This window comes from Thermogemmatispora sp., assembly GCF_042408735.1.
Taxonomy (GTDB): Bacteria; Chloroflexota; Ktedonobacteria; order Ktedonobacterales; family Ktedonobacteraceae; genus Thermogemmatispora.
In genome coordinates this window covers 1-42572 of the sequence record NZ_JBHOQV010000065.1, presented here as the reverse complement: position 1 = coordinate 42572, position 42572 = coordinate 1, and the positions used below count along the sequence as shown (strand labels likewise).

General features: G+C 58.0%; 27 protein-coding genes and 1 CRISPR repeat array. Of the genes, 14 read left to right on the top strand and 13 right to left on the bottom strand.

Going from position 1 to position 42572, the window contains the following annotated elements:
• Position 1: 1 nt before the first annotated feature.
• Positions 2-1728: direct repeats of the CRISPR family, unit length 37 nt; unit sequence GTTGCAGGGGCCTCGATCCGCTTGAGGATACTGAAAG.
• Positions 1729-1899: 171 nt separating this feature from the next.
• Positions 1900-2217, top strand: coding sequence for a hypothetical protein (locus tag ACFMO7_RS05190; RefSeq protein ID WP_376794451.1), 318 nt, complete (start codon positions 1900-1902; stop codon positions 2215-2217).
• Between the two features lie 217 nt (positions 2218-2434).
• Positions 2435-2566, top strand: coding sequence for a hypothetical protein (locus tag ACFMO7_RS05185; RefSeq protein WP_376794450.1), 132 nt, complete (start codon positions 2435-2437; stop codon positions 2564-2566).
• A gap of 549 nt (positions 2567-3115) precedes the next feature.
• Here ACFMO7_RS05185 and ACFMO7_RS05180 read toward each other — a convergent pair.
• The 3 genes from ACFMO7_RS05180 to ACFMO7_RS05170 all read right to left on the bottom strand — a co-directional run bounded on the left by ACFMO7_RS05180 (position 3116) and on the right by ACFMO7_RS05170 (position 6201).
• The gene (locus ACFMO7_RS05180) at positions 3116-3934 is read right to left on the bottom strand and encodes an SDR family NAD(P)-dependent oxidoreductase (RefSeq protein WP_376794449.1); all 819 of its coding nucleotides are present in this window, start codon (positions 3932-3934) and stop codon (positions 3116-3118) included.
• 387 nt (positions 3935-4321) lie between these two features.
• Positions 4322-5506, bottom strand: coding sequence for a hypothetical protein (locus ACFMO7_RS05175; protein WP_376794448.1), 1185 nt, complete (start codon positions 5504-5506; stop codon positions 4322-4324).
• On the bottom strand, positions 5503-6201 hold the full coding sequence (locus ACFMO7_RS05170) for an RNA polymerase sigma factor (RefSeq protein WP_376794447.1): 699 nt from the start codon (positions 6199-6201) through the stop codon (positions 5503-5505). Before ACFMO7_RS05170 ends, ACFMO7_RS05175 begins: the two co-directional genes overlap by 4 nt.
• Before the next feature lie 267 nt (positions 6202-6468).
• Here ACFMO7_RS05170 and ACFMO7_RS05165 point away from each other — a divergent pair, with 267 nt between their 5' ends.
• Positions 6469-7122 (top strand): hypothetical protein, encoded by a 654-nt coding sequence (locus ACFMO7_RS05165; protein ID WP_376794446.1) that lies wholly within the window; start codon positions 6469-6471, stop codon positions 7120-7122.
• Between the two features lie 816 nt (positions 7123-7938).
• On the opposite strand, the gene ACFMO7_RS05160 is transcribed toward ACFMO7_RS05165, so the two are convergent.
• Entirely contained in the window at positions 7939-8322 is a 384-nt protein-coding gene (locus ACFMO7_RS05160) for a hypothetical protein (RefSeq protein WP_376794445.1), read from the bottom strand.
• 396 nt (positions 8323-8718) lie between these two features.
• Here ACFMO7_RS05160 and ACFMO7_RS05155 point away from each other — a divergent pair, with 396 nt between their 5' ends.
• From ACFMO7_RS05155 to ACFMO7_RS05145, 3 genes are all read left to right on the top strand, one after another.
• The gene (locus ACFMO7_RS05155) at positions 8719-9012 is read left to right on the top strand and encodes a hypothetical protein (RefSeq protein ID WP_376794444.1); all 294 of its coding nucleotides are present in this window, start codon (positions 8719-8721) and stop codon (positions 9010-9012) included.
• 295 nt (positions 9013-9307) lie between these two features.
• Entirely contained in the window at positions 9308-9523 is a 216-nt protein-coding gene (locus ACFMO7_RS05150) for a hypothetical protein (RefSeq protein WP_376794443.1), read from the top strand.
• A gap of 60 nt (positions 9524-9583) precedes the next feature.
• On the top strand, positions 9584-9835 hold the full coding sequence (locus ACFMO7_RS05145; protein ID WP_376794442.1) for a hypothetical protein: 252 nt from the start codon (positions 9584-9586) through the stop codon (positions 9833-9835).
• 122 nt (positions 9836-9957) lie between these two features.
• On the opposite strand, the gene ACFMO7_RS05140 is transcribed toward ACFMO7_RS05145, so the two are convergent.
• Positions 9958-11250, bottom strand: a complete 1293-nt coding sequence (locus ACFMO7_RS05140; RefSeq protein WP_376794441.1) for a hypothetical protein — start codon at positions 11248-11250, stop codon at positions 9958-9960.
• On the opposite strand from ACFMO7_RS05140, the gene ACFMO7_RS05135 reads away from it, so the two are divergent.
• Positions 11233-11865: a hypothetical protein gene (locus ACFMO7_RS05135; RefSeq protein ID WP_376794440.1), complete on the top strand. Its 633-nt coding sequence runs from the start codon at positions 11233-11235 to the stop codon at positions 11863-11865. The two genes, ACFMO7_RS05140 and ACFMO7_RS05135, sit on opposite strands and share 18 nt — an antisense overlap.
• Here the strand turns inward: ACFMO7_RS05135 and ACFMO7_RS05130 are convergent.
• The 8 genes from ACFMO7_RS05130 to ACFMO7_RS05095 all read right to left on the bottom strand — a co-directional run bounded on the left by ACFMO7_RS05130 (position 11847) and on the right by ACFMO7_RS05095 (position 25371).
• Positions 11847-15251 (bottom strand): helicase-related protein, encoded by a 3405-nt coding sequence (locus ACFMO7_RS05130; protein ID WP_376794439.1) that lies wholly within the window; start codon positions 15249-15251, stop codon positions 11847-11849. The genes ACFMO7_RS05135 and ACFMO7_RS05130 overlap by 19 nt on opposite strands.
• Positions 15221-17818: a DrmE family protein gene (locus ACFMO7_RS05125; RefSeq protein WP_376794438.1), complete on the bottom strand. Its 2598-nt coding sequence runs from the start codon at positions 17816-17818 to the stop codon at positions 15221-15223. Before ACFMO7_RS05125 ends, ACFMO7_RS05130 begins: the two co-directional genes overlap by 31 nt.
• Positions 17775-18500, bottom strand: coding sequence for a DNA-binding protein (locus ACFMO7_RS05120; RefSeq protein WP_376794437.1), 726 nt, complete (start codon positions 18498-18500; stop codon positions 17775-17777). The genes ACFMO7_RS05125 and ACFMO7_RS05120 overlap by 44 nt, the downstream gene beginning before the upstream one ends.
• Positions 18501-18506: 6 nt before the next feature.
• Entirely contained in the window at positions 18507-19724 is a 1218-nt protein-coding gene (locus ACFMO7_RS05115; protein WP_376794436.1) for a DNA cytosine methyltransferase, read from the bottom strand.
• A gap of 1499 nt (positions 19725-21223) precedes the next feature.
• Positions 21224-21793: a hypothetical protein gene (locus ACFMO7_RS05110; protein ID WP_376794435.1), complete on the bottom strand. Its 570-nt coding sequence runs from the start codon at positions 21791-21793 to the stop codon at positions 21224-21226.
• Positions 21794-22417: 624 nt separating this feature from the next.
• Entirely contained in the window at positions 22418-22816 is a 399-nt protein-coding gene (locus ACFMO7_RS05105) for a hypothetical protein (RefSeq protein WP_376794434.1), read from the bottom strand.
• Between the two features lie 804 nt (positions 22817-23620).
• Complete coding sequence (locus tag ACFMO7_RS05100) at positions 23621-24082, bottom strand: hypothetical protein (RefSeq protein ID WP_376794433.1); 462 nt, start codon at positions 24080-24082, stop codon at positions 23621-23623.
• Complete coding sequence (locus tag ACFMO7_RS05095; RefSeq protein WP_376794432.1) at positions 24079-25371, bottom strand: hypothetical protein; 1293 nt, start codon at positions 25369-25371, stop codon at positions 24079-24081. Before ACFMO7_RS05095 ends, ACFMO7_RS05100 begins: the two co-directional genes overlap by 4 nt.
• Before the next feature lie 1422 nt (positions 25372-26793).
• On the opposite strand from ACFMO7_RS05095, the gene ACFMO7_RS05090 reads away from it, so the two are divergent.
• From ACFMO7_RS05090 to ACFMO7_RS05060, 7 genes are all read left to right on the top strand, one after another.
• On the top strand, positions 26794-27090 hold the full coding sequence (locus ACFMO7_RS05090) for a hypothetical protein (protein WP_376794431.1): 297 nt from the start codon (positions 26794-26796) through the stop codon (positions 27088-27090).
• 1186 nt (positions 27091-28276) lie between these two features.
• Positions 28277-28387 carry an MMPL family transporter gene (locus ACFMO7_RS05085; protein ID WP_376794430.1) on the top strand — a complete coding sequence of 37 codons (111 nt, stop codon included), beginning with the start codon at positions 28277-28279 and terminating at the stop codon, positions 28385-28387.
• Positions 28388-29491: 1104 nt separating this feature from the next.
• Positions 29492-30721, top strand: coding sequence for a hypothetical protein (locus tag ACFMO7_RS05080; RefSeq protein WP_376794429.1), 1230 nt, complete (start codon positions 29492-29494; stop codon positions 30719-30721).
• A gap of 582 nt (positions 30722-31303) precedes the next feature.
• Positions 31304-36712 carry an MMPL family transporter gene (locus ACFMO7_RS05075; protein WP_376794428.1) on the top strand — a complete coding sequence of 1803 codons (5409 nt, stop codon included), beginning with the start codon at positions 31304-31306 and terminating at the stop codon, positions 36710-36712.
• 502 nt (positions 36713-37214) lie between these two features.
• Positions 37215-37430 (top strand): hypothetical protein, encoded by a 216-nt coding sequence (locus ACFMO7_RS05070; RefSeq protein WP_376794427.1) that lies wholly within the window; start codon positions 37215-37217, stop codon positions 37428-37430.
• The gene (locus ACFMO7_RS05065; RefSeq protein WP_376794426.1) at positions 37427-38230 is read left to right on the top strand and encodes a thioesterase II family protein; all 804 of its coding nucleotides are present in this window, start codon (positions 37427-37429) and stop codon (positions 38228-38230) included. The genes ACFMO7_RS05070 and ACFMO7_RS05065 overlap by 4 nt, the downstream gene beginning before the upstream one ends.
• A gap of 111 nt (positions 38231-38341) precedes the next feature.
• Complete coding sequence (locus ACFMO7_RS05060; protein WP_376794425.1) at positions 38342-40093, top strand: hypothetical protein; 1752 nt, start codon at positions 38342-38344, stop codon at positions 40091-40093.
• Positions 40094-42572 lie beyond the last annotated feature (2479 nt).

Below are 42572 nucleotides of genomic sequence, written 5' to 3'. Positions count from 1 at the left end.
GGTTGCAGGGGCCTCGATCCGCTTGAGGATACTGAAAGATCCGCTCCCGCATTGGATATCTTATACACCGCCTGGTTGCAGGGGCCTCGATCCGCTTGAGGATACTGAAAGTTTTCTCCTACCTCGGCCTGCGTGGGGTGTAGTTCGGTTGCAGGGGCCTCGATCCGCTTGAGGATACTGAAAGGTCAGGTGAAACACGCGATGAAACACGCGATGAAAGTTGCAGGGGCCTCGATCCGCTTGAGGATACTGAAAGGATGAATGCGCATGGCGTGGTGTACGCGCAAGATAGTTGCAGGGGCCTCGATCCGCTTGAGGATACTGAAAGTTCTTTGAATGTGACCTCCTTCTCCCCAGGTCTGTTGTTGCAGGGGCCTCGATCCGCTTGAGGATACTGAAAGCTCATCAGATGCTCACGCAACTCGTCTGCAGACGAGCGTTGCAGGGGCCTCGATCCGCTTGAGGATACTGAAAGAGCGCCATTTCACTCAAGGACACGAGAAGAGAGGCCGTTGCAGGGGCCTCGATCCGCTTGAGGATACTGAAAGGTAGTAGCTGTTCTAATCCGTCATGTAACATCTTTGCGTTGCAGGGGCCTCGATCCGCTTGAGGATACTGAAAGGTTGGATGCAGACCTGATTGCGAAAGCGGCGAAGTTGGTTGCAGGGGCCTCGATCCGCTTGAGGATACTGAAAGCTGCTACGCGCAATTGCCGTTGGTGAGGATAGTATCGTTGCAGGGGCCTCGATCCGCTTGAGGATACTGAAAGACTGGATCAGCAGGCTGATCAGAGACCCACTGCGCCCGTTGCAGGGGCCTCGATCCGCTTGAGGATACTGAAAGTGCAATAGAAGATTCGATAGAGCTTGTCTTCATCAGTTGCAGGGGCCTCGATCCGCTTGAGGATACTGAAAGCTTCTGGCGCAGGTTTGTGATAGTACCAGAAAAGCGTTGCAGGGGCCTCGATCCGCTTGAGGATACTGAAAGGTCCGGCCAGGCGCCGGGGCCGGCCTGGATCAGATCTGTTGCAGGGGCCTCGATCCGCTTGAGGATACTGAAAGTCATCTCGGAGTAGAGGCAACAACGGCGAGCATCTACGTTGCAGGGGCCTCGATCCGCTTGAGGATACTGAAAGTTCGTCTGCCGTTCAAAGAAGCGCTGAAGCGCTTCCTGAAGTTGCAGGGGCCTCGATCCGCTTGAGGATACTGAAAGGCTCCTGCCTGGCACAGAGGGTTTGTGTGTTGTTCGGTTGCAGGGGCGTCGATCCGCTTGAGGATACTGAAAGCGGCCTCGGCCTGCCGGCCGGCGGCGGCAGCGGCATTCAAGTTGCAGGGGCCTCGATCCGCTTGAGGATACTGAAAGGCTCCTGCCTGGCACAGAGGGTTTGTGTGTTGTTCGGTTGCAGGGGCGTCGATCCGCTTGAGGATACTGAAAGCAAATGAAATAAATCCCCCACCGTATACGATGAGAGAGTTGCAGGGGCGTCGATCCGCTTGAGGATACTGAAAGCGAGAGCATGAGCACTGTGTTATAGCCCGTCGCTCCGTTGTAGGGGCGTCGATCCGCTTGAGGATACTGAAAGGTAGCGGTATCGATAGAGAGTACTGCTACTTCCGCGTGTTGCAGGGGCGTCGATCCGCTTGAGGATACTGAAAGATAGAAAGTTGCTGGTAGAGCCACTGTTCCCACTGGTTGCAGGGGCCTCGATCCGCTTCAGGATACCGAAAGTGGAAGGGACGAGTTCAGCATCTTGGTAGAGCAGGAGATCTGAGCTGGATGATTATGGTTGTTGGCGCCGGCCAGGCCGTCGGGCACGGAGTGTACAGAGTGCGCAGCCACGACGAAGCAGAGCGCGCAGTCCCGACGGCGCTGATTTCCGGTCCTGAAAGGAGAACCGCTATGACGAGGAAGAAGGGATCGCATCGGCTGAACCCGCGCCAGTGGGCCTATCTGCAAGCCATCTTTGCTCTGGATCAGGAGCAAGAGGCGGCCCGCCGCTCCTGGCGGGCGCGATGGGGAGGGCCGCCGGCGGCTGAATGGCGCTGGATCCCTGACCATACGGACGGCGCCCCGCTCTGGCAACGCCTGCGAGAGGCAGGAGTCTGCGATCCAGGGACCGGTTCGACAGGCCCCCACCAGCGGCGAACGGCTCGCCGCTGGCTCGTCACTTCGCTGCCTCCTGTGATGTCGTCGGATGCGGTCTGTGGGGCGGGCTGACCCGGCTGTTCCCAGCCCTGGCACCATACCTGGCAGAGGCAGCGCGGGAAGCCGGGTCTGGTCTGGCGATGCCGGAGCGCTTCTGGCTGGCCTCATCGGAAGCGCCAGGAGCAGGAGCCAGGGATCCAGCTCTGGCGAGGAGGCGCCAAGCCAAGCACGTTGCCAGGATCAGCAGAGGCCCCCCCAGCGGGCACGGCTGTGAGGTCTGTATGAGGCAGTGCAATTGGCTCGTCAGCTGGGGTCGCGGCTCTATGCCAAGAAGCTGGCCAGAACCTACGAGCAGGTCCAGGAGCGCTGGCCACGCGAGCAGTTGGTCCGATCGCTGAAGGACCTCTTTGGTCCCTGGTAGGGAGAGCAACTGAGGCAGCTCCCAGCGCCAGGCCAAGGCGCAGGCTGGTGCTGGAACCGCGAAGCTGTTGAGCCGCTGGCCAGGTCAGGACCAGCTCATGGGCGCACCTCCAGGAGACCAGAAGCGGGAGCGCTGAGATACAGTGCTACTCTCAAATACAGATCTTGCGCAATCAGGAACATCAGTACAGGATGCCCGCACTGAGGAAGATGCCATGAGGAGAAGAGAATCTAACACTCTCCTTGCAAGTTTGGCAGGCAAAGGGAATGAGATCTCACCTTTACGTTCATAAATTCATAGCTATGAAGGGCTTAAGGAGCGCTGGCCGTATGAGCATCGAGTTACCGCCCTGGCGGACCTCTTTCAGCTCTGGTAGTGAGTGAGAAGGTTATCGTGAGGGCCGGCGCAGCGCCAGGCGGAAGAGCGAGGCCACCGCGCCAGCCGGCTGAGCATCGGTGCGCTACCAGGCACTTTCCACCTCTCTGAGGCTGGCCTGTCGGCGGCTAGCGCCTGGCCAGGGCGGAGCCACGATCAAGATCCACTGTGCCGCTACATGGTCAGGGCGCCGGCATCGACCGCCAGCGTACTCCCTGTCATCAGCATTGCCAGATCGCTGGCGCAGAAGAGCGCCACGCGCGCCACATCATCGGGCACGCCGGCCCGTCCCAACGGCAGATGCTCGCCGAACGACTCGCCCAGGGCATCGGGTGCACCGCTAGCCGTCATACTCTGTCGCAGCTCCGCAATGCCCGGCGTGCGGATCAACGTCGGCGCCAGCGCGAGCACACGAATATTGTACGGTCCCAACTCGATCGCCAGGCTCTTCGTCAGACCGCGCACGGCGTGCTTCGAGGACACATAGTGCGCCAGACCTGCCCCGCCCTGATAGCCAGCAGTCGAGGCTAGATTGATAATCACGCCACCGCGCTGCCCCTGGATCATACAGCGCGCCGCCTCCCGTGCCCCCAGAAAGGTCCCGCGCAGATTGATATCCAGCACGCGATCCCACTGCTCGTCAGACATCTCCAGCAGGGCATCGCTGGGATAGATGCCAGCATTGTTGACCCAGATATCCAGGCTGCCCAGCTCCTGCACGGCCTTCTGCGCCAGTGCGCGCACCGAATCGCTGTCGGTCACATCAACCTGAGCAAAGAGCGCCCGCACCTGATAGCGGGCGGCAATCCGCTCCGCTGCCGCCTGGCCCTCCTCGGCGCGCACATCTCCTAGCAGCACAGCGGCACCAGCCTCAGCCAGCCGTTCCGCGATTGCCAGGCCGATGCCGCGCGCTCCACCAGTAATAACGGCAGCGCGCCCACGCAAGGAAATCAGCTCCGACAGGGTCTTACCGCTGACATCGGGAACCGCCATCGTTGCTCTCCTTTCTGCTATTGCATGCTCCATCGCGCAAAGCGGTGCACTCAGTGCTCGCCGGTGGCGCCCTTGCGGATGGACATCATCGTTCTCACCCCGGAGCACGTTGCGGCGTGATTCAGAGTGACCTTGGTGTTAAGGTAGCAGAGCCGGGTGAGCCTGTCAAGGCCGGCGAGGAGCCTGATCCCCAAGGCGCCGATCTTTGCTGGTCGACGATGTGCGAACAGCCGGTGTGTATCGGCGCTCTCCCAGCGCCATCGTCGTATCCCTGGGGAGATGAACGTCATCGGCTTCGACGACGGCTGATACGCCACCTATATGGCTCTCCCGCTGACAACGATTCGTCAGGCCCGCGAGCAGGGAGCAAGATGTCTGGTTGATAGATCACGGGCTGTGCCGAGCTAGACAGGCGGCGGCCAGGGCCGCTCTGCAGACGCTCCGCTGCAAGTGCATGAACGAGTGATGGGGCGTGGGGACAGCGGTCGGCTTGCCTCGCGCGTTACCATTGCCATTTCCCTGATTACTATTGCCCGAATTAGCGCCGTTGCCCCTATCCTCGTATTTGACGACCACCGCCGTTGTTGCAACCGCGGTGCCATCGGGATTCAGGAGACCCAATGAGCGGGGCAGCTGCCGATTCCGTCCCTGCCAGACTAAGAGAAAAGTGTAGGCGTCGTCGGTCAGCGTGCCCGCAGCGCTGACCGGCTGATTGTCCAACAGGAGCGTGGCCCCTGGCTGCAAGCCACTGCCACTGAGGCTCACCGTGAGCACGCTTTTCGGATGCTGCGAGACCGTTATCATGGCGCTGCTCAGATGGATGATGTTGGCTCCCAGGCGGCCCAGTTCGCTGGTTGTGAGCAAGCGCTCTGGAATAGCCAGGCGTGGCAACAACTGGTAGAGCATTTGACGAGCGTCGGCTTCCAAGCGAGTCAGCTCCTCTGTCAGGCGCGTGCGATCGGCCCCGGCTGGAAGGGCGTGGATTGCCTGAGCAAACAGCTCCATCTTTTCCTCAAAATCCCGGAGAGCTGCGCGATAGGCTTGAGGAGAATTCACCAGTCCGGCGAGCGCCTGGAGCTGTTCACGTGCGAGCTGACCGCGCAGCTGAGCGCGGCGAAGATCAGACCCGGCGGCAGTGAGCGATATATTTTGCTGCCACAGCTTTAAGCGATAGAGAGGACTGACAGGATTCGCCACCTGAGCGGCGGCAAACAGGCTGCCGCCTCCCAGCAGCAGCAGGCAGAGCAGGCTCACGACAGCCAGGCGCAGGGTCCTGGGCCAGCTGCCGGCTGTCTCTCTTTGTAGCCAGTTGGCGAGGCCCGCAGGGAGGCGTCTTTTCTGCGATTGCTCCTGCACTGCTCTGATCTGGAGCAGGACCCGTTGCTCCAGACGCCTGGCGAATTCAGGATCTACCTGCAGTGGCGCTGCCTGTTGTAGATGCCATGCCAGTGAAACCAGAGCCGCTATCTGCGGTTCTTCTGCCAGATCTTCCAGCGAGGGCTGCTGATGCTGCCTGGAACCGATTCCATGGTATTCAATTTCTTCGTTCAGCCTTTCGGGAAGCGATTTCATGGCATTTCCTCCTGTGTCCGCATCTGGAGGGAACAGTGCTCTGGAAGCTTCTCTTGCTCCACTGCTAGCGTCAGGAAGCGATGCAGGCTCTGGAGCGCGCGAAATTGGAGCGCTTTGATCGCATTGGCATTTTTTCCCATGATCCTCGCCACTGTCTCGACGTTGAATCCCATAATGAGCCGGTAGATGAGCACTCGACGTTGCTCGTCGGTGAGCCTGTTGATGGCTTCCACGATGATGTGCCACTCGGCTCGCGCGACCACCCACTGCACTGGGTCTGGTGTGGGTTGTCCGCTGATCGGCGCGTAGTCCTCTCTTGTCTCTTCATCCCTCCAGGAAACCAGGTCCAGGGAAAGGACAACTGGCTGGCTCTCTCGCTGGCGGTAGTAACCAGCGACGGTCAGGCGGGCAATCTGGAACAACCAGGCAGTAAAGCTGGCTTCATCCCTGGCCTGCAAGTGGGCAATGCCCTCAACCATCTTCAAAAAGACATCCGCCGTTAGATCCTCGGCAGTCGCCCGATCGGGCACGCGCGCGGCAACATAGCCAAAAATTCCTGGCAGAAAGCGGCGATAGAGGATACTCAAGCTTTCCGCCTCTCCCTCGCGTGCACGCTCCAGCAGCAGATCAAACTCCTGCGTCTGATCCTGACGATCAGAGGACCGATTTTTACGAGTCCGCTGCCAGGGGAACATGAGCCGACCCCTCCAGTGTTCTTCTCTCACACAGCGCCAGCAGGCTGCAAAGAGCCTCCAGGCTTCTCCTGATAGAGTTGTAGTTTGCCCTGGCACGGTTATGGGTGCCAGCCAATTGGGGCAGTTTACGGAAGAGGAAGGAACACTGACCGCGGGAGAAAAAAGGGCGGGGGCATAACCGCTCATGGCGCCAGTACAACTGCTGGTAGTGAAGCGATGCGAACTGCATCGAGGCCATATTTCTCTGATTGGGAGGATGGTGTCTTCATGAAAATGATCAGTCTGTTCACTACCTTGCTCAAGGGCAAAGGGCTGGTAGCGGTCATTGGCTCGGCTCTGGTGATCGGCAGCGTTACGGCTTTTGCAGCGACCACGCCAGTGAGGCAGAACATGGTCCATGCCCTGGCAAGCCAGGCGAGGTCGGGAACGCCTGCCGCTCAAGCGTCCTCCAAGGGGCAAAAGGGGGAGAACAAGAGCCAGGGTGCGGCCACGCCCATCAGGGAACAGGAGTCAGCTTGTCCTGGTCTCCCCACCGCCACCCAACTGGCCAGCCAGTATGGTCTGAGCTCTGCCAGTAACGGAGCGGCGGTCAAAGCGATCTGTGCCCTGCATACCGGCGCGTTCCAGGGCACTACGCCTGGTGGAACGGCTGTTTCGTCCCACCGTGTCTTCGGCTATGGCGAGATCAATGAGCTGCTGACCGTTGCTCAATTGCTGGCGGCCCACAATTCCGCCAATGCTGCTGGCAAATTGACGGACAGCAATGTGACCAGCTATCTCGCTGCGGCTCTGCAAGTCTGTGGCACGACTCCTCTTGAGGTATGCGTGAAGAATCAGGCTGTTGCCAGTCCTCAAGCGGGTAGTAATGGGAACGGCCATAAGCCGGCAGCGACGCCCACCCCGCCAATCAGCAGGCGCTGACGCCTCAGGGGAGGGTCTGGCCTGACATACCTGACATGCAGCGATGCCGGGCCCTTCCCTTCCGACTGCGGGCGCAAGCCCTGGGAGTGGCTACTGGCGACGTCGGAACGGCTCGAAGAGGAGCGCTCAGGCTGGCTGACGTTCCCAGTACTCTGTGAGTTGAGAATACATGGGGGCAGAAGAGGGGGATGGCAAGACGTGGAGAGGGGCGTGCGCTGGCCTTAGCCACCAGCGCACGCCCACTACCCTTGAGCTGTAACCCCGGTAGCAGTAGAGTTCCAGGAGGAGCTACTTAGCTGCAGGTGCCAGTTGGACCGACGAGTGGCGACTGCAGCACATTGGAGCTGGAACGGCTACTCCGCCCGGCTCTGGAAAGGTGTGATCAGCAGGCAACGGGCCGCTCCCGGTGAAAGAGTAAGTCATCGGGTTGACTATCATATCTACCGCGGTGACCTTGAAGGGGGCCTGAGCTACCTGGGCTGTTGACTGCGAGGTAGCTGTTGGAGCAGTATTTGCCGTGGCTGGCTGTGTTGTTGATTCTCCTGTGGGGGGGCCGAGACGGTGGAACTGCAACCGTCGAGTATTCCCTGTGTCATCAGGAAAAACGCTGATGAGTTTTTACGCTAAATTAGCTTTCTCTGGTGAACACGAGGAACGCTGGGCGACTACGCTCTGCTGTAAAGCCCGGATGTCTGCTCTTCCGTACGTCCTGCCTTCCAGGAGGGGACGCATGCCTGGCCGGAATGGACCATGATCTGTGCCAGGATCACATGCACTAGCAGCACAACAACCAGAGTGATGATTGACCCCAGCCAATCAGGCTTTTCCACCATCAGAAAGACGATTCCTAACCCTGGCGTCGCTATGCTGATCACCGATGTCCAGTGCATCGGATGATTCAGCTCGTGCCTGAGATCGCTGGGCGATACGCCTGGCGTGTGCCCCATTGAAGGCAGCGCCTACAAAGCTCAGGAGGACCAGCAAGCCCAGCGAAAGGTCGATCCAGGCCCGAGTCCATCCCCAGAAACCGATCGTCATCGCCAGCCCCGCGCCGAGGATCAGCAGAGAAGTGATGGGAAACACCACATCCAACGGCTTGCTGGCGCTAGTCCATGTTCGCATAGCCTCGACAGTGCTGGCCTGGCGAGTGCCCGACTCCAGGTTGCTGAAGGGCTGCAATTGCTCTGGTAGCCATCGCATTGCGTAGAGCAGCAACCAGCCGGATGCTTGTGGCCTCGCCAACTGGGTTGTGACTTCGTTGGACGAACTGGAACAGCTCCAGGCCCAGCGCAGTTGCTGGTTACGAACTCATCCTGAAGTGATAGGGGACCGCACCTCCTTCCATGGGTGGCCTTCTTCGGATACTACTTAAACGGATTTTGATATAACCTGCTTCATGATACGACGTTTTCTCTGCTATGGGCAAGCGTGGCTCCGTGTTCTATAATGAGTGTGTCTGATTTCCAACTTCCACACTTGCTCGCGCCTGCGGCGCTCGCCTTTTGTATTGGCTGTGTGACTCAGATACGAAGCACCTGAGTCACACAGCCAACATATGCCTTGCGCGGCTCCGCCGTTCGTGTGAAAGGAGAGAGAATGATGGTCAAAGTAAAGCAACGAGAGGTTGCGGTCCCTCTAAGATTCTTGCGCTGGGCCACTTCTTCCTATGCCAGCTTCAACAGCATCGGTAGTGCCTTGTGCGTCATGAGCATTTACAGCATCGGTAGCATTTTGAGCATCGGCAGCGCCGGAAGTATCCTCAGCATTGGCAGTGCGGGAAGTATCCTCAGTATCGGCAGCGCTGGCAGTATCTTGAGTATTGGCGGTGCCGGCACGATCCTGGGTATTGGCGGCAAAGGGGTATTTCAGCGCAGCAATAAACAATCCTAGGACAAAATCCTGTCATATCAAATCCGTTTAAGTAGTATCCGAAGAAGGCCACCCATGGAAGGAGGTGCGGTCCCCTATCACTTCAGGATGAGTTCGTAACCAGCAACTGCGCTGGGCCTGGAGCTGCTCCAGTTCGTCCAACGAAGTCACAACCCAGTTGGCGAGGCCACAAGCATCCGGCTGGTTGCTGCTCTGCGCAATGCGATGGCTACCAGAGCAATTGCAGCCCTTCAGCAACCTGGAGTCGGGCACTCGCCAGGCCAGCCTGCCTGATCCATGACCAGGAGGATTGCGCTTGCCTGCGAGGGAAGCTGGACTCTCCAGTGGCTTTCATGCCCTGACGCAGCGAGCCAGGCTACGTAGGGAGACCGCCGCGTCGGCCTGGGATCACCTGGCCGCTCCGGCGCAGTTTGAGGGAGAGCGCACCTGGCCGGCCACGCCGCAGGAGCTCCAGCAGGAGCCGTGGCAGCTCTTCTGGTTGTATGCGCGGCTTCCGGGCCTGCAGTGCTGACAAGAAGAGCGCGCGGGCGAGCACTGGCTGATCTGGCAGCTGGCGAAGCTGCCGCGGGGGATGGTTTGTTGCCGCCGGCCCGCGCCGGAGGTTGCCATCCAGATCGAGCTGCGCGGCGCGCCCGAGGAGGCGGCGACGAGCTGGCAGCAGTTGCTGGAAGCCTGGAGTCTGTGGCGGCACTGGCGACCCGGACTGGAGCAGTATCGACTGGAAGCGGATGAGCAGGGGCAGCGCCTGTGGGCAGAGACAGAAGGCGGCAGGCTCATTGCTCGAGCGGCAACCTGGGAGGAGGAGGAAGCGCTCCTGCAGTGAGCGTCCGCGTCGACAAGAGTCGCTGCGGAGAGCAACGAGTGCACCTGAGACCCAGGGGCTCCGCACCTGCCTGGTTTACGAGGCCTCTCGTCGGATTTTGGCTCGCTATCATATGCTGCCAGTCACCGGCTGGCTGGTGCTGGCTCCCCCTCCACAGCGCAACGTTGATCCCAGTAGCCGATGTATTCACGCCCATCAGACTCAAGCCGGCCGAAGAGATACTTGCGATGGAGGTTCCGGTTGAAGTGCTCACAGCTCATTTCAGATATATGCATACAGGCATGGCAGGCCCCGGTTTCTTCCAGACATACCGGGTCGTAGATGCAGGCTCCCCCCGCAGTCATCACCTGGTGAAGGTGTTCATGCAGCGCCTGCTCAAAGAGCGTATACAGTCCTCCGATAGTAAAGGCGGTGCGATTATTGCTGTAGAGGACAAAAGAAAGTGCCCGAGGGAAGAGATACTCGCTTAAGCTGGTCCGATCGAATCCACTCAGGATCACAGCCTGGCGGAGCACCAGATGGCTGAACGAGTGCACCAGCCCCACAATTGCCCGGGCGACAGGGTGATCCCTGGCTATTTCCTGAAGAGGGTTGCCGGCCTTCATACGGTTGAGAATCCAGGCATGTAGCGTTGCCTCATTGTCGCCAGGAAGCTCCTCTGTGATCAGCCCATTCAGCCGTAACCAGCGAATAACACGGCGGAGATCCAGGCGGAACAGCAATGCTTCGGTTTCTGTCGTATCGGTATAGAGAGGAGTACGCGGGTCCTTCTGCTGAAGACGGGGAAAGGCTCGAATAATAGTCTGATGAGCCTCGCGACTGCCGCGGGTAAATCCGACGAGGACTGTTGTCACCGGGAAATCACCTATCAAATGCACGTCGGCCAGCCCCGCACTCAGGAGGGCCTGGGGATATGTCTCCTGGTAGAGGGAAACGCGACCGGGTATCTGCTGACGTCCTCGCTGTTCAAGATCTTTTATGGTGAGTACATGAAGCGACTCTCGGATGCGAACAAACTCCAACAACTCCTGCCCTGCCTCTTCGAGATCCTGCCCTCGCAGTGTGATCAATTGCCTGGCCTGATCGACAATCCGGCTGCGTTGATCCCCTTCTCCCGCTCTGAGTCCTTGCAGCAGGTCCTGCAGGCCAGCCCTCTTCTCTGGTGGCGCTGTACTGATGAGCCGCTCCAGCAGAGTCTGAACTCCCTGACTCTCCATCGGACTCTCCGAACTCACAACCAGATCGCGCAGACGATGATGAGGGCCGTGATCAAAGAGCCGCAGACAGGCTGCAATGGCCAGCCAGTAGCGTTCTGGATCTTTCAGAATGAGAGCGAGGTCTTTTCCTGGAAGATTGATCAGAGTACGATACTGAGGATAGTAGGAAGCAGTAGCCCGATGAACGATGGGGCGCATTTGCTTCTCTGGGAGATTACAGTCATTGCACTTGCCCGGAATAACTTCATGCTCGAAGGAGCACAGCCTGCACTGCCAGCGGAAATGGGCATACTTCTGACTCTCTCCGGTATTCAGCCAGAGATGATCCCACTTATGCTGAGGGCAAGATGGCAGGATGAAGGACCGGATATGGCCGCAGGTATGGATCAGGACATGGTGCAGCTGGCGCAGGCGCCCCTTGCAGTGATGACAGCGCAACTCAGGATTGCGTTGGCTGAGTTCTTGAAGAGTGTGATAGAGGACAGCTCGTCTGCACCCTTTGTTACTGCATTCGAAGAGCAGAGGAAAGATCTCTGCCTGAACCCCCTTTGGAGTAGCCAGAACATAGCTTTCCTGCTGACGAATATCAGGAAAACCCCGGCGACGCTCTTCTGGCCATTGCCGGAGCAGCCAGGCAACCCGATCAAGCACATATGCTTTGTTCAGCCGCCGCTCGGGCTCATCACTGGCCACGAAATTGCTGACTTTGCAGATGAATTGTCCGCCCTCAAAGTCGAAGGTTTTCCCAGGCAGAAAGTTGAAGAGGATTTGCTGTCTTCCGCGCTTCATAGATCTCACTCCCTACTGAACTGACTCATAACAAGATGAGAATCTCTTCCTGGGATAATATCAATCTGCTCATCCAGATCTCGCAAGCTCTGCATTGGTTGCTCTGTCAGATTTGCAGAAGTAAAATCCTTCTCAGGATTACTTAGCAGACGAAGGTACTCTTTGACCTTCTGTTGTATCACCTGTGCGAATTCCTGACCAGCTCCCTGCATGGTGGTACAATATGCCTGATTCAGAAACGCGATTATTTCCTCCGCTTGCAACTGGCGGTTTTCCAGCAGCAGGCGCACCTGCTTGCTGAAGTAGAGAGACTTTCCTCCCCCCCCTCCCAGCGTGAGATTATACTTATTCAGTAACAGTGCCATAAAAAGTCCCGGGATAGTACGCTGAATGGCAAATTTGCTCCAGCGGTTAATAGGAACTGGCTCGACCAGTCGATCAAGGTATTCGTGATACTTGGTGAAAAAGTGATAATGGCTCTGATCACGCTCTCGGGCAGGGTTGAAACAGACAAAGACCAGGCCGGGGTGATCGCGTCCAACCCGGCTGGAGGTCTGAATATACTCAGCGGTTTGACGGGGCATACCAAAGAAACACAGACAATTGAGTCGTTCTACATCCACTCCATGGGAAATAGTGCTGGTTGCTGTCAGTGATCGCAGGCGCCGGTCAAAGTCATGATCAGGTTGCTCCAGCTGCTTCAGAATCTCGGCCACCTCAGGAAAGGTAGTGGCGCTGGTGATTGAACGACTGTATACCTCGCTATAGCCGGCCTCGGTCAGCTCCCGATTGAGTTGTCCCTCAAAGCTCTGATCAAGTCGGTCTCCCTCCCGTTTGGACAGGAGATAGGTCACGAAGACTTCATAGTGAGATAACATCTCCAGCAAGCCAGCAGGGCTGTCCACAGAGGCCAGTTTTAGACGGGCAATAGCCTCTGCAGGGTTGCTCCGCAGATCCTCGATAGCTCTGTGGTAGAGTTCCGCGATACGAATAATGGCATTGATGTGAGTATAGTTATGCGGCATGACACCAATGAAGAGGCGCCGGACATCCTGATCCAGGGTGGTGGCGTAGAAAGATTCTCCCAATGAGGGTCCTGGCACGGGGAACCGACGGGCTTTGCGGTTATACAGGTGCTCTATCTGATGCTCATATTCCTCTATAGTAGCAGTAGCAGCAATAATCTTCATTCGTTTGTTTTGCATATATTGCTGATATAAATCTATAAAAGTTTCATAGTGTCCATCAAAAGCTCCTATCTCTTGCCGCAACAAATGAAGTTCATCCTGTATCTGTAGGACTGGAGAGGGATCTTTCAGGCTGACTGGGATAAACTCCTTTGCTTTCACTGTGCAGGCATATTTTTCTGTGCATTCTCCCAGACTCAGATAGCCATGCAGAGGGCACCTGTGGGTAATGGCCCCAAAGAGGTGGCTGAATTTGCGCTCATACCCTATAGCAGTAATCTTATCGATCGTACCGACCAGCACGGTGGGGAGATAGCGATAGATCTCGTTATCCACGATGAAAACGGGCAAAATGCCCTTTCGAACGGCTTCAGAGCAGTGGGGATTGGTACAGCGATGCACCAGGCGAGTTGTTTCCTCCTCCAGATCCATTCTCACGCTATTCTGGTTGCAGAAGGGGCAACGGGGAATAGTCAGAAAGCTTTGCAGAAGCTGCGGCTGTTTCCGAAGACGGTTGAGCCAGGAGTCCTGGCCGTTTTGCCTGGGGCCCACCAGTCGATTAGGAGTATTATCTGCTCCGACCAGGTAAGCCACGCTGAACGGGTCGTATTCGTCCGTGTTAATGGGTGGAGTCTGACGACGGAGACATTCTGCGGAAGCCAGAATGTCTGCCATGCGTTGCAGCTGTTGCAGGGACAGAAGGCGTAGAGGAAAACGCATCCAGGCTGTGACTCCTGCCGTTTTCCCCCGCAATCTATCGAAGAATGCTGCACAGACAATCAGACCCAGATATGCCTCGGTTTTCCCACCACCGGTGGGAAACCAGAGGACATCCACATAGTTCCAGTCGTCACGTCCTTCTGGAAGATCATACTCACGAGCTGCAATAGCGGGCAATTGAGTCACAATGTAGACAATCTGGAAGAGGCGCCAGGAGAGATGGCGGCTGGCTTTAGCAAATGTTTGATTCATCAACTGAAAGGCTCGGAGTAGTGTGCTGTAGCGTTCCAGAACGCTGATTCCTCGCCGATAGCGAGCAATCTCCTCGGCGAAAGCCTGCAAATCATTCGCTGCCGCTTCCTGCGTGGCAGCATCCCAGCCACGATCCTGCTGCTCTGATCGGAGCCGTTGCTTCCACTGGTACAGGTACTCATCCATTGCTTCTGCAATAGCTCGTAAGATGGGGATCGGTTTGCTTGCCAGATCCAGGAAGGTTGCTCTTGGCAGGGTAGAGTCAACCGTATCCCGGGTGATGTAGACCGGCTGCTCATAGACCGGTGTATGTTCAGTCCGCACAGCATTCTGCCTGTCTATTCTAACGACGCAACAGTTGCGTCCCAGCCCCCACAGGTGACGATCATAGCGGTAGTCTTTGGGGAGCAAATCGAAGGCGAAAGGTTCAATATCTGCATCTTCTCCTTCGACCTGCAGCCGAACGTCAAACAGGTAGTGATCAGTGATGGACTGTTCCCGGCTGTCATCGGGGGAGCGGTTCAGCAGCATAAGTGAAATCTGGAGAAGGTCGCCGGCTATTGGACGGGCCTCAACCTGAAGTTCTACCTGCCAGGAGGGCAGCACCTCCTGGCCAGCAGCGGCTACCTGGCGGCAGAACTGCTCGAATGCTTCCTGGCTCCTTACTGCTTCGAGCGGAATCTTTTCTCCTCTTGGCAGCTCACGGTAGCGATTTGGGTCGCTTTGTATTTGCTGGCAGACAAGCTCCAGCGCCCTGGTGATCTTGAGTTGTGTCGCTTCATTGCTCAGCCGCAGGCGCTTGATCATCTGTAGTGGTAGAGGTATGATTATCGGCTCTATCTGAACAGGGATTTTACGAAAGGCTACGGCCCATCTTTCACGGGACTGGCCCTGGTCCTGATCGGGTCTCTGCTGCTGGTATCTAGAGACACGACGCTGGTGCTCCAGATCCGGAAAGATTCGGTAGTAGACGTTGAAGGCTGGCAGGACGAGTAGCTGTGCCTTCTCTCCTCCAGGCCTGACCCTGATTTCAAGCCCCATTGAGGAAGGCGACAGGCGAGAAAACAGGTCATCATCGAACTGGGAGCCGTCAGACTGCTGCGAGCGGTTGGCCAGAGAGCCGATAAAGTAGCGGTTGCGAGGCCTGTCATCTCGACAGATATCTTCGCTTCGGCCCGTAAGCTGATCCAGCAGCGATTGCTGCAAGTGGCGGGCCAGCGCTATTTCATCGGCACGTTGGGGCGTTGCCATGTGTGCACCGTTCCTTTCTTGAAGAACTTGCAGATCAAGTCAGGAGGGACCATCTGCTCCTGCTGCCTGATACTGACAACACGGTGGATGCTGACACTGTCGCGAAAATCATCCAGATAGAGATTGAGTTCCTCATCAACACACTCTTCAGCTGCATCAGGATGGAAACCTCGCACTCCAGCCTGAATGATGACTCGATTCAGCCGACGAGCCAGGGAAATGTGAAGTGACCGGATGCGGCGCAGAGCTTTGTCGATGCTCCGGTACTCCTGAATCAGTATGTTATCCTGGAAGATATAACCAATCCGATAGATATCCTGGGGATCAGAAGGCCCGAGTACCTGGCCGGTGATCCAGCATCGGACTCCCGCAACAGACTGCATATGGCTTCCTCGTCGCTGAAGCTCTTTGAGCAGCTCCTCATATGTCAGTTGTGCCTTGTGGAATCCTTCCTTGATAGCTCGCTGCCAGTAGCGGACCAGTATATAGGTTGCTCCCATGTTGGGAAGGCGTTCGACCCGTTCGAGAATAGCCTCATAAAGGGTACGTCGTTGCGCACCGTTGATGAACAGCACAAGATCACCTGGCCGTAGTCCCTCGGCCCGGCGCTCATCTACCTCCTCGGTGGCCTGTAGAAATACCATCACCTGGCTGTCTCGTTCTGCATAGCAGAAGCCATCCGTGAACTCCACACATAATGCAGACACCTGTGACCTCTGGGATAGCCGTTGTGGAGGTATGGCAGATGAGGAGGGTGCGAGCTCGCTGTCAGGATCGTCCGTACTGTCATCTCCTCCGATATGTTGATCGTAATCGACGGTCGAGAAAGGTGTCCAGATAGAGAGATCGGTAGATGACAGTAAAGCTGCCGCCCTTCTACGAATCTGCCGGTTCCCCTCCTGGCGAGTGAACTCTATGACAACGGGAGAAAGGCTGTTTTCACGCCCAGTCTGGACTGCGTTGACCCTTGCAGAGACAAGCGCCTCCCAGGCACGCTGGTGTGCCTCTGCGCTGGCCAGCCTCGCAAGAGTCTGGTGAAGCCAGGGAATCTGCTGTTCAATTCGCTCGGCTTCGTCACTGTAGGCAAGGTAACGGATCTCTGGAGCTGCTGCGGTGAGAGCATACTGACGGCGACTATAGCTGAGCTGGCCGGGCAAGAGCAGGACATCGGCGCGGAGAAGAGCACTCAGGTCCTTGTAGGTCAGCAGACGGACAGCGGCTTCAGTACGCTGGATGCTTAACCCATCGAGAGGCAGTCCCTCGCGTGCCCGCAGGCAGAGCTGCACCATTCGCAGCGTGGCTTGATTGGGACAGACCACTGCCAGACTGCCCGATTGCTGCAGATGCTTGCGTATCTGCTGAACCAGGGCATCATACTTGGGATTGATCTCTAACAGGGTCATTCGCATCTCTTTGAGATCCAGAAGTAATGATGGCCAGTAGATATCTGAAAGATCAGGGGATGCCTTTTTGAGGGAGGGTGTCAGCTTCTCCAGATCAGCGATCCGCTCCTCGATGGAACGGATACCCCAGAGCCGCTTCGCCTCTTCCTCATACACACGAAGGGGCACAAGCAGTTGCAGCATAGTGTAGAAGACGCCATATGCAGCCTGAATTGCGCGACGCATACCGGAATCACTCTGTCCGAGATCAGCGCGCTGGACTGTTCCCAGGTCATCCCACAGGCGAGAGGCAGCAGCCTCCAGCCGGGGATAGCGACAGAGGACGAGATGGTGGTGGATTCCGGCAGCTATGTTGTTGAATTGTTGTGTGCTGATCTCAAAAGGATGTTCCGGGTTTGCAGGATGCACAGGCGCTGATTGTCGTGCCTCTACTGCCACTTCAAGATGGTCCCAGAACCATAAGGAGACTCCTGCCTTTGCCAGCTCTTCGAGATAAGGGGCAAAAGGATCAGTACATAAATGTATAATGCAAGAAATTTTTCGATGTGCAGCAATCTCGTGAATGCGAACAATCTGATCTGTAAAGCCGCCGCTGGTATGGTCAACAATAATCGCTTTGATTCCAGCTGGCCAGGGTGTTTCAAGTAAGAAGGGACGCGAGAGATGATAGAGTCGGGGAGGATAGCTGGTCTCCATGCCGGAAGCGGCAATAACAGCTGGCTCTCCTTCTGCTCGAATACGAGCCAGCGGAAAAGTTGCTGCCAGAGCCTCTGTGCCAATCTGTATATTCAGATAATGCTCACGGATCTCGGTCCGCTGACTGATAACCAGAAGAGAGAGCCTGGACCGCCGGTTCTCTGCCAGATCATAAATCAGGAGTTCTGCTGCCACCAGCGCCGTCAGATGACAGATGGGGATGGGGTAAATAATTGCCAGAGGTCGACGGTGCAGATACGCCTGCAGGCTCAGACGCAGACAAAGCTGGTCCAGCCGGTGAAGCTGGATAACATCGTGCCTGTAGCGGAGGCGTTTTTCCTGGGCAATCGTGACGAGGTCACGATCAGGGTAATGCTGTAGAGCATCTCGCCAGGTTGAGGCGATGATTGCGCTGTTTCGATTTTCACCTGCCGCCTTCATCGGGTTTGCCTCGCTGAGTGTTCCCAACCACTACAGCAACTCCATAAGTGCAATGGACTCTCACAGGACACTCTCTACACAGGGGTAAACGCTTCTTCAGGCAGATTTGATCGGCAAGATCCAGGAGGGCGTATGTATAGCGACATGGCTGCTCGGAATCAACCAGTATCGTTGCCAGATATTTAAAGAGCCGGCTACGCCGCGAAGAATCTCTGGTTTCCAGGCCAAACAGCCGTCCTATGATTCTCACCACATTGGTGTCGATCAGCGGTTCCGGCAGATTCCAGGCGAAGCAGCGAACAGCACTGGCGATATAATCGCTCACACCGGGCAGAGATAGCAGGACGGCTTTCTCCCGCGGTATCTGCCCGCCAAAGCGACTCATAAGTTCCTGAGCCATACCCTGAATCAGATCAATGCGCCAGCGCAATCCCAGAGAATAGAGAATCTGATGTAACTCTTCCCTGTTAGCCTGTGCCAGTGAAGCAACAGTGGGATAGCGCTTGATAAATGTTTCGTAAACTGGAACCACCTGCAGTGCTTGTGTACGGTGCAACATAATCTCTGCCATGAGGATGCGATAGGGATCTGGAGTCTGACGCCACGGAAAGGAACGGAAGTGCTCCTCTCCCCATGAAAGGAGGGCCTGGCGGAAGGTAGAGACGTCGATGGAGTGGTTGAGGGCCTGGGCAGTCTGGGACTCGTTCATAGAGTGCTACCTGACCGGATCTGTGACCTCTATAAGGGAGCTATTGTACCGGCAGGAAGACGTCGATTCCTCTCCTCTCTGGCCGGTCATTCCCGCCAGCACACCAGGAAGAATGGCTTCAGCTACAGCTCGGGCCAGCAGCGGCGGTACCGCATTCCCTAGCTGAGAAAACTGCCGGGTGAAAGGACCTGCGAAGCGAAAGCGATCAGGGAAGCTTTGCAGTCGCGCTGCTTCGCGAACTGATATGGTCCTGGGAGGCTCGGGCTCTCCCAAACGACTGGGATAAATATATCGATATGAATCTTTGCCAATGTGGGCCTCAATCGTCCAGGAAGGCCGCTCTCGGCAGAGCTTCCGGTACTTGTCCTTGAAGATATCACTCCGATAGCGCCTGTACTCTGCTGGCAAGTCGATATACTTTCCTCCCTCTGGCATGAGAGCGAAGGCTGCCAGGTCCTGCTCATTATGATAGCGGGTCTGGTGATTGTAGAGAAGGTCTCCAGCTTCTTCTCGCATCTGCCGCTGGTAACTGGTCAGCTCTCCACGTGGCTCATAAGGCATCACATCCAGGCGATGGCCATGAGGAACGATAGGAAGGTCACTGATTGCCTCCCAGACCGTCACGGGATGGTGTTGATGAGTTTCTGGAGGCCAGCAGATGCCCTGCCCCAGACGGTTTCCAACCACGAAGAGGCGCCTGCGAGTCTGAGGCACACCATAGTGATGAGCCCAGAGAACCCGGGAATCTACCAGATAGCCCATCTCCTCAAAACTCCTCATGGCCTTCTTTAGAAGAAGTTCCTCACTATCATGATAATACTGCATATCAGGAACATTTTCCATGACAAAGTAAAGTGGTCGTAACACTCCCACAAAGCGGATGAATTCTTTATAGTATTGATTGCGAGGATCATGAATATAGTCAGGTTCATTGCGCAGATGGCGGATCTTGCCTCTTCCAACCCGGCTGAATCCCTGGCAAGGTGGGCCTCCAATGATGACATCAACCCGCTCCAGATCGTGCTCCTGAATAAAGCGCTCTGGATCGCCGATGGAGCTGATATCTCCTAAGTAGCAGACACTTCCGAAGTTAAGACAATGAGTTCGATAAGGAAGTACCTCTTTTTCAACTCCTAAGCCGATCTGATAACCAGCCATTTCAAAGCCCAGACTGAGACCTCCCGCCCCGCAAAAGAGGTCGAGGACAATGGGCCTGGTCTTCATCAGTCACCTCCCGAGAAGTCAGGAAGTTTCTAGGAGAAGAATAGCATGCTGCTCATCCTTTGGCAAGGTCCATCTCTGATCTGCTATCAGCAAGGAAAGATCGCTGTCTGCATTACCAGAACAGTGATGCGCTTCCCCTTTCACATGCTGTCAAATCGCTTGTAATGTCCTGCTGTCCGATATGAACGCCTCTGTTCACCAGTCAGCCGTGCTGCTGACCTGCTGATTCTCTGCTTTGTTCTGGAGAACTTTTCTTTGCTCTGGAGCCGGACTCTCGGCGCTGGAATGAGGAACTGGCTGTTCCTTGCTCGCTTTCTGGAACTCTGGTGGCCTTCTGGCTTGTGCCGATCGCCCATGGTCCATGCAGGAGCACCTGCCGGGTGCGATGGGATGCTCCCCCAAAAGGGTTCATACTCCAGGTAGGAAGTTCACACTGGCAGGCCAGAATCAGGGACAGGTTGCTTCTGCTGACACTGGCCTCCGCGCCGTACTCTAGTAGTGCTTTGTCCGATAGCGGCTGCAACCGAACCGGCAGGGAACAGGGGCAGGATGGTCCCAGAGGCCCTCTAGAGAGCCGTTTCTGTCCCAGGGCGCCGATCTCTGGGGAGAAGTGGTTGCTGGAGGGGCTGGCCTGTTTGACTGGCACTCCCTTCTCGTGGGAAAGCGCGCGGGGGTATTCCTGCCTGGCAGGGTGGTGTCCTGCTGGCAGAACCGTTCCTGGATCGATCAGCGCTGCCAGAGGCCACAGCAGGGTATTGGCTGACCGGAGGCTCTCTCCATCGCCAGGGAAAGAGGGAAAAGCCCAGTAGCCGGGGTCAGCGACGGAGTGAGGCCTGAGAAGCGACCCTGGAGCAGGTGCCGCAGGAGACGCCAGCCTCATCAGTCGGGGTGAGTCATTCCAGTGGGCAGCTCAGCAAGGGAAAGCCTGTCAAGAGAAGAGGGGGAACGCTGCAGGGTTCCGCCGCCCATTCTCCTGGCAGGACAGGCTTTAGACGTCTCAGCGGGGGAGCGCAAGCCAGGTCAGCTCAACTCAAGACCGTGCTGATCGATTGATCACCAGAGCGGTCGAAGAGCGCGGCTCCACTCAACCAGCCAGCTCGTACGTCAGGTGAGAGCCGGACAGACAACGCGGCCTGTCCTGGCTCGAGGGACAATAGAACGGTTTGGACGAGCCCCGTCCACCCGGTTCACGGGCGCGCAGCACGTGGTCCTGGCCGCGCCCGCGCAGGGGAGCTTTGCAGGCTCGTGGTTCTCCCGAGCCTCCACCCGGCTTACGGGTGGGGTGAGCTACAGGAGGGCAGAAGGACCCTCTCATGGCTCGCCCATGGGACCCTGGTGCCATCACTGATCCCTGGCTCTCCCCGGGGCCAGAGGGGGGGGCGGAAGACGCTGCTTCTCGACCAGCCAGGAGCGACCGGTCTCCTCTAATGTAGACCAAGACGACAGGATGACCAGGCACCTGCCCTGATCGGCTTTCGAGCCGAGTCACGTTAACGTGGTCAGTACCACTTCTTCATCTCGGAGAAGTTCAGGCAGTCGTGCTGGATCTCTTCCGCTATCCGGTTGCAATCCACGTAGCTAAGCGACCCTTCCAGATCGCGGAGGCTCTGGAAGCGACGCTCTATCCTCCTGAAGGAAGACTGCGCCCGCTCGCTCAGGTCGCTCAGCTCTCCCTCCTCTGCTTTCAGGAAGCAGTGGATATGATGGATCCGTGCTGCCAGTTCCCTACTCTTCGGCGACCACTTACTCTTCCAGGCCAGGGCGCGGCGTTCGAGACGGGTCACATACTCCGCCAGGACGTTCTGGAACTTCTCAGCTGCTGGCGAGGACTCCTCCTCGAGTCCTGGCTTTCCCAGGGAGGCCTCGATGAGACTCCAGATCGCATCGATCTGGCCCTTCAGCAGGTAGAAATCGGCCATCTCGGTCTCAGGGGGCTTCCAATGGAAGTTCCGAGGATCTAGCCACAGCCGGATCACGCGCTCATTGAGGGAACGCAGATCTATCCTGGCTGGTATCTTGACCTGCTCGCGCTTCCTGGAGGAGGCCATGAGCCATGGCCACCGCTTCACCTGCGAGACTCCCTGCCGCAAAGCGGTCCGGCAGTCCTGCCGCAGGGTTTGTAGGAGCTCCCCTCGCAGGCTCGGATGCCGCACGAGGGTCCACAGGATACTCCCACAGACCAATACGCACACCAGGAGAGTGATGTCGATCAAGACGACCAGAAACATGAGAGATACCTCCATTCGTCCCTCCGTCAGGTCCTCCTGCTTGCCGAAGACTCTGTCCCGATGCTGACTGGCCTGGGCCAGTATCCCTGCACCAGGAAACAGGTCCAGCCAGGAGGAGTCCCTGGCGCAGGTTGCTGTAGGACGTCATCGTTGCCTGCCTCCTGACAGGCAGGACACTGCTACTCTAGCAGGCGCCAGGGGGATGACTCTGGAACCCCTGGGGAAAGGCGCCGGCAGGCTGGGGTGAAGGCAGCGAGAACCGCGCCGGAACAGGGAGGGAAAGGCCCGTGCCTGGTCCATCCCCGAGGCAGCGAGGATCCCCCGACCCTATCTGCTTGCTCTCCTGGCAGGGAGGTTCAGGGCTTCCCTCCGATGAATCCAGCTCCCGGATCTGGGGTGAGGGTCTATGGTGGCAGCGGTGGACCTCCGCGGCTGTATGTGGTCGAATCAAGGACGGCCGGCCAGTCAAAAGTGGCAAGGCATTCCGGAGTCAGTCAGAGGGAAGTAAGTCAGATTCTTCACGCTGCCGGAACGAGTCGGAAGATCCGCGATTACAGAAGATGGAAGCCCCTGACTACGGTGAGTTGGAATAAACCGTCCTGGCCCCGGCGCGGCGGTCAGACGGCTCTCCAGCGTGCCGGCTTCGGGCTGACCGATACCGTTGGCAGGAGATTCGCCTATTGCCGTGCCAATGACGACATAGCGCGGGCCGAACATCCCGTTAGGATGTGCGCCCGGCTGGAGATTGCCCTTGTCAGAGAGGAGCGCATAGATAGCAACCTTGCTGGAGCTATCCAGCGACAAAGGCGCTGAGGGGGAGAAGAAAGGGAGTTGATTGTCTCCAATGGGATTGGTAGCCGCCAACTCATGGGGTCCTGCTTTGCCCAGATGGGGCCGAACAACTGTCCGGAAGAGAGCCGGGCAAACGAGCCTCTGGGGGAGGTAGCGCTGTCGGTGAACTGCTCCTTTCTTGTGCTCCGTGAGGTCCCTCTTTGTCCTGGCAGCCCAAAGAGAGCTGGCAAACAGGCTCTCGTTTCCTAGAGCCAGGATACTCCTGACGATGGCTGGGCCGATGACGATCCTACCCTCTCCTGGCCACCTGATCAGGTGGCCAGGAGGCACCAATGCGGTCACCTCCTGTTCTAGAGGAAGTGAACGCCCAAAGAGACAGATCTACGAACGCGGCATAGGCCAGATGCTGGAGCAGGAGAGATCTCTGCTGATGAGAGACCTGCAATCCGGCTCATGGTCGTCCGATCACACGGCGATGCAAAGACAGCCTGTTCGAAGCATTCACGGTATGCAGGCCCGTGGCTGAGCGTTGTGCCCGCAGCATGAACGAAGCTGAGGTGTTTTCCCTTCACGGGCATCTCTCATCGCAGCGGTGCTACTCTGGCTGGCCAGATCTGGAAGAACCTGGAATACTCCTGGAAAGGTCTCAGGAAGCTGGTGGAAGCCGGGAGGCAACGCCCATCCTCCTTGCCGCTCGCCGATCGCTCGGAAGTCTGGTCTCGTGGCGGTAGCAGCAGGGTCAGCGAGACAAGAAGCGGTTCAGGCTCCCTTCCACGGCGTGCTCTCAGCAGCTGGACGAGAGCATCCACTGGTGCTGACTTGCTTGAGTGGTCTTCTCCTTCCGAAAAGCCAAAGGCAAGGGAGCCACCAGTTCCCTCAAGGCTCCAACGTCTGCCCTCTGATCGAGGCTGCCAGGCTTAGCCCCATGCCCAGCTCCTCCAAATCCTCTCCCAGGGCGGGGATGGCTCGCTGCCGCCTCGATGCCTCCTCACCTGTTATGGACGTCTCCCCTGATCTAGCCGCGCTCTCTCCTCGCCCTCCCACGTCGCTGCCTGGCGGCAGTGCGTAGGGTAGCTCTCCATATTCGATGAGCAGGTCAATCGCTGATCCCAGGTGTCGTCGGAGCGCTCGAGCCAGCACCACGGGCTCTAGCCCTCCAAGTCGTCCCTGCTCGTCTGGCGCAAAGCGGGTTGCTTCGACCAGCAGCCCCGTGACCAGGGCCTGCCGCAGCAGATCGGCCAGCGATAGCCGCGTCTGCTCGGAGAGGTTCCGGGCTATCTGGAGAGCCGCTGGCGGGAGATTCCGTAACGAGATGGGTCCTTTGAGTGGAGCTGTCATCGGCTGCTGACCTCCTCCCCTGTCCTTGCTGCTGTTTGTCGTTTCTGGGCGGCAGCCTGAGCCAGCAAGTAGCCTCCCAATGCATTGAGCACAGAGGCCAGCTCTCGAGGGACAATAAGCATGCTCTCCTGGGCGCGCCTCTGGCCAAGGAGGGAACGCAATGCCCGTTCTAGGAGGATGGTTCCTCCTCCAGTGCACATCACGAAGGTCTGCTCCTCCTGTAGCAGGTGTCGTAGGTGCGTCAAGAGTCGTTGAGAGCGGGCCGTGATCACCTCATTGAGGAGCTCCGTGACGTCAACGCGCCTTCCTCCTCGAAGGAGTGTGCCACTTATGAGCACCTGCTGTGCCTCTGTGTCCGAGAGACGCAGCCCGGGATAGTGGCTGCGGAGCCTATCTCGTGCCGCACGGGCCAAAGCGATGGTGCCTTCATCGAGCAAGGTGGCCTGCATGCGCAGGCGTGGACGGCCCCCCTGGCCCTCCGCTGGCCCATCAATGGTCACAGTGCAGCGATGGAGCTGTCCCCCGCCAATATCAAAAGTGAGATGCTTCACTACATGGGTTGGCAAAGCCTCCCCAGTGGGACTGTAGTACCAGGCAGCGAATGAGCCAAACGTCTGTGGATAGGGCGTCACATCGACGAGCCGTAGGCGCCAGGTACTCGTCTGACCGCCTTCATCAGTCCGCTGGACCAGGCGTGGCACCTCCAAAAGAGGGCGTAGAGCCTGGAGCACTGCTGGGTGCAGGCTATTTCTGGAAAGCTCTTCGTTCGGCAAGCCCAGGCTCAGCAAGAGGGCATACTCCCCCTGCCAGGCTCGTCCGGGCCGCTCGTAGCCTGCTGCCTGGAGGAGCTCCACCAGGCAGGCGAAGAAGAAGCGCTGCCAGCGTGGATCAGGCAAGCGATCTGGACTCAAGCCAACGGGCAAGCTCTCCACCGTGCTCGCCTCCCTTAGTGCCTGCTCGCCAATCCAGAACGGTTCGGAAGCATCCACTTGCCAGGTGGGCACCTCCTCCCCCACTCGCACCAGGTCAGCAGGCGCATAGGCGGTGGCGATGCGGCGCGTGATTAGCCTGGGCGCACGGGCATGCAGGAGGGCTCCTTTGAGGGCATCATTGCCATTGTCAACGGAGATCAGGAGAGCCGCTCCGTCCAGTGATGTCTGCTCGCGGACTGGCGCCGGCATGGAGATCTGACGCAGTAGGGGAGCGCCGGCGCCAGCTGCCAGGGGTTGCTGGCGACAGAGATGGGCAAGCAACGAAGCTGGGTGCATGGGCAGATCTGCAGGTTCCATAGTGCCTCCTCTTGCTATTTCCTATCGTCATTTTGACGACAGGACAGGTCGATGAGCAGGTGATCAGACGAAGACCAGAAGGCGGCTTGTCCTCTCTCTGCCTTCCGAGTGAGGTAAAGCGTCTGCATTCTGACGACCCCTCTCAGAAACCTGGCCCCCCTTCTCTTGCCTGCTACTTGCAGCCTATCATCCTCCCACTGTCTTTGCAAGAGCGGCAGGTGCTCACATAACGTCCATCGTCGCTGTGAAGCTGAAAAATGGTGACAATCTGTCTGCTCGTTAGCGCGTCGCAGAGGAGTTCTCCATGCTCCCCTGACGCTGCTGGTAGCGACTCGATCTGCCGTAAGGGTAGGAGAGACTGGCTCCCTCTCTGCCAGTCCCTCTTTTCTCCCGGAGGGATGCTAGAGGAACATTGATGGACGACAAGCAGGAGTGCAGCCCGGGCCTGACAGAGGTATTCCCTTCTGGTTCCCCTCTCGTGCCTCTCCCATTTCCCCTGTGGTTCGCTCGGTCTCTCCAAGGGGAGCGAGCGCGTTGCTGCTCTCTCCCTGCGAGTCTCCTGCCCGTCCGGCTATGCTGCAAGAGACCGGTCCCAGCAACACCTGTTTACTACCCCGGCTGAGCCAGTCTAGAAGTGCTGATGGCCTGCCGGCCAGTCGACAGGCTAGCAGTGGTATGCCTGGTTGCCGAGATCTCTGAAAGAGATTGGTGAGAGTCCCTTTAGATCAGAAAGGAAACACCCTATGGCTGAGCCTTCCTCGTTCCACCCTGCAGCGTCGGTCCCCTCAAGTTACTGGCCCTCAGCCTCGCCAGGGGAGGCCGTACCCCCCCATTTCTCCCTCACCCTCGCCCAATTCTCTGGCAGCAGCCAGGACCGCCTCGGAGGTGGCCGTATCAACGAAGCCAGAGCAAGAGTGGTTCACCTGGCAAGGCGATCCTGACGGCGCTGCATCGGTCTTGCGGCCCTGGCAACAGTCTGGCCTGCTGACTCGGTGCAGACTCCCTCGCTCTCAAGGAGGTGCCTCGACTATATCCTGCTCCTAAAGAATCTGGAGGCTTCTGCCGCTCATGAGGTCCTTGCATTTGTTCACTGGCCCCGCTCCACCGCCTAGCGATGCAGGATGCGGCTGGCTCTGCTGGTCACGGAACTCCTGCTCTTCCTGTGGGGACGGCAGTCGGCCGGTGCCGACGTGGCAGGAGCGATCTCTGGACTCGCCCGAAGGCTAGCTTGGCCAGTCAGCCTTTACGTCGGGCTTGCTTGTGCTGATTGGCCTGGGCACGCTGTGCCTCTCGGGGGCGCTGGGTCTGGTTGCTCTAGCTAGAGTCATAGGACAGACCCTCACTCGCCCCCGGCGCTGTCCCCCAGTCGTTACGCTGGTGTCAGCACTCTTGGGGTGTTCTACCGAAGCCGTCTCCTCCTGGGTGTTCATTGAGTTCCGATCCCATTGTGTGCCAGGCTACTACTGTAGCCAGCCTGGTGTGCAGGACCTGATCATCGTCAGTCTGTGCTATCGACGTTCCGTAGAGGAGGTGTTGCTGCTCTGCCAGGCTCTCTGGCAAGCTGGGTATCATATCCTGGCCTTTGAGTACAGCGGACATGGAGTCCTCTCTCTGCCCGCTGGCGTCTCCTTACCCCTGGCCCTTGGCTATCGTGAAGTAAAGCTGGTCGCGACGACCTATGCACGGAGCGAGCACCCGGCTGTCGGATTGGGACCCTGAGGTTCTCGACAGGAGGAGCTGTGGGCCGGCTGGGGCTATCCGCTGCTACGCTGGGTGACTAACAAGCTACTGATGTGGCATGCTAGCTATCGCTTCGAGCAGGTGGAACCAGTGAGAGCGATCGGGCAGCTTGCCCCGCGCTCAATCTTGCTCATTCACGAGCAGCAAGACCGGCTCATCCCGCCGGCGGTGGCACGGCGGCGTAGAGCTGCTGCCGGATGGTCCAAGGCCTCTGGCTGGTGCCAGGAGCGGAACATACATGGGTGTGCCTGTCTGTCTGCCTCTCTGCAGATGCCTGACCGCTACATGGCCCATCTAACGGCCTTTTTTCAGCAGACTCTCCTGCGAGATCGGTCAGTGGCCCACCTTTAGACGGCTTTCTGCGTGAGCATGGTTGCTGGTTCCCAGGAGCTGGAAATATCCGTTCCTCGGGCGGCTCAACCAGGCTGTCCATGCAAGCGATTGCCTCCTCTTCACTCGGGCAGGCCCAGCCGACTTGCTGCCGTCTTCGGCTCGGCCTGACCTGGAGCCGCTGGCTGGTACACTGGCGTTGGAATGTGATGGAAGCCTGCCTCGCGGTACTGTTGATCTGTTTGCCACTGGCGCAGACAGTCATGACAGTGCTCCAGCTAGGAGGGTCGACAGTGCCTGGGGATGGAGCCGCTCGGGTGCAGACCGTGCTCGTTGAGCGCCTGTACCAGCTGGCGACCCAGCTGTTTGCCGTCCTTTGCCTCTCGTTCCAACAGGCCAGGGCAAGCCACCTGTTGCTTGTCCAACAACAACAGGTGGTGGTCGCTGTGGCCAGGAGCCTGCCGCATGTCCCGGCAATCCACTCACAGCTCAGTCCAGATGGGCAGATGACACTCGTGATTCTGGGCCTGGATGAGGACAGTGATGCGGCAGTGGCAGACGTGCCACTGCTCCAGGTCTGGCTCGAAGCTGTTCCTGGACCGATCCATTTGCATCTGACAGGCGAGGCAGCAGGGGCGACTGTTCTACAGCAGGTGGACCCAGGCGGACACGACCAGGATAGAAGCGCTAGTGCTGCCACTGACCCTGGCAGCTCTGCTACTGGTCTTTGGAGGGCTGGTAGCAAGCCTGCTTCCACCGGAACTGGCCGGGCTCACTCTCACGACAACACTAGCGCTCCTGGCCCTGGGGGTAGCTTTTTCCTCTCCAGAGTCTGGTGAGCGTCATTGGTCTAGGACTGGCTGTTGACTATAGTCTCCTGTTCATCAGACGCTTCCGAGAAGAGCTGGAGCAAGCCAGCACGGGGCCCGAGGCGATGGCTGGCTGAGGAAAAGGCAACTCACTTACCGCAGAAACAAGAGACCAGCATTCAAATGGTCAGGACCACGACTGGGAACTGTGCCTGCCGCTGGTCAGCTTAATGGCAGGGCAATGTTCCAGGCATGGGGAAAAATTAGGACACAGTCGCAACTGGAAAGGAGCTGCCAGGCATGCTCTGGGTGAATAGGACAGGACATATCCGCCTCGCTACCCTTGCGATGAACTGTCTGCCCACTCGCTCCCAGGTCAATAGATTCATTTAATTAAATTTTTAATTAAAAGTAGATAATAGGTCAAAAGAGGTATTAGTATTACTCGGAAGCAAGTGCTCCACCTGCAACAGAGGAGATCTGCCCTCTCTCTGCAGCTAGAGAAGGTGCCTGGACTTCCAGAGCCAGTTTCCATAGCTGCCATTCTCTATTGTAGATGCGGCACCTCCGACAGTCATCACTTGGTGAAGGTGTTCATGCAGCGCCTGTCCCAAGAGCGTCTACTGTCCTCCGATAGGAAAGGCGGTACAGTTATTGTCGTAGGGGGCAAAAGAGAGTGCCCGAGGGAAGAGGTACTCGCTGAAGCTGGTCCGATCGAATCCACTCAGGATCACTGCTTAGCGGAGCACCAGATGGCTAAACAAAGAGAAGCTGCTGTTTTCCACGCTTCATCGCGCTTCTTCCCTATGGGTTTGGCTCATAAGAAGGCGTGAGTCCTTTTCTGGAAGGAAATCAATCTGCTCATCAACACCCTGTAGGTTCTGCCTCGGCCGGCTGTTCTGTCAGATGGCCCTTGCCGGCAACCCCTATCGACCCCTTGTTCGGCTCGCAACCTTGTCCTTCCCTCCTTCTTCCTGGACACTTCCCGCCTTGCTTCCAGGAGATTCCCTGAGCGCTCCCATTGTCCTCAGGGTCCAGGGTGCTAGACTGCTCCGTAAGTGCGGCTGGCCTGACTCCCAATGCCTAGTCTGACCAATGAAACCGCGGGTGGCAGCGAAAGCTGCTCCGGAGGAAGAAGCCAACGCAGACACCGCGTCTGCTTCTGGCCCTTCTGACGACCAGTCCGGAAAGTCCCTCCTTCTCTGTTGTCAGGTAAGCCAGCAAGAAAGGAAAAACATCCAATGACAAGCGAACCACCTGGCACTCCAGAAGCGCAGTCTTCTGGCCCGCTGCACCAGCCTGATCAGCATGAGGCTGAGGTGCAACCTGTGTCGCCGACCTCCACTGCGAGCACACGCCCTGTTGACGCCAGCGATGTGGGTGATTCGGCCACTGTAAGCGACCCTGGGGACCCGTTCTCCTCCTTTGTCCTCCAGGAGGATGCCTTTCCCGACCTGGGGACAGCTATGGGGCATGACAGTTGGAGCGATGCCTTCCCTCTCCCGTTTCAACTCTCTGAGCCGCTGCCAGCCCTGGCCTCTGAGCAGACGGCTCCGACAGGGGCACTGCCGCCAGGAAGAACATCATCATCACCCCAGTCGCGGAATCCATCTCCAGGGGGTGCACGCCAGAGGATGTGGCTGAAGCCTGGTTTGATCAGCGTTGTCCTGGTCCTGACGTTGGGTTTTCTAGGGTTTGCTCTGCTTGCTCCAGCTACCTCGCCACATCCAACGGCAGGCAATGCAACGACAGCTACTCAGCAACGCCCTCCTGCCGTTACGACGTCTACCCCTCGTCCTGGCTCTTCACCAGGGGCTACGGCTTCTCCGTCCCGTGTCCCCTCTCGGACTCTCTCGCCGACGGTGACAGGGGCCACTGGCCTGGGAAACTGGATACCCGGTTCACTTCCCGCTGGTTGGACCACGAGGCTAACGCTGGGGGATGCTCTGTTTGCAGAACGGACGGCTGTCACGTTTACCGATCGCGAGATGAGCCTGGATTATCGCTCTGTCGGAACCCGCGCACAGCATGGAGGAACGCTGACAGCAGCAATGTTCCTGCTCACTCCCGCCGCTCGCGAGCGGTTTCAGCAGCAGGATGTCCGAGTGAACTCGAACCAGCTCTACGACCTGGTAGTAGGGGAACGCCTGATTCAGTCGGTCATCAATCCACAGCCTCGCCTGCTGGCCTTCGCTATGCGCGGGCAGCAGCAGTTTGCCTGGGTGGATGTCACCTTCACGCTGTGGCAGTCAAAGCTCGATCTGCAGAATCCCAACCACACCGTCGAAGGCATGGAGGTTGATCCTGCGACCGGTCAGCCTCGTGTGCATCATATGGTTGTGCTGCTGCTGCGCGTTCCCCCTGCCAACCAGGGAGCTAATGCCCCGATGGGAGGAACTGGCTGGCTGGTCTCCAATTATAGTCTGGACTCTCCTGGCAATGCCTTACCTCCAATCGTCCAGCCGGCGTGAAGGGGTGCCTCTCAGCTCAGCACAGAAGCCCTTGACTGGCGCCCTTTCTGGATCATCTAGGCCACCAGGCAATCCCAGGCATTCATCGGTTCAGGAGTAGCTGCAGACCTACCCAACGAGCAAGCTGACAGCCCTGTAGGGAAGAGGCCACTGGTTGCAAGAGCCTTCCCAGTGAGGAGAGAGAGAAAGGATGTTCCAATGCTCATGCCCGCCTGGATCGAACCATTGCTCGTGACAACTACTCTGGCGACTCTCGTTGCCCTGCTAGGGATAATGCCACGCTTCGTGCGAGCGTTCCAGGTGTCTGGGGTCGTCCCTACGGCACTCGTTACTCTGGCAGGAGGCGCCGCCGCTCTGGGTTTCCATCAGCTCTGGTTATTGGGAACAGCACTGCTGCCTGGACTGGTCTGGCTCGTTGGACTACATCGGCGCAGTGTCTGGAAAGCCTGGGCTTGTCTGTACGCGGCGTGCCTAGTACAACAGGCGATTGCCATGCTGTTCTCTCTGGGATGGGTTCTCCTCCGGTCATCAGGGCTTTCCCTGTTCCTTGGGAGCCTGGTGTGGGGAAGTCAGGCCCTCTCTGTGGTAGCGTCCTTTCCTTTGACAGTCGATCTGCTGGCCGTGCTTGGCAGACGCCATTTCCCTGAGCGCGATCGCGTGTTCGCGGCGCCAGAACCGTCCCGCTGGCCAGGTTGCTGTTTCCAGGTCCCTGTCCATAACGAACCGCCTGAGCTAATAGCCCGTACCATCCAGCAACTACTACGGCAGCAGTATCCCGGCCGGTGGATGATCCAGGTGATTGATAACAATACGCCCGACCCGGCTACCTGGAAGCCAATTGCACGTCTCTGCCAGTGCTATCACCAGCGCATCCAGTTTCTTCATCTAGAGCAGTGGCCAGGTTTCAAGGCGGGCGCCCTCAATGAAGGGACCTGGCGCCTGCCAGACTGGGTAGAACTGATTGCGGTCATCGATGCTGATTATCTAGTCCATCCCCATTTCCTACGGGCAGTGGTGCGACACTTTGCCGATCCGAGCGTGGCTTTTGTTCAAACACCCCAACACTATCGCGCCTGGCAGGGCAGCCCCTATTTCGAAGGGTTGAACTACATGTACGAGACCTTTTTCGCGATGTACATGACGAGTCGGCGTGAACGCAACAGCCTCCTTTGCACAGGCACCATGGGACTCGTGCGGCGCAGTAGCCTGGAGCAGGTGGGCCTCTGGGACGAGACCTGTGTGACAGAAGATGCCGAGTTATCTGTTCGCCTGCTGGGAAAAGGCTGGCGAGGTGTCTATGTTCACCGCTGCTATGGAGCTGGGCTCATGCCCTTCGACTTCGAGGCCCTGAAGAGACAACGGTTTCGCTGGGCCTTTGGCACCATGCAACTACTCAAGAAGCATTGGAGACCATTGCTGGGGTTGTCTTCACCGGCACGGTACCATTTGACGCTGACACAACGCCTCTCTTATCTGGGCATCGGCTTCCAGTATCTGATTGAAGTAGTGTCGTTTTTCTCTACACTGCTGCTGGCAGTCACGGTTGCCTTCTCTCTACTGGAAGAACCTCACGTCTTCGCGGCCCTGCAGCGCATCTGGCTGATTCCACTGCTCCTCCTCCTGACCAGGAGTAGCCAGATGATCTGGGGACTGCGTGAAACGACCGGCTGCAGGCTTTCCCAGGCAATCGGAGCTCTCCTCTTCTTCTCGGCGCTTTCGTGGATCACCTGCCTGGCTTGTCTGACAGCCTTGTGTCGCCAGAGAGGGGTGTTCCTACGAACTCCCAAGCTTCGCCAGCGCCAGAGATGGCAACGAGCCTTGCGTATCACGGCTCAGGAGGCGCTCCTGGCAGCTGTATTTCTGGGAAGCACGCTGATCGTGCGAAGCCTGCAGCCTGCTAATATCCTGGTCATCGTGCTCTTCCTGCGCCAGGCGTTCATCTATGGCATGGCTCCCGTGTGTGCTCTGGCAGCTGAGGGAGTCTGGCTCATTCCCCGCTCCTTGTTAGAGACCTGTGGAGCCGCTTTTTCAGCCAGATCAGCCCCTCTGCCTGCTACGGCGCTGCCGCCAGGCACTTCGCCAGCGCCTGTGCGAGCCCAAGCCTACCATGGTGATGGGCCAGCAGCCCCAGATCATTGCGCTGCGGCGAAATCCGGTAGGTCGATCATAGGAACGGTTCTCCTCGCGCTCTCCTTACTGATCGGTCTCCCCGTGGCTCTAGGGCACCCTGCCCGGCATCGCTTCTCATCCGGCGATTTCTGGCTCCGCTTCTGCATAGTGGATCTACTGATCCTCATCATAGTCATAGTCGTCGGGGCGGCGCTCTACCTGGGAGTGGCCTCTACCATCGTCTCCCGGCTAACTCGCCCCAAGAAACGTCGCGAGTTTGTTCCGTTGAACCCGTTTGTTCTCGACCTACCAGCAGAAGAGGTATACTTCCCTCCACGAGGAGGAACAGATACCTACCAGGTTCGTGGCCTCTATATCTCCTGCCCCCAGGCATCGACCGTGATCTTGGTTTGCCCTGGCTACCGACGTGCGCTCACGGATGTGCTGGGAGTCTGTAAGCATCTCTGGCAGGCCGGCCATAGCGTACTGGCCTTCGAGTGCTATGGGCATGGGGAACTGGTTGGAATCCCTGTGACGCTGGGGTATCGAGAAGTCAACGATTTCCTGGGAGCCATCGACTATGCCCGAAGGCGTGCTCCCGATGCGCGTCTGGGAGCGTTAGGCTATTCGATGGGGGCCGCTATCTCCATCATGGGGAGTGCCCAAGCGCCAGAGGTTGAGGCTTTAGTCGCTGATAGTGCCTTCGCCACCCAGTGGAGCGCGGTCGAACTCGCAGTGCATCGCACCCTGCGCTTCTCTGCACACCTTCCTGCCTGGATGCTTGGCTTGCTGCGCTGGGTTACAGACCACCTCTTATGGTTGCGCGCCGGCTATCACTTCCACCAGGTCGAGCCGGTCCGTGTCATCGGACAGATCGCTCCCCGACCGATTCTGCTGATCCATGGAGAAGACGATACCATTGTCGATCCACGTGACGCTATGCATCTGTATCAAGCCGCCTATGCCCCAAAGACCCTTTGGCTGATTCCACACACAGAGCACATCCAGGGGTTTTTGACTGACAGCAGGGCCTACGCCAGCAAAGTCCTCGGTTTCTTCGACAGAACGCTCAGGCAAGCACCCTCCATGGCAAGTAGCGCAGCTCAACCAGACGTCCATCCCCTCCAGCCGGCAATACAGGGGCCCGGGGTGCGGGTCCCTAGCGTGCCTGCCCCAGATTCTCGCTGCGTGATCGCTCCCTGGTCGCGGCCATCTCATGTGACCACGTCCCATCCCTTTTATTCGGCCCTCCTCCTGACCTATGGGCGCCTACTCTACCACTTCCGCTGGGCGACGGTTGTCCTCTGGCTTGTCATTCTCTGCGCGGCTCTTCCTTTCGCTCGCCTTGCCCCATCGGTGCTACAGAATAGCGGCTATTTCGCCCAACAGAGCGAGTCCCATCGGGTTGACCAGATTCTCAGCTCAATGCTCCACCAGCCAGTAACGCAGGTGCTGGTCGTGTTCCAGGCCAAGACCTCGCGCGTCTCTGACCCGGCCTACCAACAAGAAGTGAACGGCTTTGTCGCCCGCGCGAAGACCTTTCCCCATGTCACCCAGGTAACGTTGAGCGGTCCGGGACGGGATGGCTGCAGCATGTTTGTCGCTCTCGCCTTTGATCAGAACAAAGACCTGGTGGCAAGTCGCATTCCCGACCTGCGCAGGCTTCTGCCCACGGCTGCTTCTGGTCCCGCGCAGGTCTTTCTTACAGGAGAGGCTGCCACAGCCTCCGAGATCCAGTTCGACACGGAGGCCGACACCCAGCAGGCGGAGCTGATCGCTCTGCCCGTGACACTGCTGATCTTGTTGCTGGTCTTTGGAACGATTGTCGCTGGTGCCCTGCCCCTGATACTGGCGGTGGTTGCAGTGCCTACATCCCTCGCCATCATCTACCTGGTGGCTCTGCACGTTCCGTCCAACATTTTCGAGCAGAGCGTCGCGAGCATTATCGGACTTGGCCTCGCTATCGACTACAGCCTCATTCTCCTGCGTCGCTTCCGTGAGGAGCTGGCAGGCGGGAAAGCGATATCCGAGGCGGTAGCGACGACCATCGCGACAGCAGGTGAGGCGATCCTCTTCAGCGGAGCAACAGTCATCATTGGGTTTGCCGGTCTGTTCTTCATCGGCCTCCCCGTCATGACTGGCTTTGCGGTAGGAGGTATTGCTGTGGCTCTTTCGGCGAACCTTTCAGCGCTCACCCTCCTACCGGCGCTTCTGAGTCTCCTGGGGCCTCGGGTGAATGCATTGCGCGTCCCTGGGGTTGCTCGCCTGCGCCTGGCCGTGCGGCGTGTGGAAAACGGCGTACAGGGGCAGCGGTCCGGCTTCTGGCGAAACCTGGCGCTCCTGGTGATGCGCAGGCCACTCCCCATCATTGCCCTGGTGGCAGTCCTGCTCGTCGTCCTGGGCTGGCCGGCACTCTCCCTCAATCCGGGGCTTCCAGGTGCCGCAGCACTTCCGCAGGGGTCAGAAGCGCGGCAGGGTCTCGCTCTTCTGCAGAGGCAGTTCCCCGATCTGGACGAGAATCCGATCTACGTCATCGTCCAGACGCAAGATGGCACCTCCCCACTGACCGAACCGAATCTGCGCCGCGTTGACGCGCTCACGCGCTGGATCGCTAGCCAGGCCCATGTCACTGCGGTCACGAGCCTCACACGGCTTCCTGCTGGCGCGCCTGCGCTCTCACTGCAACAGCTCATCTCTCTCTATCGTACAGGTGCTTACCAGCACCTTCAGCCGCTTCGCTCGCTGGTGGCATCTACCACTGCAGGCAACACCACGCTGATCATCGTGCGGGCGAACACAGTTGCCGGCACCAGCGCGGATCAGGCGCTTATTGATCGTTTGCGCACCATCCCGCTCGACAGGAAGCAGGATCTGGTGACACTGGTTGGCGGCGCGCGCGTTGTCGATCTGGATTTCAACCGAACGCTCTACGGGAACTTCAGTCGAGCATGCATTTTTATCCTGGTCGCGACCTATGCGCTGCTCTTGCTCACCTTCCGCTCCCTGTTCTTGCCACTGAAGGCCATTCTGATGAACGTGCTCTCGGTCGCGGCAGCGTATGGTGCTCTCGTTTTTGTCTTCCAGGAGGGACACTTCCAAGAGATTCTGGGGTTTCGTGCCGACGGGTTCATCGACCGGTTTATTCCCATCCTGGCCTTCTGCATTCTGTTTGGACTCTCGATGGACTACGAGGTGTTTCTGCTCACACGTATCCGCGAAGAGTGGAAGAGAACGCAGGACAATCGCCAGGCAGTGGCTCTGGGGCTGGAAAAGACGGGAGGCGTCATCACCAGTGCCGCCCTCCTGTTCGTCATCGTCTCCAGCTCGTTTTTACTCACTTCGCTGATTGTGACTAAGGAACTTGGCTTTGGGATTACTGCTTCCGTCCTCATCGATGCGACCATCATTCGCTCGTTGCTCGTTCCGGCGACCATGCAGATCATGGGGAGACTGAACTGGTGGCTCCCCCACTTTGGACTCGGCAGGCTCCTTGCCTCCGCTCCGCCACCCCCTGTTAGTGGACAGCCCGGCTCCACGCAAGCATCGAGGGGAACACGTTCCAGTCTGCCCGCCTCTTGGAGCAAATCCCAGCAGGATGTCTCGCTACAGGTATTTGTGGAACGGGTGCTCGTACAGCTCTTCGCTCAAATCCTGGAACAACCGGAAGAGCATATCAAAGGAACCTCACATTTCTTTGAGAGCGGCGGGAATCCACAAGCTCTCGCGGTCCTGCTGAGCGCAATAGAGGAACGACTCAAGGTTCGTCTCAATCCAGAGGATATCATTGAACACCCTACCCTGTTTCGGCTGGCGACGGTAATCGTACAGCGACAAGTCTCTAAGGCACAACTGTCCCCTCACCAGCAGGGAGGAGCGCTATGATCTGAGTCATCGTTGTTCCAGTTCGCTCTTGTAGAAGAGCAATCGGTGACCTCTATGAGGCTCCATTACTGCCTGAACGCTGACACCATCACCACTCGCCCAGTATATTCCACAAAGGTATGACATTCGTCTACCATTGGTTTATATGTCATGAAATAGAGTATTCTTTGACATGAATGGTAAACTTCTGCTACAGTAAGAAGGTCACTTGTCGTGATACAATAGGTGCTCACGTTCGCTTATCCTTCTCGCTTCGATGGGGGCGGGAAGAGGAGAGTGGGATCCAGTCATCTCTTTCTCCGGAGTGTTCCCACCTGCTTGTGAGATCCATTCCTTAGAAGGGCGTGCGCAGCGACTCAGGCCATCTCAAGTAAGGAGCAGGATGCAAAGAGGAGCGGCTGCGATGTCGCTGCTTGGAGAGCGCAAAGCCTTGGCCTCCTCCTTCTGCTCTCCTCGATCATTCCTTGTAGTGTGTTGATTTGGAGTATCAAGGAGTCTCTCTTTGAAGACACTTGTACGAGCGACGCTCCATACCTGCCTTCGTCGTCAGCTTGATGAGCCAGCAGTCGCGGTCAATCCTTTCCTCTGGTGTTCCTCGTTTCGACACTTCGGGCCGCTAGTCCGTGGTCAACACGGACAACGCTGGGTCTGTATCGGCCGTTATCAAGAGGCCCAAGCGATTCTCAGTAGCAGGAGCGTTGAGGAGGCGCCGCAATGATCTCTCTGGACTCTAGGCAGTGGGTGCGCTGTCCGCGGCGTCTTGAACAGCCCTCACTGCGCTTGTTCTGTCTTCCCTATGCTGGCGGCGATCATACCCTGTTTCAGCGCTGGCCTGACCTCTTGCCAGGGGCAGTGCGTGATCACCTGGAAATTTGTCCGATACAGCTGCCCGGTCGTGCTCACCGTGTACGTGAGCGCCCCTTGTTCACTTCGATGCCAGCGCTGATCGAGACGCTCGTTCCGGCAACGCTCTCCGCCTCTCCACTCTTTCCCTGGCTGGACAGACCGTTTGCGTTCTTTGGCGCCAGCTTGGGAGGGCTGATCGCCTTTGAGCTGGTGCGAGCGCTCTCCACACTGCATGGGCTGTCCCCAGCGGCACTCTGCATTGCCTCCTGTCGCGCCCCTCACTTGCCAGGTCCACATCCCCTTGAAGGCACAGAACACTTCCACGATGCGGAAGTGATCGAGCATGTGTGCTCCCTGGAGGGAACACCTGAATACATCCTGGCCGATTCGCGATTCCTGCCGGTCATCCTCCCCAAGCACTGGGCCGACGCGCTTCTGGAAGCAACCTATGCCTATGTTCCTGACATTGCTCTCGACTGCCCAATCATGGCCTGTGGCGGGGAACAGGATGTGTTAGTGGGCCTTCCTGAACTGGTAGCCTGGCAGGCGCATACGCAGAGCACGTTTCGGCTTCAGCAATTTCCAGGGGACCATTTCTTTGTGCGTGATGCATCCGCCAGAGATCGTGCCCTCCTGCTGGAGCAGATTATCAGGATGTGTTGCAAGGCGTAGGAACAGATACGCACTGACACGAACTCTGCTCCCGTGCGGCGATGACAGCATTTCTAGATCTGCTCAGTGACTCCCTTGTAAGGTATGCAAGAGAAGAAAGAGAGGAGCCGTATGCAGATAGATGATGTGCATGCGCTCTTGACAGAGAGCGCACAGCAGGACCTGGTACAAATGGCGACCATGATTGCTCCGGGAGTATTGACCCTGCTCCAGGTCGAGCCAGAGGATTCGATCAAGACCGTTCTGGCAGGAATCAGCCAACAACAGCGTCCTGTCATTCTCACGCTTCCCCAAGGTCCATTGCCGAGCTGGATTGAGCACGTCGCACAGCTCCAGCTGGTGCAATCGCCGCCCATCGTAGGCATCGTCGCGTCCGGTGGTCGCATGGAGACGCTTGCCCACTTCGCTGACCGGTATGGGATCGCGCTCTTTCCTTCTTTGGAGCAGGCAATCGCCAGCTGGGCCTTGCCACCATCTACTGCTTTACAGGATGAGTCATCAGGTGGAACAGCTAGTCCCAAGCATAGCGTCAACGTGCTGTTGACTCACCCAGAGGCAGAGCTGCCAACGCCTCCCTCTGCCTCTGAGTTCAACCTGGATCAAGATCAGGAGCCAGGGGAGAGCGAGATGGGCAACACGGGCGGCCCTCTGAGTCTGGAGAGCTGGGGCTTCGCAGATCAAACGCCGTTGGCAGAGAAGACCCACACGAATCAGAGACACGACGGGCAGCGCACGGCCCGAGGAAGTGTTTCTCTGCGCCAAAGGGCAAAGCTAGCTCTCCTTGTCTTCATTGGAGTGATCCTGATGGCACTGATGCTGATCCTGTCGCTGGTCTTGGAGGCCATACCTTCAACGAGGTTCACAGAACCCACTGTTCCAACGTTCGTAGGGACAGTGAGCTTCAGCAATAGTAGTCAACTCGACCCTCTAGGGAGGCGAGGGCTTAATGATGTCATCACCCTCGATCTGTATTCCCTCCCAGCAGTACCAACAGGTAAAGTCGATGATCTCTGGCTACTCCCCGACCAAGCGGACGACCAGACGGCACCGCTGCTACTGGGTAGGCTCTCAGCAGGGAGCAGGAGAGAGGGGATCCATCTGACCTATAGCAGTCCCCACCATACAAACCTGCTAGCGCAGTATAGCCGCTTGCTCGTGACCGAGGAAGATGCTACCAGCCATCCAATCACGCCAGCGCTTGACTCGTCAACCTGGCGTGTACTTGGAGCAATTTCTGATACGCCCACACCGGGAGATGAACTGCACTATAGCCTCCTCTCTCACCTACGCCACTTGTTAGCAAAAGATCCTGAGCTGCAACAGATTGGTCTCTCTGGAGGGCTCTCGTTATGGCTCTATCGTAATAGCGAAAAGCTCCTGGAGTGGTCAAGTGCAGCAAGAGATGACTGGGCGTCGGGAACCCATACGGCATTGCTTCGCCGGCAAGTAATTCGGGTCCTTGACTACCTGGACGGCACTGCCTATGTCGGGCAGGATACGCCCAGCGGTACTCCCATTCTGGTTGATCCAAAAGCGGGCCGGATTGGTCTCCTTGATCTCGCTCCCACCCAAGTTCTCCCCAGCTATCTTGCCCATATCAGCCTGCACTTGAGCGGCTTGGTCAATGCACCTGGGCATACCGGTGCTCAGCAATACATTGCGACAAGCGTAGACAAAGCATTGCAGGTCGTTAGGCTCCTGATGCAGCATATCCGCCAGGATGCCCTTCAGCTTGTCAGCATGAGCGATGCTCAGCTGCGACAGGAGAAGGCGCTGTCGTTACTGAATGACATGGTGATTAACGCGAACACGGCCTATGTTGGACAGCAAGATCCAACGACAGGGCGGGTGCAAGGGGAGTGACCTGGGTCGTGAGTCAGCTCCAGCGGCTGGCGATCATTCCCCTCAGAGCAGTTTCCCCAGCGCGGGAATGATCTCTGTAGCAGGAGTGTTGATCCAGGTCAATCGCTTCCTGGCTCAAGTCATGAGGTTGCTCGCAGCCTCGTTGGCCCGAGCTTCAAGGCTCCTTCGACGGTAGCTGACTGCCTCGTAGGACAGGAAAGCGCGCCTGCAAGTGTTGGAGTGTGGGCTGCATTGATAGCAGTATGCTCCTGGAACCCACAGAGTGGGCAGGTGAAAGCATGTCGGCAGTGCTTCCCCCGTTGTCCACGCAGGAGCAGGTCTGGAGAGGGGAGGCCAGACTCACCTTCGCCATCCGCAGGCCCGGGAGAAGGGCCTGCTGCTCTGCCTCCCTCGGATCGGTTCCCACTGCCACAGCGCAAGCTGCGGCAGCAGGGACCATCCGTGGATCGGCTCGTTCTGCGGCGAGGGCACCTGCAGCCGTCCAAAGGCCAGTACTGTTGCAGTGGCCCACGAGGCGTTTTGCTCCCGTGTCTAGGCAACGGTCTGGACGGGATCCGGTGCTCTGGCTTGCTGCCATGCCGTTGCAGCGCTCACCAGACACGGCCCGTGTCCTGGTGCTGTGCCTTGGAGGCTGCTAGCTGCCGCTGCCATGGCTTCCGCCTCTTCACCGTGCGCCAGTTCTGGACGTTGATGCCTACAGAGGAAGAGCACTCGCTGGTGGCCATCAATGGCCAGCAGCGCATGCCTCTCGTTCAGGTCAAAGCCCACTCCCTGGCTGTCTCCTGTGACCTCCGCTGCTAGCAGCAGCGGCCGGTCGGGTTCCTGCAGTCGCCCGAGGTGTCCCACGAACGTGAGACAGCAATTGTCTTCTCCCGCACCAGTCGCGTCTGAAACGCTTCCAGAATCCGGTAGAAAGACATGTGGTCCGGTCACGGTTCATCCCGAGAAGGTGCCATCGGGGCGCAGACGGGTACCTCGTCCTCATAGTCCGATAGGAAGAGGACAGGAAGGGGTCTGGTGGGGAACGACGGTGGCTCTGGGTGCTCTGGAGAGGCAGCAGCCCCCAGCTGGACTGGCAAGCGAGAACGCGCGTGCGCGTTAGGAACGTGTGCCTTAAGGATGAGAGCAAATCGCCTTCTCTGACGACTGAGGAAAGATGGTCCTCGAACCTGAAGTCCAGACGCAGACCATAGCCCCAGCGCGACCCTGACCATCCGGATCAGCTAGCCCTGGCTTTGCAGAGCAGAGACCAGAGGGTGTGCCTGGATGTACGAACAAGGCATGATCCCCTGGGTCCTGCGGCTGCCCCTGCCTGGGTCTGCAGGAAGAAGGGCCAAAAGATCCGGCAGTGCACGCGAGCGTCTCCCTGGGGACCCACCTTGCTCAATGGAGGAACAGGGCCTGCTTTCCGAGATCGTCCGGTCATGGTCCGGTCGAGGAGCGGTGTTAGGCCAGGGGCGGTGGCTTGATCGGCACAAATATCACTGGCCAGCACATGGTGCGCTCCCCAGGCCCTGGCTGGAAGGGAGAATGAACCTGCGTTCGCTGGTCCTTCGGTCCCATGGCCAGAAAGAACGGGCTGTCTAGCCTGCATTGCGTGGGGAGCAGCCTATCCGATCGGAGCAGGAAGCCGCTGGAAAGGAAGTGGGAAGACAGAGGGAGGCTCACGGAAGGACGGTGGCAAGAGCGAGGAAGGACCGGAGGCACGAGTAGGGGCCTGCGGCCAGGCATGGCCCGCTGGCGCTGGAAGCGAGAGGGTAGGAGAAAAGCACGTCCTTGCCAGGACCCCCAAAGAGATCGAAAGTTCTCGCTGTCGTAATGAGGACACCTACCTCTATTGTATTCTTCCCAAAGAGAGGGTAGAATGTCGTCAGACACAGTTCCAGTGGTGGATCCTTGCCCGAGCGTTTGGTGAACACTTTGGTGACCGAAACACCAGGAAGGGAAAAGGGAATTTCTCGAGAGAGACAAGTGCTTAGTGCCTGAGGGGTTGATGAGCACTTTTGTCAAGAAGGGAGGAGGGCAAGGAGTCGCTGGTAGATACTGGTAGGTAGAGGCAGGATGCCAGGCAATTGGGAAGAGGGAACACTTTTGTCAGCAAGAGAGGAGGGCAAGAAATCGCCGCCAGATACGGGCAGGATGCCAGGCACGTTGGGAAGAGGCAGCACCTTTGTCTGCAGGAAAGGGGCGGAAAGCTCCCCTCATTTCTGGGGGAGGCAGGTAGCCGCTCCGGAGATCCTGACAGGTGAGTAAAGCTTCATCTCACACCCTCTCGACCTCGGAACAAGGCCCAAGCCAAGTAGTGAAGAGGTATAGCGAGACGATAGCCCTACAGGAGGAGCGGGAGACGGGACTCGAACCCGCGACAGCCTGCTTGGAAGGCAGGTACGTTCTCTATCCACCCGTTTTGCTCTGGTTTCCCCCATGTCAGCCGTAGCTCTATCCTCGTTTTGACCACAGCAGAGCTCATCTTATCTCG

Bases quoted from the DNA above. Each gene is read 5' to 3' on its own strand.
- ACFMO7_RS05190 (WP_376794451.1), top strand. From the start codon at position 1,900: ATGACGAGGAAGAAGGGATCGCATCGGCTGAACCCGCGCCAGTGGGCC.
- ACFMO7_RS05180 (WP_376794449.1), bottom strand. From the start codon at position 3,934: ATGGCGGTTCCCGATGTCAGCGGTAAGACCCTGTCGGAGCTGATTTCC.
- ACFMO7_RS05175 (WP_376794448.1), bottom strand. From the start codon at position 5,506: ATGAAATCGCTTCCCGAAAGGCTGAACGAAGAAATTGAATACCATGGA.
- ACFMO7_RS05170 (WP_376794447.1), bottom strand. From the start codon at position 6,201: ATGTTCCCCTGGCAGCGGACTCGTAAAAATCGGTCCTCTGATCGTCAG.
- ACFMO7_RS05165 (WP_376794446.1), top strand. From the start codon at position 6,469: ATGAAAATGATCAGTCTGTTCACTACCTTGCTCAAGGGCAAAGGGCTG.
- ACFMO7_RS05160 (WP_376794445.1), bottom strand. From the start codon at position 8,322: ATGCGATGGCTACCAGAGCAATTGCAGCCCTTCAGCAACCTGGAGTCG.
- ACFMO7_RS05155 (WP_376794444.1), top strand. From the start codon at position 8,719: ATGATGGTCAAAGTAAAGCAACGAGAGGTTGCGGTCCCTCTAAGATTC.
- ACFMO7_RS05145 (WP_376794442.1), top strand. From the start codon at position 9,584: ATGGTTTGTTGCCGCCGGCCCGCGCCGGAGGTTGCCATCCAGATCGAG.
- ACFMO7_RS05135 (WP_376794440.1), top strand. From the start codon at position 11,233: ATGAACGATGGGGCGCATTTGCTTCTCTGGGAGATTACAGTCATTGCA.
- ACFMO7_RS05140 (WP_376794441.1), bottom strand. From the start codon at position 11,250: ATGCGCCCCATCGTTCATCGGGCTACTGCTTCCTACTATCCTCAGTAT.
- ACFMO7_RS05130 (WP_376794439.1), bottom strand. From the start codon at position 15,251: ATGGCAACGCCCCAACGTGCCGATGAAATAGCGCTGGCCCGCCACTTG.
- ACFMO7_RS05120 (WP_376794437.1), bottom strand. From the start codon at position 18,500: ATGAACGAGTCCCAGACTGCCCAGGCCCTCAACCACTCCATCGACGTC.
- ACFMO7_RS05115 (WP_376794436.1), bottom strand. From the start codon at position 19,724: ATGAAGACCAGGCCCATTGTCCTCGACCTCTTTTGCGGGGCGGGAGGT.
- ACFMO7_RS05100 (WP_376794433.1), bottom strand. From the start codon at position 24,082: ATGACAGCTCCACTCAAAGGACCCATCTCGTTACGGAATCTCCCGCCA.
- ACFMO7_RS05095 (WP_376794432.1), bottom strand. From the start codon at position 25,371: ATGGAACCTGCAGATCTGCCCATGCACCCAGCTTCGTTGCTTGCCCAT.
- ACFMO7_RS05080 (WP_376794429.1), top strand. From the start codon at position 29,492: ATGACAAGCGAACCACCTGGCACTCCAGAAGCGCAGTCTTCTGGCCCG.
- ACFMO7_RS05065 (WP_376794426.1), top strand. From the start codon at position 37,427: ATGATCTCTCTGGACTCTAGGCAGTGGGTGCGCTGTCCGCGGCGTCTT.
- ACFMO7_RS05060 (WP_376794425.1), top strand. From the start codon at position 38,342: ATGCAGATAGATGATGTGCATGCGCTCTTGACAGAGAGCGCACAGCAG.